Genomic DNA, 50,049 nt, shown 5'->3' with positions numbered 1-50,049 from the left:
TTCTGGGGAGGGGAGTGAGTCTTCTTTGTTTTCGGGGGGGGGGTGGTGGGGAGAGAGTTTTGTTTTTTTTGGGGGGGGGGTTGGGGGGGGGGGGGGGAGGGGGGGACTTTTCCCCCCCCGCGCCATGCGCACGAGCCACGGGTACGGGGGGAACCCCGGCTCAGTGCTACGGCCGATGACCAGTCGGCTCACTCAGTACTGCGTACAAGGCCCCGGAAACGTCACACCTGGCGCCAAGAAATTTTTCGCGAATTTCCGGGGCAGGGAAAGCCGCAGGTCAGCGGGGGTTTGGGGTGGGCGGGGAGGTGGTGACGGCCGCCTTGGGCTGACCCGCGCCCGTCGCCTCGGGGGTGTTCTTCGGGTGCGGGCCCTTGCCGGCGCCGCCGCCCGTGCCGCCCGTGCCGCCGGAACCGGCCGCATGGCCGTTGCCCTTGACCGAGCCGTGGCCGGGGTGACCGCTGCTGTGACCGGGGTGGGTGCCGCCGTGGCCGGGGTGGCCGGTGCCGTGGCCGGGGTGGGTGCCGGTTCCGCCGTGATCAGGGTGGGTGCCGGTTCCGCCGTGGCCGGGGTGGGAGTCGCCGTCGCCCTGGCCGCCGCCGTCCTGCTCGCCCTTGCCCTTGTCCTTGCCCTGGCCGTTGCCGTTGCCCTTGTCCTGGCCCTTGTCGTTGCCCTTGGCGCCCTGGTCCTGCCCCTGGCCGGAGCCGCCCTTGCCGCCGCTCGCCGCGCCGGAGCCGCCCCAGCCGCCCGCGTCACCGGAACCGCCCGAGCCGCCCGCGCCGCTGCCCAGGACGACCTTGCAGTACGACCTCACCCGGTTGGAGCCGCCCGCCAGCTTTTCCAGGGCGTGCTTGCGGCCGGTGTCCAGGTCCTTGCCGTCCCGGAGGTCCCGGCAGGCCGGACCGGCCCCGCTCCACCGGCCGGCGGCGCCGGCGGACGGACGGGTCTCGTCCGGCGCGGCGGCCTCGCCGGACGGTGCGCTGCCGTTCGGGGTGCCCGGGTCCTGGCCGGTCGGGGAGGGCGAGGTGAGCGGCCGTCCGTCGGCGGAGGCGGCGGGGGCGGGCTCCCGGTGGCCGAACGGCACGGGCAGCACACCGCTGCCCGCGGCGACGGCGACCCCGCCGAGCGCGCTCGCGGCCACCGCCGCGGCGAGCGCGAGGCGCACCGGGCGGCCCCAGCGCGGGCGGTGGCCGGAGATTCCGGTACGGCCCGGGAAGCCGATCCGGACCAGGCCCGCGTCGGAGCCGTGGCCGAAGGCGCGGAAGCGTCGGCCGGAGGCGCCCGCGGTGGCGGCGGGCTCGGCCGCGGCGGTGTCGCGGGCCGTGCGGAACGCGGCCAGGGCGGCCTGCTCACCGGGCAGTTCTGCGGTGTCGCCGGCGGTCCGCGCGGACAGCGCGCCGAGCGCCTCGGAGAGGCGTTCGGCCTGGTCACGGGCGCGGGGGTCGACGGCTTCCAGCGGCTCACCGCGCAGCAGACGTTCCGCCGTCTCCCGGTTCAGCCACCTGTACTGCTCGTCGGCCATCACATGTCCTTCTGCGTCCGCGCGCGTGTATGCGTCACAGTTGCGGACGTCACCGTGCCCTGGCGCGGTTCTCGCTGGGGTGGCAGCGCATCGAGCCCGCCCGCGGATTCCGGATCGTCGCCGAGCAGCTCCGCGAGCCGCTTCAGGCCGCGATGGGCGGCGGTGCGGACGGCACCCGCGCGTTTGCCGAGCGTCTCGGCGGCGGTCTTGGCGTCCAGGCCGACCACCACGCGCAGCACGACCGCCTCGGCCTGGTCCTGCGGGAGCCGGGCGATGAGGGAGAGGGTGCGGTCGGTGGTGAGGGCCTCGATGGCCTCGCCCGCGGTGTCGGAGTCGGCGGCGCGTCCGGTCAGCTCCGTCTCGTCGCCGCCGATCGCGGGCCGGCGGCCGCGCATGCGTATGTGGTCCAGGGCGCGGTTGCGGGCGATCCGGGCGGCCCAGCCGCGGAAGCGGTCGGCGTCGCCGCTGAACCGGTCGAGGTCGCGGGCGATCTGCAACCAGGCCTCGGACGCGACGTCCTCGGCGTCCGGGTCGCCGACGAGCGTGCGTACGTATCCCAGCAGCCGCGGATGCACTGCGCGGTACACCGTACGGAACGCGGTCTCGTCTCCGTCCTGTGCCGCACGCACCGCGGCGGTCAGCTCCGCGTCGTCCCCCAGCACCGCACTCCCTTACGCCTGTCTTCGGTCGGCGCGAAAGGCACGTTACGGCGTCAAACCGCTCCCCGTCCATGTCCATAGAAGATGCAACTAACTCGTGATCGAGTGCTGATGTGCGCAGAGTGAGGGCCGTTGGGGACTGAGCGCGCCCGGGGTGTGACAGAAAACGCATCCATGGCGCTGAAGGGAGTACGGGCCGCGCGCGGCCCGTCCGCGCGACGGCCGGGGCCTCTCCTGTGGGGGGTGGCGGCCCCGGCCGTTGCCTGTGGGTGGCTGCGCTCACCCCGTGGAGGCCGTGGCGTCCCGGCACAGCAGGCGGAGCGAGCCATGGCCGCGGTAGCAGCGGCGGGCCTCGTCGACGGGGTCCCAGAGCCGTCCGTCCGGGGTGCGGACCCAGTGCTCGCCGCCGGTCGCCCACCATTCGGCACCGGTCTGGCGGACCAGCACCTCACCGGCGTAGGCGCCGAAGCCGCGCAGCACGGTCTCGACCGCCGCGTACGGTGCGCCCTCGCGCCGTATCTCCTCGATCATCCGGTCCACGCGCCACAGGCTCTGCGCCGTGTAGTCGAGGCGCACCCGGGCGCCCTCGCGCATGGCCGCCACCGCGTCCGCGGCCCATCGCACGGGCTTCGCCGCGGCATGCGGTCTGGTCTCCTGCTGTGCAGTCACGTACTGGGGGGTCACATGGGTCACATACGGAAGAGCGAGCGTGGCGGATCATCCGTCACGGCCGATCGGCGTCTTTCTGCAACCCGCCCAGGACCGCCCCACCTCCGCCGCAGGACGGTCACAGCACCCGCTCACGCCCGAGGTTTGGCGCCGTTCGTCCCGTGCGGCGGGCCGGCCGGTCCGGCTCAGGCCCCCGCGTCGGCCTCGCTGCGCGCGCGGCGCGAGACCACCGCGCGCAGCACCCGGCGGCCCTCGACCGAGATCTCCAGGGCGCGGCGCAGGGCCTGGCGGCCGTGGTCGCCGAGGATCTCCAGCACGGTGGTCTGACGGCGCAGCTCGGCGGCGACCAGCGGCGGCAGGTCCGCGGTGTCCCCCCGGCGCCCGGCGTCGGGGCCGGCCGGGCCGGCGCTGCCGTCGGCGGCGGGGTCGAGCAGCCGGTGGATGCGCAGGGAGGCGACCGAGCAGGCGTCGGCCCAGGGGCGCAGCGTGTCGGCGGTGCGCTCGGCCGGGGCGGTGTCCAGCATGCCGCGGGCCAGCAGCGCGGGCTCGTCCCCGGCGGGTGCCGGGCCGAGCGCGGCGCGGGCCTTGTCCAGGCTCACGGCCCAGTCGGAGCCGTCGGCGAGGTGCCCCCACAGCGGCCGCAGCAGCTCGTCGTCGCCGTCGAGCAGGGGCAGGCATCGCTCAAAACAAGCCAGCCCGCCGGCGGCCAGCGCGCGCTCGTCCGCCTGTGCGATCAGTTCCACCAGGCTCATGAAAAGCCTCCCTCGCCGGGGCTCCGACCGATACGGAGCCCGCACTTCCCCTTACTGCGTGCAAGGGACCGGGAGTGTCACTGTGATCGTTTTCAGCCATAGAGGGGCGCGGGCGCCGGGCCGTACAGCGCCTTCTGGTGCTGCATCCGGGTGAGGTGGACGACCACCACGATGGCCAGCGCGGCGGCCGCGGCGTCGACCGCGTCGGACAGCAGCATCAGCGCGGCGGCGTTGCGCAGGGTGGTCGGGTCGTCGGCGCGGGAGTAGACGGTGTACGCGACCCGGCCGAGGAGCATCGTGCTGATCCACAGGGTCCACCAGGCGGTGACCGGCGCGCGTCCGGTCCGCGAGCCCAGCGGCAGGCTGGCGTCCCAGGCGTCCTCGACGATCCGGCGCGGGAACCACAGGTTCACGATCGGGCAGAACCAGCCGCCGACGGTCCAGCCGCGCCGCATCCGGTGCAGGTCCGGGCGGAACACCTCGGCGTTCACCCGCACCCGCCACAGCCAGCACAGATAGACGACGGCCGCGGCCAGCAGGGCGATCCCCTGGCAGAGGCCGGCCATGTTGTACACGGTGTCGGCGCGGTCGGCCCGGTGGATCACGGCGGAGCCGGTGGCGCCGCCCAGCAGCTCACCGGAGACGCTGAACTCCATCCAGTCGGCGACGACGGCGAACAGGTCGGCGGCGATCACCACACCGAGCAGCGTGGCTGCGGCCCGGCCGAGCCCCACCGGCGAGCGCAGGACGGCACCGGGCGTGAAGGGCGGGGCGGCGGGCATGGGCGAGGTCATGTGGAGATCCCCCGGATGAAGCAGAAGCGCGGGGACGGCCGTCGTACGGCCGGACGCGCGATCTTGGAAAAACGGTCAACGGAACATACGGGCCGACGCCCCGGCACGTCCACTCGGTTCCCGCCGCCCCACCTCGGCCCGGCCGGGTCCCCCGCCGCGCCCCTCGGCCCGGCCGGTTCGCACCGCGCCCCTCAGCCCAGCCGGCCGGCCAGCGCCGTGAAGGCCGCCCAGGACAGCGCGGGGGTGCCCGGGTCCCACAGCTTCTGCACGGTGGCCCGCAGCGGCATCCGGATCCCGGCCGCGACCTGCGCCTCCGTCTGCGCGTTCGGGAAGTCGCACCACACGGCGAAGGAGCCGCCGGCGATCCGGCCGTCGTAGCGCGCCGGCACGGCGGCCGTGCCGCGCAGCACGCGCGGGTTCCACTGCTGGTAGATCCGCTGTCCGGTCGGATAGACGAAGGTCTGCGGCTGCCCGAGGACGTAGTAGAGGAACTCGTCGTTGTAGTTGAGCACCGTGCGGCCCGCGCTCAGATAGTCCAGCGGCGGGCGGGCGCCGATCTCCTTGCCGGTCCAGTAGGCGACCTGGAGATCGCCCGCGGGCTGCACGGAGGTGCCGCGGTAGAAGCCGTCGTTCCAGGCCCGTGCGGTCTTGGCGTGGGCGCGGACGGTGGCGGCGCGGGCGTTCAGCCAGCCGGTGGCGAGGTCGGCGACCGTGCCGCCGGAGCCGTAGGCGGCCCGGGCGGCGGCGGCCAGCTGCGGATACGACGTCTGCGGGTTCCGCACGGTCAGCGCCTGGTACTCGTCGCCGCCGAGGTGCCACTGGCCGCCGGTGAACAGGCCCGCGTACTCGTTCAGCAGATCGTCGACGAGCTTCGCGGAGGCGGGCTTGGAGATGTCGATCGCGCCCTTGGTGGCGATCCCGCTCGCGTTGCGCAGCTGGAGGTCCGGGTGGGCGGCGAGCACGGCGCCCAGATGCCCGGGCGAGTCGATCTCCGGGACGACGGTGATGTGCCGGCTGTCCGCCAGCGCCACGATCCGGCGGACCTGCGCCTTGGTCAGATGGACCGGCGAGACGATCTCGGGGTGGCTGGTGGACTCGATCCGGAAGGCCTGGTCGTCGGAGAAGTGCAGGCCCAGCTCGTTGAACTTCAGGTCCCCCAGCTCGCGTATCCGGTCCTCGATCCAGGCCTCGCTGAACGGCTTGCGGGCGATGTCCAGCATGAACCCGCGCACCGGCTTGGCGGGCGCGTCCCGGACCACCCCCTCCGGGGCCGTACCGCCGCCGTGGACCTCCTGCTTCAGGGTGCGGGTGCCGTAGAAGACGCCGGCCTCGCCGGGCCCGCTGATGTCGACCCGCCCGCCGCGCACGGTCATGGTGTACGACTCCTGGTTCCCGCCCCCGCCCCCCAGCGCCAGCCGCACATCGCCCGCCCGTACGTCGTCCCGCTCCCCCGCGTACGTCAGCCCCAGCTCCCCGGCGATCAGCCGGCCCTCGTCGGCCAGGGCGCCGTCGCCCACCACCACCCGGTCGCCCGTGCGGGGCTGCCAGCCGGGCCCGCGCGCCGGGGTGTGGGAGCGGACCGCGGGTATGGTGCGCGGCGTCTGCGACAGCGGATAGGACCGGCTGGGCCGAGGCGTCACACCGGCCGGGGGCGGGGCCGTACCGGAGGCCGTACCGGGCGACACGCCGAGGCGTCCGCCGTCCGAGCCGGACGCCGTCCGCCCCGCGTCGGCGGAGTGCCCGCCGCCGCCGGCCGACGAGGCCCACACCCCGACACCCGTTCCGAGCGCCACGGTGCCGACGAACGCCGCCGCCACCACCGCGCGCTTCCGTATCACCTGCTGCGCCGTTTCCCGGCGCCTGTGCTGGGTCACCCTGCCAACGTACGACCGAACGGCGCCACACCCGTCACCCAGGCGCTCCGAAACTCTTCCGTCCGGGTGAAATTCAGGCATCGCACGGACACACCGTGACCACTCTCGATAGCCTGACGACACACCTTTCACAAGATCCCCTGCCACATCACCCGTGACGCGAGGACCTACGCTGCCCGGCCACCCGCTCCCTCACCTCCCCACCCCCCTGGCCGCCTTCAACGCGGCCCCGGCGGACGAGGCCCGCGCCCTGCTCCTGTGCTGCCTGCGCAGCCTGCGCTGGTCCGACCGGGTGACCGAGCACCGCCCCTATCCGGACCTGGCCGCGCTGCTGGCCGCGGCGGACGAGGCGGCGTACGACCTCTCCCCGGCCGACCTGACCGAGGCGCTGGCCGGCGAGTCGCTCCCCGAGCTGCCGGCGGACACCTACTCCGCGGCCCATATGGCGCTGAGCGCCGCGAATGCCGCGTACGAGTGCAAATTCGGCCATGCGTTCGTCATCTACCTGGGTGACGTCCACCCGGACGAAACCCTCGATCACATCCTCGAAGGGATCCGGTCACGATTGACAAACGATCCGGAGGACGAACGGGTGACGACGGCGGAGGAACTCAGGCGGCTGGCCAGAAGCCGGCTGACCGCGGCCCTGGGCGCCGCGCGAAGGAGCATGACCAGCCCAAAGGCACCCGCATCCGGCATCTGAGCAGGCCGTCCGCCGTACGGCCGATCATCCATCCGGTGCCAGTTCGATCACACAAGTAGGCCCCCTGTAAGCGACACAGGTTGGCCTGGATACGATGCTGAGGGCCGGTGGACCGTACCCGGCCGGGCCCGACCGACAGAGAAGCCGGCGCGGCCCTAGTCCCCGCTCCCGGAGGGTTCTTCCGTGCCGGCTGGAACGCTGTACCGCGGCCGGGAAGGAATGTGGTCCTGGGTGGCTCATCGAGTCACCGGCGTCCTCATTTTCTTCTTCCTGTTCGTCCACGTGCTGGACACCGCTCTCGTCCGTGTCAGCCCCGAGGACTACGACAAGGTCGTAGCCACCTACAAGACGCCGATCGTCGCGTGCCTGGAGTACGGCCTCGTCGCCGCCATCCTCTTCCACGCCCTCAACGGCCTGCGCGTCATCGCCGTCGACTTCTGGTCGAAGGGCCCCCGCTACCAGAAGCAGATGCTCTGGAGCGTCGTCGGGGTCTGGCTCGTGCTGATGATCGGCGCGATCTACCCGGTCCTCGGCCACGCCGCTCGTGTTCTGTTCGGGAGCTGAGATCCATGGCCACCACTGAATCCACCGCGTCCGGAGTCGGCCCCGTCGAGGGTGCCCCCGTCTACACCGTCGACAACCCGGCCCCGCTCATCGAGGCGCCGCGCAAGCGCACCAAGAAGACCCCGCGTTCCACCCGGGGCAACTTCGAGATGGCGGCCTGGCTCTTCATGCGCCTGTCCGGCATCGTGCTGGTCGTCCTGGTCCTCGGCCACCTGCTGATCCAGCTCGTGCTGGACGGCGGCGTCTCCAAGGTCGGCTTCGCCTTCGTGGCCGGCCGCTGGGCGTCCCCGTTCTGGCAGGTCTGGGACCTGCTGATGCTGTGGCTGGCGATGCTGCACGGCGCCAACGGCCTGCGCACGGTCATCAACGACTACGCGGAGCGGGCGGCCAGCCGTATGTGGCTGAAGGCCCTGCTCTACACCGCCACGGTGTTCACCATCCTGCTCGGCACGCTGGTGATCTTCACCTTCGACCCGAACATCCGCTAGGCACGGGGCTGCGAGAAACATGAAGATCCACAAGTACGACACCGTCATCGTCGGCGCCGGCGGCGCGGGCATGCGCGCCGCCATCGAGGCGACCAAGCGCAGCCGCACCGCGGTCCTGACCAAGCTCTACCCCACCCGCTCCCACACGGGCGCCGCGCAGGGCGGCATGGCCGCCGCGCTCGCCAACGTGGAGGACGACAACTGGGAGTGGCACACCTTCGACACGGTCAAGGGCGGTGACTACCTGGTCGACCAGGACGCCGCCGAGATCCTGGCGAAGGAGGCCATCGACGCCGTTCTCGACCTGGAGAAGATGGGCCTGCCGTTCAACCGGACCCCGGACGGCGCCATCGACCAGCGCCGCTTCGGCGGTCACAGCCGCAGCCACGGCGAGGCGCCGGTGCGCCGCGCCTGCTACGCGGCCGACCGCACCGGCCACATGATCCTCCAGACGCTGTACCAGAACTGCGTCAAGGAGGGCGTGGAGTTCTTCAACGAGTTCTACGTCCTGGACCAGCTGATCACCGAGGTCGACGGCGTCAAGAGGTCGGCCGGTGTGGTGGCGTACGAGCTGGCCACCGGCGAGATCCACATCTTCCAGGCGAAGGCCGTCATCTACGCCTCCGGCGGCTGCGGCAAGTTCTTCCGGGTGACCTCCAACGCGCACACCCTGACCGGTGACGGCCAGGCCGCCGTGTACCGGCGCGGGCTGCCGCTGGAGGACATGGAGTTCTTCCAGTTCCACCCGACCGGCATCTGGCGCATGGGCATCCTGCTGACGGAGGGCGCCCGCGGTGAGGGCGGCATCCTCCGCAACAAGGACGGCGAGCGCTTCATGGAGAAGTACGCGCCGGTCATGAAGGACCTCGCGTCCCGTGACGTCGTCTCCCGCGCCATCTACACGGAGATCCGCGAGGGCCGCGGCTGCGGTCCCGAGGGCGACCACGTCTACCTGGACCTGACCCACCTGCCGCCGGAGCAGCTGGACGCCAAGCTCCCGGACATCACCGAGTTCGCGCGGACCTACCTCGGTATCGAGCCGTACACGGACCCGATCCCGATCCAGCCGACCGCGCACTACGCCATGGGCGGCATCCCGACCAACGTCGAGGGTGAGGTCCTGGCGGACAACACCACGGTGGTCCCGGGCCTGTACGCGGCCGGCGAGGTCGCCTGTGTCTCCGTGCACGGCGCCAACCGCCTCGGCACCAACTCGCTGCTGGACATCAACGTGTTCGGCCGCCGCGCGGGCATCGCCGCCGCCGAGTACTCGGCCAAGAACGACTACGTGGAGCTGCCGGAGAACCCGGAGTCCCTGGTCGTCGAGCAGATCGAGCGGCTGCGCAACTCCACCGGCACCGAGCGGGTGGCCACCCTGCGCCGTGAGCTCCAGGACTGCATGGACGCCAACGTCATGGTGTTCCGCACCGAGCAGACGATCAAGGCGGCCGTCGAGAAGATCGGCGAGCTGCGGGAGCGCTACCGGAACGTGGCGATCCAGGACAAGGGCAAGCGGTTCAACACCGACCTGCTGGAGGCCGTCGAGCTGGGCAACCTGCTGGACCTGGCCGAGGTCATGTGCGTCTCGGCGCTGGCCCGCAAGGAGTCCCGCGGCGGTCACTACCGCGAGGACTACCCGAACCGCGACGACGTCAACTTCATGCGCCACACCATGGCGTACCGCGAGGTCGGCGCCGACGGGGCCGAATCCATCCGTCTCGACTACAAGCCGGTCGTCCAGACCCGCTACCAGCCGATGGAGCGTAAGTACTGATGGCTACCCCTGTTCTGGACAAGGTCGAGGCGGAGTCCGCGGCCTCCCCGTACATCACGGTCACCTTCCGGATCCGCCGGTTCAACCCGGAGGTCGCGGCGGAGGCCGTGTGGGAAGACTTCCAGGTGGAGATCGACCCCAAGGAGCGGGTCCTCGACGGCCTCCACAAGATCAAGTGGGAGCTCGACGGCACCCTCACCTTCCGCCGGTCGTGCGCGCACGGCATCTGCGGCTCGGACGCGATGCGGATCAACGGCAGGAACCGCCTCGCCTGCAAGACGCTGATCAAGGACATCAACCCCGAGAAGCCGATCACGGTCGAGCCCATCAAGGGCCTGACGGTCCTGAAGGACCTGATCGTCGACATGGAGCCGTTCTTCCAGGCGTACCGGGACGTCATGCCGTTCCTGGTCACCAAGGACACGAACGAGCCGACGCGCGAGCGTCTCCAGTCGCCGGAGGACCGGGCGCGCTTCGACGACACCACGAAGTGCATCCTGTGCGCGGCGTGCACCTCGTCCTGCCCGGTGTTCTGGAACGACGGCCAGTACTTCGGTCCGGCCGCCATCGTGAACGCCCACCGCTTCATCTTCGACAGCCGTGACGAGGCGGGCGAGCAGCGGCTGGAGATCCTCAACGACCGCGACGGCGTGTGGCGCTGCCGCACGACCTTCAACTGCACGGACGCCTGCCCGCGCGGTATCGAGGTCACGAAGGCGATCCAGGAAGTGAAGAGGGCGCTGATCACCCGGCGCTACTGAGCCGACGCCTGGCACAATGCGAGGGGCCGTTCTCCCGGTGACCGGGGGGACGGCCCCTCGTCGGCAGTACCCACACACACGGCATCTTCGTCATCGGGGGGCAGCAGCATGTCCGAGCAGAATCCGTACCAGAACGGCGGCGGTGGATGGGGTCCGGGGCAGCCGCCCGCGCAGCCGCCGACACCGCCCGCGCAGCCCGGTTACGGCTACCCCCACCCCGCCCCGGCCTACGACGCGGCCGGGTACCCCGAGGTGCCGGGGCCGGGCTTCCCCCAGCAGCAGGGGGCTCCGGCGCCGATGGGCGGCGCACCGCTGGTGGCCATCGGGGACATCACGGTGACGGGCGATCAGATCGTCACCCCGGCCGGCACCATGCCGCTGCGCGGTGCGGTGTGGAACGCCACCGACATGTCGCACACCGAGGAGAAGATCCCGTCGCACGCCATCGTGCTGGCGATCATCTTCTTCATCTTCTGCCTGCTCGGCCTGCTCTTCCTGCTGATGAAGGAGAAGAAGACCACCGGCTACGTCCAGGTCACCGTGACCAGCGGCGGCCGGCACCACCAGACCATGATCCCGGCCACCGGTCCGGAGACCTTCCAGATGGTCATGGGCCAGGTCAACTACGCCCGTTCGCTCAGCAGCATGTGAAATCACGGGTCGCGGCCGCTCCGGCGCCTATTCTGACGGTATGTCAGACGACCAGTCGTACGAACCGCTCGGATTCGACAACGTCCTGCTGCCCGTCGGGGACCTCGGCGCGGCCGTCGGCTTCTACGAGCGCGCCGGGTTCGCGGTGGCCTTCCGTTTCGACGAGGCGGGCATCGCGCTGCTGAAGGTCGGCGGCGAGACGCCCGGCATCCTGCTGCGGCACGAGGAGGTGCTGGGGCACCGGCCGCCGCCCTGGCCCTCGCCACGGGTGTGGATCGAGGTGGCGGACGCCCGTACGGCGGCCCGCTCCCTGGCGGCGGCGGGCATCGCACCGCTCGACGGGCCCTTCCCGGTGGCCACCGGCTGGACCGTGGAGATCGCCGACCCGTGGGGCAACGTCATCGGGTTCACGGACTACACCAAGCGCCCGGAGCTGGGCCGCAGCGGCCGCCTGGTGGCGAGCTGAGCGGGCCGGTCCGGCGGCCGACCTGGTCCGAGGGCGCCCGCGTCACTCGTTAGGCTCTGCATCGTGCCCGTGAAGTACGACGGCCCCGAGGCGGCCGGCTCCCCCAGCAGCAAGTCCGAGCAGACCCGCGCGCTGATCCTGGAGACCGCGATGCGGATGTTCCAGGAGCGCGGGTACGACAAGACGACCATGCGGGCCATCGCCCAGGAGGCCGGGGTCTCGGTAGGCAACGCCTACTACTACTTCGAGGGCAAGGAACACCTGATCCAGGGGTTCTACGACCGGATCGCCGCCGAGCACCAGCAGGCGGTGAGGGAGGTCCTGGCCCGGGAGACCGACCTGGAGGCGCGGCTCGCGGGCGTGCTGACCACGTGGCTGGACATCGCGCGGCCGTACCACGAGTTCGCGGTGCAGTTCTTCAAGAACGCCGCCGACCCGGACAGCCCGCTCAGCCCCTTCTCACCGGAGAGCGAGCACGCCCGGGAGCAGGCGATCAGCGTGCACCGGGAGGTGCTGGCCGGCTCGAAGACGAAGGTGGCGCCCGAACTCCGGGAGGTGCTGCCGGAGTTGATGTGGCTGTCCCAGATGGGGCTGATCCTGTACTGGATCTTCGATCGGACGCCGGGGCGCGAGCGCAGCTACCGGCTGGCGCGGCGCGGGGCCCGGCTGACCGCGCGCGGCGTCTCCCTGGCCCGGTTCCGGGTGCTGCGCCCCCTGGTCCTGGAGGTCCACGAGCTGTTCACGGACTTCCTGCCGGGCATGACGAGGGCGCTGCCGGATCCGGGCCGGTGAGCGGACCGGTCAGATCCACTGGAGGCGCCACAGGCGGAACACGCCCGTGCCGTCGTCCAGGTACTGGCCGCCGCCCACGTCCTCGGTGCTGACCACGTACTCCTTGCGCTGCCACAGCGGGATCAGCGGCACGTCCCGGGCCACGTCGGCCTGGATGTCCCGGAAGTCCTTCGCGGCCCGGGAGCGGTCGGTGTACTGCTGGCTGTCCTGGATGAGACGGTCGACCGCCTTGTTGCTGTAGCCGGTGCTCATGGTGGAGCCGGTGCCGACGAGCGCGGAGCCGAAGGTGTCCGGGTCGGGGTAGTCGGCCACCCAGCCGACCGCCCAGGCGTCCATCTGCCCGGCCGCCCAGCGCTTCTGGAAGTCGGTCCACTCGTAGCCCTTGACGTCCACCTGGAACAGACCGCCCGCCTCCAGCTGCTTCTTCAGCGTCGCCGCCTCCTGCTCGCCGGCGCCCCGGTTGCGGCCGTAGCCGAAGGTGAAGCGGACGGGCAGGGAGACCCCGGCCTCGGTGAGCAGCGCCCGCGCCTTCTGCACGTTCTGCGTCGGGTACGCGTCGAAGAACGAGGTGGTGTGGCCGGTGATGCCGGTCGGGATCAGCGAGTAGAGCGGATCGACGGTGCCCTGGTACACGGTGGCGGCCAGCTGTTCGCGGTTGACCAGCCAGGCCAGCGCCTGCCGTACCCGGGGGTCGTGCAGCGGGGAGCGGGCGCGGGTGTTGAGGTACAGGTTGCGGGTCTCGGAGCTGTCCGACTCGGTGATGCGGCTGTTCGGGTCGCTGGGGTTCAGCCGGGACAGCACGCCCGGCGGCAGGGTGCGGCTGGCCACGTCGATCTGCCGGGACTTCCAGGCGTTGTTCAGCTGGTCGGAGTCGGTGTAGTAGCGCAGCTCGACCGGGCGTCCGGTCCCGCTGAGGTAGCCCTTGTAGCGGGGGTTGGGGTCGAGGTCGGCCTTCGCGCCCTTGGTGTACGAGGTCAGCGTGTAGGGGCCGGTGCCGTCGACCGAGGTGCCCTTGCGCAGGGCGTTCGCCGGGTACTTGTCCTTGTCCACGATCGCACCGGCGCCGGTGGCCACCTTCAGCGGCCAGGTGGCGTCCGGGGTCGACAGGTGGAAGGTCACCTTCCTGGTGCCCTCGACGGTGACCGAGCCGAGCGTGCCGAAGAGGGAGGCCGGGCCGACATCGGAGTTGATCTTCGTGACCCGGTCGAAGGAGTACTTCACGTCCTCGGCGGTCATCGCCCGGCCGCTCGGGAAGGTGATGCCGTCGCGGAGCGTGCACTGGTACGTCTTCGAGCCGCTGCCCACGAAGGAGCAGCTCTGCGCCGCGTCCGGGACCGGCTCCACGCCACCCGGCTCGAACGTGAGCAGCGTCTGGAAGACGTTGCTGAAGAGGGCCCAGGAACCCGCGTCGTACGCGCCGGCCGGGTCCAGGTCCGTGACGGCGTCCGTCGTACCGACCGTGATCGTCTTGTTCTTGTCCTCCTGCGACGGCAGCAGCTGCCAGCCGCCGATTCCCACGGCCGCGAGCACGAGCAGCGTCACGAGAATCCGCATGCGAACAGATCGCATGGTGGTGCCCTCCCCAGGCCCTTCCAGGCCCTACCCCTGGACCAGCACGAATGAGCCACTTCCCCAGAGTGGCGCGGCTCACCTAATCACACCGGTTTCACCTGGGGGAAGGGCTTTCTGACCAGTAGGCGCAAGAACTTACCGAAGCGTTGTTATCCCCCTGTTTCACAGGCCCTCCACACCGGAGCGATCGTTTCCGGCAGCCGGGTGGTGTGAGAAAGGTCCCGGGTGGGGTGCGACTCCTGCCCGGGTGAGGGGGTCAGGGGGTGTGGCGGAGGGTGCGGAGGCTGCGCAACCCGATGGCGCCGATGGCCGTCCCCAATACGAAGGACACGACGGCCAGCAGCAGGTGGACCCAGAAGTAGGCGGTCGGGTGGCCGTGGTGGAAGGCGAGCCCGCTGGCGTCCATCCATAGATTCTTGACGAAGGTGACCCAGATGACCCAGGACCACACCCCGAAAGCGAGCAGGAACCAGGAGACCGGGCGGCTTAGCTTCATGCGACCAGTATCGCCGTCCGCGCTCCGGCTCCGTGCCGGGGGTGGCGATGGGCCACGACGTGGAACTTCGCCGTCCGCGCCAGGTACGTTTCCCAGCGTGCCCGCACCCAAGAAGACCAGCCGACGCCTGCTGTCGGCCGCCTGTGTCACCCTGCTGTCGCTGTCCGTCGCCACCCCCGCCGCCCTCGCCGCCCCCACCCCCTCCGCGCGTGCGACCGCCACGCCCCCGAACGGCATGTCCACGGTGGGCGGCGCCCGGCTGGGCCAGGCCGGTACACAGGTCAACCTCGCTCCGGGCGTGCCCGTGCTGCCGAAGGACCTCACCGCGCTGTCCTGGATCGTCTCGGACGCCGAGTCCGGCGACGTACTCGCCGCGCACAACGCGCACTGGCAGCTCCCCCCGGCCAGCACGCTGAAGATGCTCTTCGCGGACACCGTGCTGCCCCGCTTCCCGAAGACCATGGAGCACAAGGTCATCCCCGGGGACCTGGCCGGCATGGGTGCCGGGTCGAGCGTGGTCGGGATAAAGGAGGGGCGCTCCTATTCCGTCCACGACCTGTGGCTGGGGGTCTTCCTGCGCTCGGGCAACGACGCCGTGCACGTCCTCGCGCACATGAACGGCGGTGTCCCGCAGACCGTCCAGGACATGCAGCAGCACGCCGACGAACTCCAGGCGGACGACACCCACGTCGTCTCGCCCGACGGGTACGACGAGCCGGGCCAGGTGTCGTCGGCGTACGACCTGACGCTGTTCGCCCGGTCCGGCTTGCAGAAGAAGGACTTCCGGGACTACTGCTCGACCGTGCGCGCCACCTTCGAGTCCGGTGAGATCCGCAACACCAACCGGCTGCTCAGCGGCGACACCGATGTGCCCGTCTACCAGGGCATCGCCGGGGTGAAGAACGGCAACACCACGAACGCGGGCGCCACCTTCACCGGCGTCGCCGAGCGCAACGGCCGGGTGCTGCTCGTCACCGTGATGAACCCGCAGAAGCACGAGCACAACGAGGTCTACAAGGAGGCCGCCCGGCTGCTGGACTGGGGCTTCCAGGCGGCCGGCAAGGTCACGCCGGTGGGCGAGCTGGTGCCGCCGAAGAGCGTCGCCGCCGCCAACGGCCGGCCCAGCGCGGGCGCCTCCGCGCAGAGCGGCTCCGCGCAGGGCGGCTCGGGGATCGGCGGCCCCGCGGCGAAGCCGGTGGCCGGTTCGGCCGCCGGGGGCGGGGCCGGCGGGGTGGGCACCGCGCTGGCCATCACGGGCGGCGCGCTGATGCTGCTCGCAGCCGCCGCGTTCCTGGTCAACCGCCGTTGGCCGCTGCCGGACCTGGTACGCCGGCGGACGCGTCCGTGACACCGTCCGGCGCCGCCGCCTCCGTGTGCCGGGTGGCCGTCCAGGACGCGCAGTACAGGACCAGCTTCGAGGTGAAGTTGATCCACAGCAGCAGCGCCACCGGGACGCCGAACGCGCCGTACATGCTCTTCGCGGCGATCCCCTGGATATAGCCGCTGAGCAGCAGCTTCAGCAGTTCGAAGCCGACCGCGCCGAGCAGTGCCGCGACCAGCAGGCGGCGGCGCGGCGGCTCGACCCCGGGCAGCAGGGTCAGGACGTAGAGCAGCACGAGGAAGTCGGCGAGCGCGGCGACCGCGAACGCGGCGATGCGGAGCAGGACCACGCCCCAGCCGTGCTCGCTCAGCCCGAGCAGCCCGGAGAGCCCGCCGACGGCGGCCGAGGCGAGCGTGGACGCGGCGAGCGTGATCAGCAGGGCGCCGCCGAGCCCGAACAGGATGCCGGCGTCCTTGGCCTTGGCGACCAGCGGGTTCTCCGGCCGGTCGGGCAGCTCCCAGACCGCGCGCAGACAGTCCCGGGTCTGGCCGACCCAGCCGATGCCGGTGAACAGCAGCAGGGCGCCCGCGATGACGCCGACGGTGCCGGCGTTGTCCACCAGCGAGGTCAGGTTCAGCTGGTTGGAGATGACCCCCGGGAACTGCTCGGCGATCTTGTGCTCGACCGTCTTCTGCCGGCCGGGGCTGAGCGTGGCGGCGCTGACCGCGGCCACCAGGGTCAGCAGCGGGAACAGCGCCACGAAGCTGATGAACGTCATCGCCGCGGCCAGCCGCGACCACTTCACCCGGTCCAGCCGCTCGTACGACCGCCACGCGTGGGTGGCCGTGAGCCAGGTGACGGCCGGCCCGATGACGGGCAGCTTCTTGAGCCAGTCCATGATCCTCTCCTGCCCCGAGGACGCGCTGGTATGACATCCCACTAATCACCCATTGTGTGGAGTGGGCGAATGTTCAGTAACTAACCACCCATACACGGGCGATACGGTCACCGACATGCCTGGAGACACCGTTTCCGTCATCCGTCCGCGCACGTACGAGGAGGCCGCGGCCGCCGTACGCGACTGCGGGGCCCGCGGCACCGTCGCACGCGGTTCCGGCCGGGCGCACGGGGACGCGGCACGCAACGCCGGCGGCGCCGTCCTCGACATGGCCGGCCTCGACCGGATCCATGTCGTCGACGCCGCCGAGGGCCTCGTGCTGTGCGACGCCGGGGTCTTCCTGCACCGGCTCGCCGAGGTGCTGCTCCCGCTCGGCTGGTTCGTGCCGGTCGCCCCCGGCCCCCGCCCGGTGACGGTCGGCGGGGCGATCGGCGCCGACCTGCACGGCCCCAACCAGCATGTCTCCGGCTCCTTCTCCCGCCATGTGCTGTCGCTGGAGATGCTCACCGCCGACGGCGAGGTCCGCACGGTACGGCCGGGCACCCCGCTGTTCGAGGCGACGGCCGGCGGGATGGGCCTGACCGGCGTGATCCTCACGGCCACGATCCGGCTGCTCCCGGTGCAGACGTCGTATCTGACCGTCGACACCGAACGCGCCCCCAGCCTCGACGTCCTGATGGACCGTCTGGCCGCCGCCGACCACCGCTACCGCTACTCCGCCGCCCGGGTCGACCTGACCGCCCGGGGCGCGGCGACCGGCCGCGGCGTCCTCGTCCGCGGCGACCACACCCCGCTCGACGCCCTCGGCGCGAGCCCCTGGCGGCGGCTGTCGGCCGCCCTGCCCCGCACCCCGCTGCCCGCGGCCCCCGCCGCCCGGCTCGGCCGGATCGCCGCCGGACTCGTGGACGGCCTGTGGTTCCACACCGTCCCCCGGGCCCGCACCGGCGAACTCCGGCGGCTGTCCGCTTCCTTGCGCCCCCTGCACGCCCTGCCCCAGGGAGGCCGCGGTGTCGTGCCGTACCGGTTCGTCGTCGGGCACGGCCAGGAGGAGACCCTGCACCGCATCGTGCGGCGCGTGGCCGGCCGGCGGGGTGCGGCCGGTCCGGGAGTGCTGAAGCGCTTCGGCGAGGCGGACCCCGGCTGGCTGTCCTTCCCGCTGCCCGGCTGGAGCCTCGCCCTGGAGTTCCCGGCCGCGCTGCCCGGGCTCGCCGGCCTGCTCGACACCCTGGACGAGGAGGTCGCCGCGGTCGGCGGCCGGGTCTGTCTGGCCGCGGACGGCCGGCTGCGCCCCGATCTGCTCGCCGCGATGTACCCGCGGCTGGGCGACTTCCGCTCCCTGCGGGCGGAACTGGACCCCCGCGGGGTCTTCGTCTCGGACCTGGCCCGCCGTCTGGGCCTGTGACGACCACTGCACGCCCGGCCCGTCTTCGAGGAGTTGTCGTGAAGGACGCCTTCGGCCTCCCCCAGTCCCTGCTCGTCCTCGGCGGCACGTCCGAGATCGCGCTCGCCACCGCCCGCCGGCTGATCGCCCGCCGCACCCGTACGGTGTGGCTGGCGGGCCGCCCCTCCCCCGCGCTGGAGCGGGCCGCCGAGACCCTGCGCGCCCTCGGCGCCGACGCCCGCACGGTCGACTTCGACGCCCTGGACCCCGAGTCCCACGAGACCGCGCTCGGCAAGGTCTTCGCCGAGGGCGACATCGATCTGGTGCTGCTCGCCTTCGGCATCCTCGGCGACCAGGCGCACGACGAACGCGACCCGGTACGGGCCGTCCGGGTCGCGCAGACCAACTACACCGGCGCCGTCTCCGCGGCCCTGGTCGCCGCCCGTGCGCTCCAGGCGCAGGGGCACGGCTCGCTGGTGGTGCTGTCCTCCGTCGCCGGGGAACGCGCCCGGCGCGCCGACTTCATCTACGGCTCCAGCAAGGCCGGTCTGGACGCCTTCGCCCAGGGTCTCGGCGACGCGCTGCACGGCACCGGCGTGCACGTCATGGTCGTACGCCCCGGCCCGCTGCGGGCGGCGGGCCCGCTGGGCACGACCCCGGAGGAGGTGGCCGCGGCCGTCGAACTGGGGCTGCGCCGGGGCTCGGAGGTGGTGTGGGTGCCGGGTCGGCTACGCCTGCTGATGTCGGCGCTGCGCCACACCCCGCGCCCGCTGTACCGACGGCTCCCCCTGTAGAGCCCTGCTAGGAGACCGTGCTGCGGTTCGCGCCGCGCAGGGCCTGCGGCGGCACCAGCGCGCCGCCGAAGCTGTACTCCCGCAGCTTGCGCCACACCTCGTCGGCGCCCTGCTGGTACAGCGCGAACCCGGTGCACGGCCACTCCGCCTCGAACCCGGCCAGCTCCTCGAAGGCGCGGTCCATCGCCGCCTCCTCGATGCCGTGGGCGACGGTGACATGCGGGTGGTAGGGGAACTGGAGCTCGCGCGCCACCGGCCCGGAGGAGTCCCGGACCCGCTGCTGGAGCCAGGTGCAGTCCTCGGCGCCCTCCACGACCCGGACGTAGACCACCGGGGACAGCGGGCGGAAGGTGCCGGTGCCGGACAGCCGCATCGGGAAGGGCCGGCCGGCCGCGGCGACCGCGCTGAGGTGCGCCTCGACGGCCGGCAGGTCGGCCTCGTCCACCTCGGTCGGCGGCAGCAGGGTGACATGGGTGGGGATGGAGTGAGCCGCGGCGTCGCCGAAGCCCGCGCGCCGCTCCTGGAGCAGGCTGCCGTGAGGCTCCGGAACCGCGATCGACACGCCGATCGTTACGGTCCCCACGTCGTCTCCTGTCGTCGCGTCTGTCGTCTTGTCACAGCCGTGCCGTCCGGCCGTCGGCTATCGACTGTACGGCCATGGAAGTCCTGTGGGCAGGCGCAGCGGAAGTGATGTGCAGCGCTCCACCCACCAGGACGTGTGTACGGCCGTGCGCCCCAGCGCCGGTCCGTGCGGCGCGGTGCCGGTCCGTGCCCCTCAGTGCCTCGGCGGGAGGAAGCCCACGCGGTCGTACGCCTGTGCCAGCGTCTCGGAGGCGACGGCGCGCGCCTTCTCCGCGCCCTTGGCGAGGATCTTGTCGAGGCTCTCGGCGTCGTCCAGGTACTGCTGGGTGCGCTCCCGGAACGGGGTGACGAACTCGACCATGATCTCGGCGAGGTCGGTCTTGAGCGCGCCGTACATCTTGCCCTCGTACTCCTGCTCCAGCTCGGCGATGGAGGTGCCGGTGAGCGTGGAGTAGATGGTGAGGAGGTTGGAGACGCCCGGCTTGTTCTCCGCGTCGTAGCGGATCACGGTGTCGGTGTCGGTGACGGCGCTCTTGACCTTCTTGGCGGTGGTCTTCGGCTCGTCGAGCAGGTTGATGAGACCCTTCGGCGTGGACGCCGACTTGCTCATCTTGATCGACGGGTCCTGGAGGTCGTAGATCTTCGCCGTCTCCTTGAGGATGTACGGCGCCGGGATGGTGAACGTCTCGCCGTAGCGGCCGTTGAACCGCTCGGCCAGGTCCCGGGTCAGCTCGATGTGCTGGCGCTGGTCCTCGCCGACCGGCACCTGGTGGGCCTGGTAGAGGAGGATGTCCGCGACCTGGAGGATCGGGTACGTGAACAGGCCGACGCTCGCCCGGTCGGCGCCCTGCTTGGCGGACTTGTCCTTGAACTGGGTCATCCGGCTGGCCTCGCCGAAGCCGGTGAGGCAGTTCATGACCCAGGCGAGCTGGGCGTGCTCGGGGACGTGGCTCTGCACGAAGAGGGTGCAGCGGTCCGGGTCCAGGCCTGCGGCCAGCAGCTGGGCCGCGGCGAGGCGGGTGTTGGCGCGCAGGTCCGCGGGGTCCTGCGGGACCGTGATCGCGTGCAGGTCGACGACCATGTAGAAGGCGTCGTGGGATTCCTGGAGGGCCACCCACTGGCGGACGGCACCGAGGTAGTTGCCGAGGTGGAACGAACCGGCGGTGGGCTGGATGCCGGAGAGCACGCGGGGGCGATCAGCAGTGGCCATGGTGCCCATTCTCTCATCGGCTGGGGGTGTGATTGGCCCGGGAGGTGGGGGGTGGTTGTGGGGCGCGGGGGACTGCGGGCCGTCCGTGGCTGGTCGCGCCCCGCGGCGGAGCCGCATATGGATGCGGCCCCGCGCCCCTGGGTTGGCTGCCCCTTGGGGCGTCTGTCAGCCGAGGTCGATTTCCGGGTACAGGGGGAAGCCCGCCACCAGGTCCGTTGCCCGCTGGGCGATTTCCTGGGAGACCTTCTCGTCCAGGACGTGGGCCGCCTTGGAGGGGGCGCCGGACTTGGTGGTGCCCGGCTCGGTGGTGGTCAGGACGCGGTCGATCAGGCCCGCCACCTCGTCCATCTCCGCCGTGCCGAGGCCACGGGTGGTGAGCGCGGGGGTGCCGACGCGGATGCCGGAGGTGTACCAGGCGCCGTTCGGGTCGGCCGGGATGGCGTTGCGGTTGGTGACGATGCCGGAGTCGAGCAGCGCCGCTTCCGCCTGGCGGCCGGTGAGGCCGTAGGAGGTGGCGACGTCGATCAGGTTGAGGTGGTTGTCCGTGCCGCCCGTCACCAGGGTGGCGCCGCGGCTCATCAGGCCCTCGGCGAGCGCGCGGGAGTTGTCCACGATGCGCTGGGCGTAGTCCTGGAAGGCGGGCTGCCGTGCCTCGGCGAGGGCGACGGCCTTGGCGGCCATGACGTGCGGGAGCGGCCCGCCGAGGACCATCGGGCAGCCGCGGTCGACCTGGTCCTTGAGGGAGTCGTCGCACAGGACCATGCCGCCGCGCGGGCCGCGCAGCGACTTGTGGGTGGTGGTGGTGACGATCTGGGCGTGCGGGACCGGGTCGAAGTCGCCGGTGAGGACCTTGCCCGCGACCAGGCCGGCGAAGTGCGCCATGTCGACCATGAGGGTCGCGCCGACCTCGTCGGCGATCTCCCGCATGATCCGGAAGTTCACCAGACGGGGGTACGCGGAGTAGCCGGCGACGATGATCAGGGGCTTGAAGTCCCGGGCCTGGGCGCGCAGGGCGTCGTAGTCGATGAGGCCCGTCGCCGGGTCGGTGCCGTAGGAGCGCTGGTCGAACATCTTTCCGGAGATGTTCGGGCGGAAGCCATGGGTGAGGTGGCCGCCGGCGTCCAGGGACATGCCGAGCATGCGCTGGTTGCCGAAGGCCTGGCGCAGCTCGGCCCAGTCGGCCTCGGTGAGGTCGTTGACCTGGCGGGCGCCGGTCTTCTCCAGGAAGGGCGCCTCGACGCGGTCGGCGAGTACGGCCCAGAAGGCGACGAGGTTGGCGTCGATGCCGGAGTGCGGCTGGACGTAGGCGTGCCGGGCGCCGAACAGGGCCTTGGCGTGCTCGGCGGCCAGCGACTCGACCGTGTCGACGTTGCGACAGCCGGCGTAGAAGCGGCGGCCGACGGTGCCCTCGGCGTACTTGTCGCTGAACCAGTTGCCCATGGCCAGCAGGGTGGCCGGGGAGGCGTAGTTCTCGGAGGCGATCAGCTTGAGCATCTCGCGCTGGTCGGCGACCTCCTGGCCGATGGCGTCGGCGACCCGCGGCTCGACCGCGCGGATGACGTCGAGCGCCGCGCGGAAGGCGGTGGACTCGGTGGAAGGGTGCTGCTTCGGCATGGGGACCTCCGGACGGCGTGCGTACAACTCATGTACAGCGTTACGTTCGGCCCAGGCGCACGGCACTGTTTTCCCGCCGGGCCGCTCCCCGATGGTCCGTCCCATCCCAGCGCGCCAGTCACGGCCCGCTGATCAGCCTACCGGGCGCGTCGCCCGGCGCAGGTCCCGCGTCCACCATGCGAGCGACGTCTCCCGCCGGGGTGCGGCCGGCGGATCAGAGGATCACATGGGGCAGGAAGCGGGCGTACTCGTCGGTGATCAGGCCGGTGGACTCGCGGATGCCGAGCCCGGCCGGTTCGCCGCGGACGGTCCAGGCGCCCAGCACCACGTGGTTGCCGTCGAAGGCGGGCAGGGGTGCGAGCTGCTGGTAGCAGCAGGGTTCGTCGCGTACGACGGGTTCGGCGCCCGGCGGGTGGACGGTGACGCCCTCGCCCTCGCGGCCGAGGAGCGGCTTGGCGACGTAGCCGTGGGTGCCGGCCAGGTCGCGGGGGCCGTCCAGGTAGGCGGGGAGGAGGTTGGGGTGGCCCGGGTACAGCTCCCAGAGGACCGCCAGCAGGGCCTTGTTGCTGAGCAGCATCTTCCAGGCGGGCTCGATCCACAGGGTGCTGCCGGTGCCGCCGCCGTTGTCGAGGGTGTCGAGGACATGGCCGCCGAAGGCGTCGGTGGTGAGCCATTCCCACGGGTAGAGCTTGAAGAGGGCGCGGATGAAGCGGAGCCGGTTGTCGACGAAGCGGCCGGAGAGGGTGTCCCAGCCGATCTCCTCCATGGGCAGCCAGTCGGTGTCGAGTCCGGCCTGTTCCGCGGTCTCCTTCAGATAGGCGACCGTCATCAGGTCCTCGCCGAGTTCGTCGGCGGCGGAGTGCGCGAAGTGCAGGGGGCTGCCGGGCGGGAGCAGCGGGGCCTGGGCGCGCCAGGCGTCGACCAGCCGTTCGTGCAGGGAGTTCCACTGGTCGGCGCCGGGGAAGCGGTCCTCCATCCAGAACCACTGGGGGGAGGCGGCCTCCACCAGGGAGGTGGGCGTGTCGGCGTTGTACTCCAGCAGCTTGGCCGGGCCGGTGCCGTCGTAGCGCAGGTCGAAACGGCCGTAGAGGGAGGGGAGTTCGGCGCGGCGGGTCCAGGACTCGGCGACCGCCGCCGCCACCCGCGGGTCGGTGATGCCGAGGTCGGCGAGGCGGTCGCCGGTCACCAGGTGGTCGGCGGCGGCCAGGCACATGCGGTGCAGTTCGCCGACCGTGTCCTCCAGCGCCTCGACCTCGGGCAGGGAGAAGACGTAGTAGGCGCTCTCGTCCCAGTAGGGGCGCAGGGAGCCGTCGGGGTGGCGGGTGAGCGGGTAGACCAGTCCCTGTTCCTCGACGGTCTGCTGCCAGCCGGGGCGGGGCGTGGTGGTGCGGCGTTCCATGCGGGGTGTCCGATCGGGCGTCCGGCTCAGCCGCCGGAGCTGTGGTAGTGGCTGCCGCCGAAGCCGCCGCGGTGGACCCCGCTGCCGCCCGAGGAACCGCCGGAGCCCTTGTGGGGCGGGGTGAAGGAGCCGCCGCTCACCCAGGAGCCCTTCTTCTTGCCGCCGTAGTACCAGTCGCCGTCCACGGACGTGACGGACGTGCAGTTCTTGTCGGAGACGGCCTTGTACCCCTTGGCGGCCTGGTAGCTGTCGCGGTCGACGCAGCGCTTGTCCGGGTCGGAGGAGCAGGCGGTGAGGGCGGCGGCCAGCAGGCCCATGCCGCCGAGTACCACCGTGCCGGACCGCAGTCGCCGTCGTGTGTCGGCCATGTCCGTCTCCCCCGTGTGTCGTGACCGCTTCCTTCGTTTCGGCGGTCAGCCTAGAGAACGGTAAGAGCGCAGGCCCAAGTGGGTGACCGGTAGGGCCTTCTCCTAGAGTCCCTTTGTGCTCTTTGGAATGGTGTGCGCCCTTGGCGCGGCGGTCTGCTTCGGTACCGCGACGGTGTTGCAGGCGGTGGCCGCGCGGACGGCCGGTACGGGCGAGGGGGGCGAGGCGGCCCTGCTGCTGCGGGCGATGCGGCAGTGGCGGTACATCGTCGGGCTGGCGCTGGACGGGATCGGCTTCCTGTTCCAGATCGCCGCGCTGCGCTCCCTGCCGATCTACGCGGTCGGCGCGGCCCTCGCGTCCAGTCTCGCGGTGACCGCGGTGGTCGCGGCGCGGCTGCTGAAGGTGCGGCTGAGCGGCACGGAGTGGGGCGCGGTGGGTGTGGTGTGCGCCGGGCTCGCGATGCTGGGGCTGGCGTCCGGGCCGGAGGGCGACCGGGCCGGCTCGGACACCCTGCGGTACGCGATGCTCGCGGTGGCGGCCGGGATGCTGCTGCTCGCGTTCGCGGGCGGGCGGCTGTCCGGCGGGGCGCGGGCGCTGGTGCTGGGGCTGGGGGCCGGTTTCGGGTTCGGGGTGGTGGAGGTGTCGGTACGGCTGATCGACTCGCTCCGGCCCGCGGACCTGTTCACCAACCCGGCGGCCTATGCGCTGGTCATCGGCGGCGGCGCCGCCTTCATGCTGCTGACCTCCGCGCTGCAACGCGGTTCGGTGACGACGGCCACGGCCGGTCTGGTGATCGGCGAGACGCTCGGCCCGGCGGCGGTGGGCGTGGTCTGGCTCGGCGACCGCACCCGGGAGGGCCTGGCCTGGCTGGCGGTGCTGGGTTTCGCGGTGGCCGTCGTGGGCGCCCTGGCGCTCGCCCGGTTCGGGGAGGCGCCGGCGGCGGTCGAGGCGGAGGCGGAGGTCGAGGCGTCCTGACGGTTCAGGCGTCGGAGAGCTGGTGGAAGGCCAGTCGCGCGTAGAGCGGGCTGGTCTTCAGCAGTTCCTCGTGCGTGCCCGTGGCGCGGACCCGGCCGTCCTCGACGACCGCGATCCGTGCGGCGCCGCGCACCGTGGAGAGGCGGTGCGCCACCGCCAGCACGGCGACCCGGGTGGACAGCTCGCGTACGACGTCCCGCAGTGCCGCCTCGTTGACCGCGTCCAGCTGTGAGGTGGCCTCGTCCAGGAGGAGCAGCCGGGGTTTTCTGAGCAGGGCCCGGGCGATGGCGACGCGTTGGCGTTCGCCGCCGGACAGGGAGACGCCGCGATGCTCGATCCGGGCGTCGAGATCCCCGCCCAGCCGGGCGACGAGGGGTTCCAGCCGGGTCGCGGCGAGGACGTCCCGCAGCTCGTCGTCGCCGACGCCGTCGAGGGCGTAGGCGAGGTTCTCCCGCAGTGAGCCGGCCATGACGGGGGCGTCCTGTTCGACGTACCCGATGCGGGCGCGCAGGGTGTGCAGCGGCCAGTCCCGTACGTCGGTTCCGTCGATGCGGACGGTGCCCGCGTGCGGGTCGTAGAAGCGCTCGATGAGGCTGAGCACCGTGGTCTTCCCGGCGCCGGACGGCCCGACCAGGGCGGTCAGGCCGACCTCCGGTACCTCCAGGGAGAAGGACCGCAGGGCGGGTTCGGGGCGGCCGGGGTAGGTGAAGGAGACGTCCTCGAAGACGGCGACGGAGGCGGACGGGCGGGGCTCCGGGCGGGAGGCCACGCTGGCGGCGGCGGACCGGTCCGGTGCCGGCTCCACCGGCAGGGCGGTGATCTCGGCCACCCTCAGAAACGACCAGCAGGAGACTAGCTGTGAAATCTCCTGATTTCTACGGGAGTTGGCCGCTTCAGAGGCCCAACGCACGAACCCCGCCTCCGGAATCGGAGGCGGGGTTCGGGGTTCGAGCGCCGGGCAGGCCTTGCACCTGCATTTCCCCGCAGGAAGCGGGGCGTCTTTCCTTGGACCACCAACGCACTGCCGGTCACCGGGTGTTCCGGCGGCCTTGCGTGATCAACTGTACCCCATCACGGGAGCACCCGGCACAGGGCGTCCAGCGCTCCCGCCCAGGCGCTGTCCGGCGGGGTGCCGTAGCCGACGACGAGGGCGTCCAAGGGCTCGGCGACGGCCTGTTCATGGCGGTGGAAGGAGAGGCCGTGCAGGGCCAGGCCCTGCCAGGCGGCGGCCTGGACCACCGACTGCTCGGTGCCGGGCGGCAGCCGCAGCACCGCGTGCAGGCCGGCGGCGATCCCGGTGACGCGGACGTCGGGCGCGCGGTCGGCGAGGGCCGCGGTGAGGGCGTCGCGGCGGCGCCGGTAGCGCAGCCGGGCGGAGCGGACATGGCGGTCGTAGGCGCCGGAGGTGAGGAACTCGGCGAGGGTGAGCTGGTCCAGCGCGCCGACGGTGTCCACATGGCCCTTCGCCGCGATCACCTCCTCGATGAGGGCGGGCGGCAGCACCATCCAGCCCAGCCGCAGGCCGGGGGCGAGCGCCTTGCTGGCGGTGCCGAGGTAGACCACCTGGTCGGGGCCGAGGCCCTGGAGGGCGCCGACCGGCTGGCGGTCGTAGCGGAACTCGCCGTCGTAGTCGTCCTCCAGGACCAGGCCGCCGGTGCGGCGCGCCCAGTCGACGACGGCCGCCCGCCGGTCCGGGTGCAGGGCGGTGCCCATGGGGAACTGGTGGGCGGGGGTGAGGAGCACGGCCCCGGCGTCGCCCAACGCGCGGGTGTCGGTGCCGAGTTCGTCGTAGGGCAGGGCGGGGGTGGCCAGGCCGGCGGTGCGCAGCAGACGCCAGTAGAGGTCCAGTCCGTACGACTCGACCGCCACCGTGCGCACCCCGCGCGCCCGCAGCGCCGGGCCGAGCAGCCGCAGGGCGTGCGAGAAGCCCGCGGTGACCAGGACGGAGTCCGGGTGGGCGCGCACGCCCCGGGCGCGGGCGAGGTATCCGGCGAGGGCGGTGCGCAGTTCGGGGCGGCCACGCGGGTCGCCGTAGCCGAGGGCGTCGTTCGGGGCGGCGGCGAGGGCGCGGCGGGCGGCCCTGAGCCACTCGGCGCGCGGGAAGGAGGCGAGGTCGGGGGTGCCGGGGACGAGGCTGTGGACCGGGCGGCCGGGTTCCCGGCGGTGCCGGGGCGCGCTCGCCGGGCGCGAGGGCGGCGGGGCCACGGCGCGGTCCGCCACCCGGGTGCCGGAGCCCTGCCGGGCGGTGAGCCAGCCCTCGGCGACCAGGTCGGCGTAGGCCTCGGCGACGGTGTTGCGGGCGATGCCGAGGTCGGCGGCGAGGGAGCGGGAGGACGGCAGCCGGGTGCCGGGGGCGAGGCGGCCGGTGCGGACGGCGTCGCGCAGCGCGTCGGTGAGGCTGCGGCGCAGCCCGCCGCCGCCGGACGGTTCCAGGTGCAGGTCCACACCCAAAGTGGCCCATGATTTCGCCATGGAAATGGACCATACTCCTGGGCTGCCCGGCTTCTAGGGTCGAGGCATGAGCACAGCACAGGAAACCGTCGAGTACGCCGCCGAACACGCCCCGCGGATGCGCTGGGCCCAGCACGCGCCCGAGGTCTACAAGGCGATGGTCCGGCTGGACGCCGCGGCCCGGCAGGGGCTGGACCCGAAGCTGGCCGAGCTGGTGAAGATCCGTTCCTCGCAGCTCAACCACTGCGCGTTCTGCCTCGACATGCACACCAAGGACGCGCTCGCGGCCGGTGAGAGCGTGGAGCGGATCGTGCAGCTCAGCGCGTGGCAGGAGTCGCGGCACTTCTACACGGAGAAGGAGCTCGCGGCACTGGAGCTGACCGAGGCGGTCACCGTGCTGACCGACGGCTTTGTGCCGGACGAGGTGTACGACCGGGCCGCGCAGCACTTCGAGGAGGCCGAGCTGGCCCAGCTGATCGCGGCCATCGCGGTGATCAACGCCTGGAACCGGTTCGCCGTGACCACCCGGATGACCCCGGGCCACTACCAGGCGGGGCAGTACAAGTGAGCCGTACCCAGCTGCTGGACCGGCAGGTCGGCGCGGCGATGTCCGCGGTGAGCGCGGCGGCGAAGCGGGGGCTCGGCGACCCGGTCCTCGCCGAGCTGGTGATGATCCGCGCCTCCCAGCTCAACCACTGCGCGTTCTGCCTGGACATGCACCTCGAGGCCGCCCGGAAGAACGGCGAGTCGGAGGACCGCGTCCAGCTGCTGAACGCCTGGGAGGAGGCCGGGGACCTGTTCAGCGAGCGGGAGCGGGCCGCGCTGGCCCTGACCGAGGCGGTCACCGTGCTCACTGGGGGCACCTCCCAGACGAAGTCTGGGGGAGGCTTTGTGCCGGACGAGGTGTACGACCGGGCCGCCCGCCACTTCGAGGAGGCCGAGCTGGCCCACCTCATCGCTCTGATCACCGTCATCAACGGCTGGAACCGGATCATGGTCAGCCGTCGTACCGCACCAGGGGGTTACCAGCCATGAGCAAGGCCGACGAGTTCCGCGCGCTGCACCTGGGACGGGTCCCGGGGGATGCGCTGGTCCTGCCGGGTCCCTGGGACGCGGCGAGCGCGCGGGTCTTCGCCGAGGCCGGGTTCCCGGCGCTGGCCACGCCGAGCGCGGGCGTCGCCGCCAGTCTCGGCCACCAGGACGGGCAGACCCCGGCCGACGAGATGTTCGCGGCCGTCGCCCGGATCGCGCGGGCGGTGGACGTGCCGGTGTCGGCGGACGTCGAGGCCGGGTACGGGCTCGCGCCGAAGGAGCTGGTGGACCGGCTGCTGGAGGCCGGTGTCGTCGGCTGCAACCTGGAGGACTCCGTCGGGGGCGCCCTCAAGGACCCGCGGGAGCAGGCCGAGTTCCTCGCCGAGGTGCGCGCGGCGGCCGGCGACCGGCTGTTCGTCAACGCCCGCGTCGACGTCTTCGTGCACGGCGACGGCGACCCGGAGCGGGCCATCGAGCGTGCCGCGCTGTACGTGGCGGCGGGCGCCGACTGCGTGTACCCGATCCTGGCGCCGGCCGAGGTGCTGCCGCTGCTGCGGTCGGCCGTGCAGGGTCCGCTGAACGCGCTGGCCCGGCTGGACGGCAGCGGCCCCTCGCCCGCCGAACTCGGCGGGCTCGGGGCCACCCGGATCACCTTCGGGCCGGGCCTCCAGCGCAAGGCCGCGGCCGCGGTCCGGGAGATCGCGGCCGGACTGCTGGGCTGAGGGCGCTCAGGACAGCCACCGCTTCCAGGTGGAGGGGTGGCTGTCCACCCACTTCCGCGCCGCCTGCTCCGGGCTGAGCTTCTGGTCCGCGATCATCAGGGAGACCTGGTCCTGGTCCTCCGTCGTCCAGCGGAACTTCTTCAGGAAGGCCGCCGCCCGCCCGCCGGACTTCGCGAAGCCGGCGTTGAGGTACTTCTTGAGCGGGGTGTGCGGGTACGCGCAGGCGACCTTGGCCGCGTCCGCGTCGCAGCCCTCCTTGTACGGCGGCAGCTTCACCTCCGTCATGGGGACCTTCTTGAACAGCCACTGCGGCGCGTACCAGTAGGTCAGGAAGGGCTTCTTCTCCTTGGCGAACTGCTTGATCTGGGTGATCTGCGCCGCCTCGGAACCGGCGAAGACGACCTGGTAGTCCAGCTTCAGGTTCTGCACCAGGGCCTTGTCGTTGGTGACGTAGGACGGGGAGCCGTCCATCAGCTGGCCCTTGCCGCCGCTCTCCGCGGTGCGGAAGAGGGAGGCGTACTTGTTCAGGTTCCGCCAGTCGGTGATGTCGGGGTGCTGCCGGGCGAGATAGGTGGGCACGAACCAGCCGATGTGGCCGGTCACCCCGAGGCCGCCGCCGGACACGATCGTCTTCTTGTCCTGGACGTACCGCTTCTCCTGGTCCGGGTGGCCCCAGTCCTCCAGGAGCGCGTCCACCCGGCCCTGGCTCAGCGCGTCCCACGCGGGCACCTCGTCCACCTGGACGGTGTCCACGCGGTAGCCCAGCTTGTGCTCCAGGATGTACTGGGCGACGGCCACGTTGGACTGCGCGCCCACCCAGGACTGCACGGACAGGGTGACGGTCTTCGCGCCCTGAGCGTCGGCGAACGGGCTGGCCTGCTTGGTCATGTCGGCGGCACCGCAGCCGGTCAGCAGGAACAGCGCGGACACCGCGGCTGTCCCGACGGTCGTACGTACGCGCATGTCACGCTCCCTTCTTCGCGCGGCGCTCGGCCGGCTGGGTCACCCGGTCCAGCATCAGACCCAGGCAGACGATGGCGGCACCGGCCACCAGTCCGGTCGCGAGGTCGCCCTGGGCCAGGCCGAAGGCGACGTTGTAGCCGAGGGCGCCGCCGCCGACCAGGCCGCCGATGATGACCACGGCCAGCACCAGGACCACGCCCTGGTTGACGGCGAGCAGCAACGCCCGCCGGGCCAGCGGGAGTTGCACCTGCCACAGCTGCTGCCGGCCGGTCGCGCCGAGCGAGCGCGCGGACTCCAGCGCGGCCGGGTCGACCTGGCGCAGGCCCTGCGCGGTGATCCGTACGACGGCCGGGAGGGCGTAGACCACGGCGGCGGCCACGGCGGGTGCCCGGCCGACGCCGAACAGCGCCACCACCGGGATCAGGTACACGAACTGCGGCATCGTCTGGAGGACGTCCAGGACCGGGCGCAGGGCGCGTTCGACGCGGTCGCTGCGGGCGGCGGCGATGCCGGTCGCGAAGCCCAGGACCAGGGTGACGGCCACGGCCGCCAGCACCTGGGAGAGGGTGTCGAGCGAGGGCTCCCACACCCCGAGCACGCCGATCGCGGCCATGGCGAGGACGGCGGTCAGCGCGGTGCGCCAGGTGCCGATCAGCCAGGCCAGGGCGGCCACGATCAGCAGCACCGACCACCAGGGCAGCCACTGGAGGCCGTCGCGGACCGGGTCGAGCACCCAGGTGGTGAAGTGCCCCGCCCAGTCGGCCGTGCCGCCGACGACCGGGACGCCGGAGTAGAGGTGGCCGGTCATCCAGTCGACGGCGCGGTTGACCGGCTCGGCGATGTGCAGGGTCAGGCCGGCGGGCCAGTCCAGGGCGCCGAGCAGGCGGGCGGCCAGGGCCAGCGCCACGGTGACGGCCAGGACGTAGAGCCGGCCGATGGTCCTGGGGCGGGTGCCGCCGTCGCCCGCCGCCGCGGTCACCCGGTCGAGGACGATCGCGAGCAGCACGAGGGGGATGCCGGCCGCCAGGGCGGCGCCCACGTCCACCGAGGCGAGGGCCTGGTAGACGCGGTCGCCGAGACCGCCGGCGCCGATGACCGAGGCGATCACGGCCATGGACAGCGCCATCATGATCGTCTGGTTGAGGCCGAGCAGCAGCTCGCTGCGGGCCAGCGGGATCCGGGCGGTCAGCAGCCGCTGCCGGCGGGTGGCGCCGAGCGACTCCACGGCCTCCAGGACCTCGGGGTCGGCGCCGCGCAGGCCGAGCGCGGTGAGGCGGGCCATCGGCGGGGCGGCGTAGACGACGGTGGCGAGGACGGCCGCGGGGACGCCGATGCCGAAGACCAGGACGACGGGGAGCAGGTAGGCGAAGGCCGGGAGCACCTGCATGGTGTCCAGGACCGGGCGCAGGGCGCGGTGCAGGCGCTCGGAGAGGCCGCCCGCCAGGCCGAGGAGCGCGCCGACGAGCGCGGAGGCGAGGACGGCCACGACCATCAGCGCGAGGGTCTGCATGGTCGGCACCCACATGCCGAGGGTCCCGCAGGTCAGCAGCGCGACCGCGGTACCGGCGGCGAGCCGGGGCCCGGCCAGGCGCCAGGCGAGGAGGGCGGTGAAGGCGGTGACGCCGGTCCAGCCCGCGGCGAGGAGGGTGAGGTAGACGGCGCGGACGGAGAGGACGACCGCGTTGCTGACGTACCCGAAGAAGTAGAGGAAGAGGGGGTGGGTGTCGCGGTTGTCGATGACCCAGTTGCTGGCCGCGGCGAGGGGCTTGTCCAGGTGGACGGTGAGGTGCTGCGGCCAGGTGCCGCCGTGCAGGAGGGGGAGGAGTACGGCGGTGAGGAGCGCGAGCAGGAGGAGTTTGCCCGCGGCAGGGCTCTTCAGGACCCGGGGTGCGGCCGGGGCGGTCGGGAGACTGAGCGTTGCCATCAGACGGCCTCCGGGGTGCGCGGATTGGGCATGCGCGGGTCCACCCCGGCCACGACGTCCAGCAGCCGTTCGTGGTCCACGGTTCCCACGCAGTTGCCGTCCGCGAGCACGCAGGCCGGTGTGCCGAGGGTGGCCACCGTCCTGATCGCGTCCGCGACCACCGCGTCCGGAGCCAGCGCGCCCGGGTGCTCGGAGCCGCCGCAGCCGCCCCACTTCATCGCCGTACGGACCGTCAGCACCTGCTCGCGCGGGACGTCGCGGACGAACTCGCGGACGTAGTCGTCGGCCGGGGAGCCGACGATCTCCTCCGGGGTGCCCAGCTGGACCACCCGGCCGTCGCGCATCAGGGCGATCCGGTCGCCCAGCTTCAGCGCCTCACTGAGGTCGTGGGTGATGAAGACCATCGTGCGGCCCTCCTCGCGGTGCAGCCGGACCACCTCCTCCTGCATGTCGCGGCGGATGAGGGGGTCGAGGGCGCTGAACGGCTCGTCGAAGAGCAGCACCTCGGGGTCGACGGCCAGGGCCCGCGCCAGGCCGACGCGCTGGCGCTGGCCGCCGGACAGCTGGCCCGGGCGGCGCTGCTCCATGCCCTCCAGGCCCACCTTGGCGACGAACTCGGCGGCGCGCTCGCGCCGTTCGGCCTTCGCCACGCCCTGGATCTCCAGGCCGTAGGCGACGTTGTCCAGGACCGTGCGGTGCGGCAGCAGGCCGAAGTGCTGGAAGACCATCGCGGCGCGGTGGCGGCGCAGTTCGCGCAGCCGGGCGCGGTCCATCGCGCGGACGTCCTCGCCGTCGATGGCGATCGAGCCGGCGGTGGGTTCGATGAGCCGGGTCAGACAGCGCACCAGGGTGGACTTGCCGGAGCCGGACAGGCCCATCACCACGAAGACCTCGCCCTTGCGGACGTCGAAGGAGACATCGCGGACGGCGGCGGTGCAACCGGTGCGGGCGCGCAGCCCGGCGGGGTCGAGGGCGGCCAGCTCGGGGTCGGCGGGGACGCGCTCGGGCCGGGGGCCGAAGACCTTCCACAGGCCGGAGACCGAGAAGACGGGGGTACTACTACTCATCACGCACCGCCCCCGATCAGCTCGGCGGCTTTCTCCCCGACCATGAGCACCCCGATCATCGGGTTCACGGCGGTCATGGTCGGGAAGACGGAGGCGTCGGCGATCCGGATGCCGGACAGGCCGCGGATCCGCAACTCCGGGTCCACCACGGCGAGTTCGTCGTCCACTGCGCCCATCTTGCAGGTGCCCGCCGGGTGGTAGACGGTGTGCGCCACCTTGCGGGCGTACTCGCTGAGTTCGGCGTCGCCGACGATCTCCGGGCCGGGGCACACCTCGCGCTTGAGCCAGCCGGCCAGCGGTTCGGACCGGGCGATCTCGCGGGCGATGCGGATGCCGTCGACCAGGGTCCGGCCGTCGTAGTCGTCCTCGTCGGTGAAGTAGCGGAAGTCCAGGGCGGGCTTGACCGAGGGGTCGGCGCTGGTCAGGTAGAGGCGGCCGCGGCTCTTCGGCTTGGGGATGTTCGGGGTCATCGAGACGCCGTACGCCGGGCGTTCGTAGCCGAGGCGCTCGGGGTTGTCCGTGAACGGTATCTGGTAGAAGTGGAACATCAGGTCGGGGCCCGGGTTTCCGGGGTCGCGGCGGACGAACAGGCCCGCGTCGGAGTCCATCGCGGAGTTCTCCGGGATCGGCCCGTGGGTCTCCCAGACGATGACCGACTCGGGGTGGTCGAGCAGGTTCTCGCCGACGCCCGGCAGGTCCTGTACGACGGGGATGCCGAGCGCCTCCAGGTCCGCCCGGGGGCCGATGCCCGAGTGGAGCAGCAGCCGCGGCGAGTCGATGGCGCCGGCGCACAGCACGACCTCGCTCCGGGCCCGGATCAGCAGGTCCTCGCCGTCCTTGGTGCGCACCCGGACGCCCTCCGCGCGGCCCTGGTCGAACTCCAGCTTGTACGCCCAGGTCTCCAGCAGGAGCGTGAGGTTCGGGCGTTCGTCCAGCACCGGGTGGAGATAGGCCACCGAGGCGGAGGAGCGCTTGTTGTTCTCCGGGTGGTAGGCGAGGTCGAAGAAGCCGACGCCCTCGGTGAACGGCTTGCGGTTGAAGCCCTCGACGCGGGGTACCCCGAGAGCGGTCTGGGCGGCGTCGACGAAGTCGCGGGCGATGGCGTTCCGGTCCTTCTCGTCGACCGGGACGATGTTGTTCTTCAGACGGGCGAAGTAGGCCTCCATGGGGACGGCGCCCCAGCCCTTGGCGCCGGCGGCCTCCCACTCGTCCCAGTCGGAGGGCAGGGGCTTGAAGGCGATGAGGGTGTTGTGGGAGGAGCAGCCGCCGAGGACGCGGGCGCGGCTGTGCCGGATGTGGGAGTTGCCGCGTGGCTGCTCCACGGTGGGGTAGTCGTAGTCGAGTTCGCCGCCGAGCAGGCCCATCCAGCGGCGCAGGGTGAGGACGTCGTCGCGGCCGACGTCGCTGGGGCCGCCCTCGATGACGGCGACGGTGGTCTCGGGGTTCTCGGTGAGGCGGGAGGCGATGACCGAGCCCGCGGTGCCGCCGCCGATGACGACGTAGTCGTAGATCCGGGTGTGCTGGGACATGGGAGGGGTACTCCAGAGGGGGGTCAGGCGATCAGGCGTGACGGGGTGCGGTTCAGCCGGCGAACCAGCGGACGGGCTTCGGGGCGAGGTTCTGGTAGACGTGCTTGGTCTCGCGGTACTCGGCGAGTCCGGCGGGGCCGAGTTCGCGGCCCACTCCGCTCTTTCCGAAGCCGCCCCACTCCGCCTGCGGCAGATAGGGGTGGAAGTCGTTGATCCAGACGGTGCCGTGGCGCAGCCGGGCCGCGACCCGGCGGGCCCTGGAGGTGTCGGCGCTCCACACGGCGCCGGCCAGGCCGTACTCCGTGTCGTTGGCGAGGCGGACGGCCTCCTCCTCGGTGCGGAAGGTCTCGACGGTGAGCACCGGGCCGAAGACCTCCTCGCGGACGACCCGCATCTCGCGGTGGCAGTGGTCGAGGACGGTCGGCTCGTAGAAGTAGCCGGTGGCGGGACGGGTGGCGTCCGGTTCCGGGCGCTTGCCGCCGGTGCGCAGCACCGCGCCCTCGGCGAGGGCGGAGGCGACGTACGACTCCACCTTGGCGCGCTGCTGCTCCGAGACCAGCGGGCCGCACTCGACGCCGGGCTCGGTGCCCCGGCCGAGCCGGATCCGGCCGGCCCTGCGGGCGAGTTCGGCGACGAAGCGGTCCCGGACGGACTCCTCCACGATGAGGCGCCCGCCGGCCGAGCAGACCTGGCCGCTGTGGATGAAGGCCGCGTTGAGGGCCTGGTCGACGGCGGTGTCGAAGCCCTCGGCGGTGGCGCAGGCGTCGGCGAAGACCACGTTGGGGTTCTTGCCGCCGAGTTCGAGGGCGACCTTCTTCACGGTCGGGGCGGCGGCCTGGGCGACCTTGACGCCGCTGACCAGGCCGCCGGTGAAGGACACCAGGTCGACGCCCGGGTGTTCGGCGAGCCGGGCGCCGACGGTGTGGCCGGGTCCGGTGACGAGGTTGGCGACGCCGGCCGGCAGCCCGGCCTCGACCAGCAGTTCCAGCAGCGCGATGGTGGTCATGGGGGTGATCTCGCTGGGCTTGACCACGAAGGTGTTGCCGGCGGCGAGCGCCGGGGCGATCTTCCAGCTGGCCTGGAGGAGGGGGTAGTTCCAGGGGGTGATCAGCGCGCAGACACCGACCGGCTCGTGCACCACGGTGCTGTGGATGTCCGGCGAGCCGGCGTCGACCACCCGGCCGGGGGCCTCGGCGGCGACCAGGTCGGCGAAGTAGCGGAAGGCGTCGGCGACACAGTCGATGTCGACCCGGCCCTCCTCGGCGATCTTGCCCGCGTCCCGGCTCTCCAGCAGGCCGAGCGTCTCGCGGTCGCGTACGAGGAGATCGGCGACGCGGCGCAGCAGGGCGGCGCGGTCGGCGACCGGGGTGCGGGGCCAGGGCCCGTGGTCGAAGGCCTCGCGTGCGGCTGCCACGGCACGCTCGGCGTCCTTCTCGTCGCCCTCGGCGACCACGGCGAACGGCCGGGCGTCCGCCGGGTCGAGGATCTCCCGGGTCGCCCCGGAGATCGCTTCCAGCCACTCGCCTCCGGCGTGAATGGTCGCCTGGGCCTGTCGTTCCGTTCTGTCCGCCATGCTCCGTGTTGCCTTCCGTTCCTGTTCGGTTCCCCTCGGTCACACGCGTGACCCCTCGGGGACCGTGGCCGCCTGCCCCGGCCCGCAGAACGGCATGCGGAATCGGTGACCGAAAGTGTGCGGCGTCACGGAAAAACAGGAAGAAAAGCCGGGAAAACGGACACGTCCGGGCGGGAAGCAGTCGCCGGTACGTAGGCCACGAGCCCGCACGGCAAGGCCGTACGGGCTCGAAGTGCTGCCGGAGGCGGCGCGGGTCAGATGAGGCCGAGGCCGCGCACCGCGTCGCGCTCCTCCACCAGCTCCTGCACCGACGCGTCGATCCGCGCCCGCGAGAACTCGTTGATGTCCAGGCCCTGGACGATCTCGTACTTGCCGTCCTTGCAGGTGACCGGGAAGGAGGAGATCAGGCCCTCCGGGACGCCGTAGGAGCCGTCCGACGGGATGCCCATGGAGGTCCAGTCGCCCTCGGCGGTGCCGTTGACCCAGGTGTACACGTGGTCGATCGCGGCGTTGGCGGCGGAGGCGGCCGACGAGGCACCGCGGGCCTCGATGATCGCGGCACCGCGCTTGGCGACGGTCGGGATGAAGTCCTCGGCCAGCCACTTCTCGTCGTTCACGGTCTCGGCGGCGTTCTTGCCGGCGACCGTGGCGTGGAAGATGTCCGGGTACTGGGTGGCGGAGTGGTTGCCCCAGATCGTCAGGCGCTTGATGTCGGCGACCGTCGAGCCGGTCTTCTTCGCGAGCTGGGTGACCGCGCGGTTGTGGTCCAGACGGGTCATCGCGGTGAAGCGCTCGGCCGGGACGTCCGGCGCGGCGGCCTGCGCGATGAGCGCGTTGGTGTTGGCCGGGTTACCGACGACGAGGACCTTGATGTCGTCCGCGGCGTGGTCGTTGATGGCCTTGCCCTGCGGCTTGAAGATGCCGCCGTTGGCCTCCAGCAGGTCACCGCGCTCCATGCCCTTGGTGCGCGGCCGGGCGCCCACCAGCAGGGCCACGTTGGCGCCGTCGAAGGCGACGTTCGGGTCGTCCGTGATGTCGATGCCCTGGAGCAGCGGGAAGGCGCAGTCGTCCAGCTCCATGGCGGTGCCCTCGGCGGCCTTGAGCGCCGGGGTGATCTCCAGCAGGCGCAGCTTGACCGGCACGTCCGCGCCGAGCAGCTGGCCGGAGGCGATGCGGAAGAGCAGGGCGTAACCGATCTGGCCGGCCGCGCCGGTGACGGTGACGTTCACGGGAGTGCGGGTCATGGCGTTCTCCGTATGACAGCTGGCGGTGGGGCGTCACTGCCCCGGGCGGATGATCGATCTCTTGGCGTCAAGAGAGATCCAGCGGTCAGGCTATCGCGCATCCGGCATGCGAGACGGCCGGGGCGGTGTGGATCAGCCCACAGGGTCGGGCGGAGGGGGCCGGCGGGCATGCAAAAGGCGGCCGCCCGTCCGGGAGAGGTAGGGACGGAGGCGGCCGCCGTTGGGGGTACCGGCTCACCGGACTCCCGTGGGGGGATACCGTTCGCGTGCCCCGGATCCGGCCGTCCATGCATACGGATCCCGGGAATTCACCCGGATGCGCCCCCGGGCCGCTCCCCTCCCCCGCGGCGCGTCCTATTTCGTACAGCCCGTACGGCCGGAGGCGAGAGCGGCGCACGCGGTCGCCTCACCGGCGGACCGTACGGCGACCATCGGCGTGTAGGCGATCGCGTCGCCGACGGCGGTGATCCGCCCGGTCTCGTGGAGCCTGCCCGCAGAGATCCGGACCTGGTCGCCCTGGGTGGCGCCGGTGATCCGGCCCCAGGCCGCACCGCAGGCCTTGCTGTAGCGGACCTCCAGGACCGTGGAGCCGACGGCGGCGCTCCGGGCGGTGATCACCAGGTCGCCGGTGCAGCCCATGGTCTCCGGGTCCTTGCCGGTGCAGGCGGCGCCGGCGCACTTGACACCGGGCGCTGCGCTGACCTGCGTACGGGCGGTGGGGGCGGGCGACTTGGCGGTGTGCGCGTTCTTCGGCCCGCCGCCGTGGTCGGTGAAGAAGAAGACGGCGGCGATGACGGCGAGCGTGCCGACCAGGCCCGCGAGGAACATCGTCAGCCGCTGCCGGCGCTCGGTCCCTTCGGCGGCGGGCCGGGCGGCACCGGGAACGTCGGCAACCCCACCGGGAACACCGGCACCCGGAACACCGGCACCGGGAACGCCCGCGCCCGCAGCCGGGCGGGCAGTGGCTTTGGACGGGCCCCGGTATCCGGCCACGCCCCAGGAGTTGCCGCCCGAGCCGGCCCTGTCCGCCGGACCTGCCCCGCGGCCCCCGCCCTCCCGCGCCCCGGCCTCGGCGTCGGCGGCGGCGGCTCTGGCGTCTGCGTCTGCGGCCGTCGGCTGCGTCGGAATGGCCGGCGAGACGCCCGCCGGGCCGGCGACCCCCGGGAACGCGGTGGCGCCGCCGCGCGGACGGGCGGGCGGCCCGCCGGTCGCCTCCGCCGCGCCGAAGTCCCCGAGCGCCGCGCGGGCCTGGGAGATCCGGATCGCCTCCATGGTCCGGTCGTGCCGCATCTCCGACCGGCTCCAGGCGCGCTCGGCCAGCTCCCACATGGTGGTCAGATGGACCGGGCTGGTGCCGGTGACCTCCGCGAGCGCGACGATCGCCCCCTTGGGCGCGAGCAGCCGGCCGCCGAGATAGCGCTCCCAGGACGTCTTGCTGTAGCCCGTGCAGTCGGCCAGTGCCGCGATGCTCATGCCGCTGCGGTCGACGAGCCGCCGCAACTGGCTGGTGAACTCCTTGATCTGCGGATCCAGATCGTCCGGCAGGTCTTTCCAACGAGGCATCGCCACCCCCCACTTCCCCCGCTCAGTGCTACCCACAGAGATGTGTTGCCTAAGGATCCCAGTTCCCGGAGCGGGGGCGCACGGGAGCACGGGTCGCCTCGCTTCTGCACCCGGTGCTACGAGGTTTTCCCACCGGAAATGGCACGGGCTGACGGAAGTGACGGAGCACGGACACCGTGGCGGAACGGTCACTTCCGTGCCACAGCGCACGGACAGGCGTTGAACAGGCACTTCATGGCAGGAAAGGCTGACGGAGGACGGCGGTCCGTCCCTCTCGGGGGAGGGGACGGACCGCCGTATCCGCGCCATGCGCTGATCGTGAGGTGCGCTACCTGCTGATCGTGAAGTGCAGGGTGTCCTTCAGGAACGGGATCTGGAGCCACGGGCTGGGCTGGGCCATCATCGCGAGCAGGACGATCGCGAGGCCGAGGATCCCGTAGGTGGCGATGTCCGTGAAGCGGGAGCGGACGGCGAGCATGCCGACGCTGGGCAGCGTCCACCGCATCACCGCACCGGCCAGCAGGGCGGCGCCGATCAGCAGGGTGCCGACGCGGAACACGTCGAGCGCGGTCACCAGCAGCCCGATCGCCACCAGCCCGGTCACGGTGAGCATCGGCCACTGCCGCGCCGGGGCCGGCGCGGCACCGCCCGCGGCGCGTCCGCCGCCCTCGGGCCGCGCGGTGTCCCTGGTGATCCGCGGGAAGCGCCGGGTGGCGCGGGCGTCGCGCGCGGCCCGGCCGGCCGGCGCACCGGCCGCACCGTCGGCCGGCCGCCCCGCCGCCTGCTCAGCCGCCTGCTCAGCCGACACGGCGCTCCGCCGCCTCGACCACGTTGACCAGCAGCTGCGCCCGGGTCATCGGGCCCACCCCGCCGGGGTTCGGGGAGATCCAGCCGGCCACCTCGACGACGCCCGGGTGGACGTCACCCATGATCTTGCCCTCGGCGTTGCGGGACACCCCGACGTCCAGGACGGCCGCGCCCGGCTTGACGTCCTCGGCGCGGATCAGGTGCGGGGAGCCGGCGGCCGCGATGACGATGTCGGCCCGCTTCAGATGGGCGGACAGGTCACGGGTGCCGGTGTGGCACTGGGTCACGGTGGCGTTCTCGCTGCGCCGGGTGAGCAGCAGCGGCATCGGCCGGCCGATGGTCACGCCACGCCCCACGACCACGACCTCCGCGCCCTTGATCTCGACGCCGTGGGCGCGCAGCAGGGAGATGATGCCGTTGGGGGTGCAGGGCAGCGGCGCGGGCTCGTTGAGGACGAGCCGGCCGAGGTTCATGGGGTGCAGACCGTCGGCGTCCTTGGCCGGGTCCATCAGCTCCAGGATGCGGTTCTCGTCGATGCCCTTGGGCAGCGGCAGCTGGACGATGTAGCCGGTGCAGGCCGGGTCCTCGTTCAGCTCGCGGACGACCGCCTCGATCTCCTCCTGGGTGGCGGTGGCCGGCAGCTCGCGCTGGATGGAGGCGATGCCCACCTGCGCGCAGTCGCGGTGCTTGCCGGCGACGTACTTCTGGCTGCCGGGGTCGTCCCCGACCAGGATCGTGCCGAGGCCGGGCGTGACGCCCTTCTCCTTCAGCGCCGCCACGCGGGCGGTCAGATCGGACTTGATCGCGGCTGCGGTGGCCTTGCCATCGAGAATCTGGGCGGTCATGACCCCATCCTCGCGGATGACGGCCCCCCGGTTCCAATCCGGGTCCCCGAGGGCCGTACCCCTGCCCGGCCGGGTGACCGGACGATGTTGCACTTGCACAACTCCCCGGGCACCCGGCTGGACAAGCGACTATCCGGTCAAGAACGATGAGCAGAACAGTGCAGCGGGCAGCTCAACGGGGGGACGGACCGCATCTGTAGAACTCTCCTCCGTGCAGTGCCGCGCCTCGTCCCCGCACTTTGACCAACGGAGGAACACCGCCATGAGCTTCGGCGACCCGAACAACCCCTACGGGGCCCCGCAGGGCCAGCAGCCCGGCTACGGCTACCCGCAGCAGCCGCAGCAGCCCGGTTACGGCTACCCCGCCGCCCCCGCCTACCAGCAGCCCGGCTACCCGGGCGGGCCCATGGAGATGCCGGGGAGCGTGAAGGCGGCCCGGGTGTTCCTGTTCATCCTGGGCGGTTTCCAGGCGGTCGGCGGTGTGGTGATGTTCGCGGCCAGCGCCTGGTTCGCCAGCCGGTTCAAGGACCTCATGTCGTCCGAGAACAACGTCTCGTCGGCGGACGCGGACAAGGCTGCCAGCATCGGCGCCGGCGTGATCATCGTCTTCGGGGTGATCGTGCTCGCGTTCGCGCTCTGGGCGATCCTCACCGGCATGAAGTTCAGCAAGGGGCGCGGCGGCGTGCGCGTCTCCGCGATCATCTACGCCTCGCTCGTCACGCTGTTCAGCCTCCTCAGCCTGCTGGGCGCCAATGTCTTCGCGCTGCTCAGCCTGGTGCTCGGCATCCTGATCATCGTGTTCTGCGCCAACAGCAACGGCAGCTCCTGGTTCAACCGCCCGAACTACTGATCCGGCGCGCGGAACCGAACCCGCGCGCCCCGCGGAACGGTTCACGCCAATCCACCTCAAGGGCCGTGTCTCACCCGCTCAGGGGAGACACGGCCCTGGTGTGTTCGCCCTAGTCTGGCCCGGTAGCCGTCAGGCACCCGTCAGGCACGGGAGACGCACCTTGTACAGCATCATCGTCGTACCTCCGCCGACCCCGGAGGACCCACACCGGCGCGAGCGCCTCCGGCTGGCCCCCGGCGAGCGCCTCACCTTCGGCCGGGCGGCCGGCAACGACCTGACGATCCCGCACGACGGGGTCTCCCGCCGGGCCGGCGAGCTGGGCGCCCAGGGGGCGTTCTGGATACTGAGCAACCTCTCCGCACGGCAGACGTACGTCGTGGAGAACCCGGAGGGCGCCGGCGAGCACATCAAGGTCGGTCCCGGCCGGCTCGACGCCCCGGTCCCGTTCGAGTTCTCCCGGATCGTGCTGCCCGCCGCCGGTGACCTGCTGGCGCTGGAGGTGTGGGCGCCGCGCCACGACTATCTGCGCGACGGGGCCGGGGCGGACGGCGACACCACCGCGCCCGCCTTCTCCGTCGACCGCACCACACGCTACTTCGCCGTCCTGGCCGCGCTGTGCGAACCGCGGCTGCGCGGCGACCCGCACGCCCCGCTGCCCACCGTCGACCAGGTCGTGGACCGGCTGCGCCCCGCCTGGCCGGCCGCCTCGCGCACCTCGGTGCAGTGGAACATCGACTACCTGGCCGTGAAGCTGCGCCTCAAACCCGGCCCGGAGGAGGCGGAGCAGGGGCCGCGGCTGAACGGCAAGAAGGAGTCCCTGGTCTCCCTCGCGCTCCGCTTCGACCTCGTCCGGGAGGACGACCTGGCCGTCCTGGCCGGGACCGGTACGGCCGGCCGGGCACCCCGGTGACCGAGCCGTACGCCGTACCCGTGCCCCGGGGCTACCGGGTCGGCGTCTGGGAGGTACGCGAGCCCATCGCGACGGGCGCCTTCGGCAGTGTGTACGTCGGCCGGCGCACCGGCGGCTCCCCGGAGCTGCCCCGCACCGCCGCCCTGAAGTTCCTGCCGACCGGCACCGGAACCCCGCGCCAGCTGACCCACCTGCGCGAACTCGTCGAGCGCGAGATCGCGCTGCTGGGCCGGCTCCGGCAGCCCCGGCTGATCCGGATGTACGAGACGCTGGTCGTCGACGACCCGGACCACCCGGCGCTCGACGGCGCGACGGTCCTCGTCCTGGAACGCGCCGCGGGCTCCCTGGCCACCCTGCTCGCGGCCGAGCCCCGCCCGGCGGCCGGTCCCGCGCTGCTCGCCCAGATCTGCGCGGGCCTGACCCAGCTGCACGGCGCGGGCTGGGTGCACGGTGATCTGAAACCGGCCAACGTCCTGCTCATGCCGGACGGTTCGGCCCGGCTCGCCGACTTCAACATGGCCGCGGAACTCGAGGGCACCCACGCCTACACCCCCGCCTTCTCCACCCCCGACTACACCCCGCCCGAGCTGCTCTGGTCCGAGATCGGCGAACGCGGCCGCCGGATCCGTCCCTCCGCCGACGTCTGGGCGTACGGCGTCCTCGCCCACCTGGTGCTGACCGGCTCCTTCCCGCTCCCCGGGGGCACCCCGTCGGCCCGCCGGGACGCGGCCGTCGCCTACGCCCGCGGCACCGACGAACTCCGTCTGTCCCCCGAACTCCCCACCGTCTGGCGGGACATCGTCCGCGACTGCCTGGCCCGCACCCACGCCACCCGCGTCACCACACAGGCCCTGTCCCGCCGGGTGGCAGCCGCCTCCGGTACGACCCCCACCCCCCGCCTGCGCCGCCGTCCCCGCATCGCCCTGGCCGCGGTGTCGGCCACCCTCACCGCCACGCTGGCCTGGACCTGGGCCACCCGGCCGGACGCCGCCCCCGGCCACCACGGCCCCACCCCGACCGCCCTCGCCTCCTACGGCTCGGCGGAACTCCGCACCGACAGGGGCGTTCCCGTCGCCTACCGCAAACTCATCGTGGACGCCGCGCACTTCTGCTCCCGGCGCGCGGTCACCCCCGCGCTGATCGCCGCGATGCTGAAGGCGGAGAGCGGCTTCGACCCGAACCTCTCCGACCCGGAGAACCAGGAGTTCGGCATCGCCCGCTGGACGCCGGGCGTACTGCGCTGGTGGATGAACGACAACGGCATCCCCGCGCCCTCCACCCCCGCCCCGCCCCTGTCCCCCTCCCTCTCCATCCCCGCGATGGGCCGCTACCTCTGCTTCATCGACCCCCGTCTCAAGCCGGGCCTGCCCGGCGACAAGCCCCTGCTGATCGCCGCGGCCTACCGGACGTCGTACGCGAAAGTGAACGCCGCTCACGGAATCCCCCCTCGCTGGCGCGCCTACTGCACCCGGGTCGCCCACTACCTCAAGGAGTACACACCGCCGGCCCCCAGCTCACCCTCGGACATCCGAGGTACCCCTCCCCCGGAACGGCTGCGACGCTGAAGTCACTTCGCCCCGCGGTGACCACGCCGGGGCGGAGCGACCGACACCGCACAACCGTTCACAAGGGGGAACACGTGAACCTCGCCAAGTCCGCCGCCCTGTTCGTCGCGGCCACCGCCCTGCTCGCCGGCTCCACGGTGGCGGCCACCGCCGCCGCACCGGACAGCCTCCAGCAGGTGGCCGACCACGTCCTCGCGGGCCACCCGAAGCCCCTCTCCGTCTCCGCCGACACCGTCCGCTACGACGGCCTGACCCTCACCAAGGCCCCGAAGAACAGGTCCGCCGCGAAGGACCTCGACTGCGCCTACGGCCACCTGTGCATGCTCGTCAACGGCACCAAGTTCGACTTCTACAAGTGCCAGACCTGGAACCTCGACAACTGGACCGGCGACGGCCCCTACACCAACAACCAGACCCCGGGCACGGTCGCCAAGTTCTTCAACCAGGACGGCAGCGTCCGCTGGACCTCCACGGCCTACGACGCCGGCACGGCCACCTGGGACCCGATCTGGTCCCTCCGCCCCTGCTGACCTGACAAGGCGACGGCCTCCGACCTCCCGGGGGAGGGCCGGAGGCCGTCGGTGAAGCACGTCTGCGGCATCGCCCCAGGTCAACTCGACCGCTGCACCACTTTTCCAGCAGCTACCGCAGGCTCCCCCAGGTCACGATCCACGTAGTCACCGACGGCCACTTCGGCCGCCGACGACAGAGCCTCTCTCAGCGCTTCAATCGCTTCATCCCCTCGAAGCCCCTGGAGTTCCTCACATAGATCCAGTGCGGAATCGTTCTCGAACGGTCCAGTTCCCGAAGCACTCATGGCCCCTTAACCCCATCTACCCAGGAAGTCGCGCGCAGCCTGCATGTTCTCGCGCTGGTACGGGAAGGCCCCGGCGCGGACGAGAGGTCCGGCCGGGGCCTGTTGGGGGGTGGGGGGCGCCTGGATGGGTGGCACCCTCCGGTTGCGTCAGTGGAAGAAGTGGCGCGTTCCCGTGAAGTACATCGTCACGCCCGCCTTCTGCGCGGCCTCCACGACGAGTTCGTCGCGGATCGAGCCGCCCGGCTGGACGATCGCCCGGACGCCGGCGTCGATGAGGATCTGGGGGCCGTCGGGGAAGGGGAAGAAGGCGTCGGACGCCGCGTAGGAGCCGCGGGCGCGGTCCTCGCCGGCCCGCTCGACGGCCAGCTTGCAGGAGTCGACGCGGTTGACCTGGCCCATGCCGACGCCGACCGAGGCGCCGTCCTTGGCCAGCAGGATCGCGTTGGACTTCACCGCGCGGCAGGCCTTCCAGGCGAAGGCCAGCTCGGCCAGCTCCGCCGGGGAGAGCGCCTCGCCGGACGCCAGGGTCCAGGTGGCCGGGTCGTCGCCCTCGGCCTGGAGGCGGTCGGCGACCTGGAGCAGGGCACCGCCGTCGACCTGCTTGATCTCGACGGCGTTCGCCGGGCCGTCCGGGGCCTTCAGCACCCGGATGTTCTTCTTCTTGGTGAGGGCCTCCAGGGCCCCCTCCTCGTAGTCCGGGGCGACGATGACCTCGGTGAAGATGTCGGCGACCTGCTCGGCCATCTCCTTCGAGACCGGGCGGTTGACGGCGATGACGCCGCCGTACGCGGAGACCGGGTCACAGGCGTGCGCCTTGCGGTGCGCCTCGGCGACGTCCGCGCCGATCGCGATGCCGCACGGGTTGGCGTGCTTGATGATCGCGACACAGGGCTCGTCGTGGTCGTACGCGGCACGGCGGGCGGCGTCCGTGTCCGTGTAGTTGTTGTACGACATCTCCTTGCCGTGCAGCTGCTCGGCGTCGGCGAGGCCGCCCGTGCCGTCGACGTAGAGGGCGGCGGGCTGGTGCGGGTTCTCGCCGTAGCGCAGGGTGTTCTTGCGCTCGAAGGTGGCGCCGAGGAAGTCGGGGAAGCCCGAGTCGTCAGCGGGGGCGTAGCCGGTCGCGAACCAGGTGGCGACGGCGACGTCGTACGCGGCCGTGTGCTGGAACGCCTCGGCGGCCAGGCGCTTGCGGGCGGCGAGGTCGAAGCCGCCGTCCTGGACGGCGGCGAGCACGTCGGCGTAGCGGGCGGGGTCGGTGACGACGGCCACGGACGGGTGGTTCTTGGCGGCGGCGCGGACCATCGAGGGGCCGCCGATGTCGATCTGCTCCACGCACTCGTCGTCCGAGGCGCCGGAGGCGACCGTCTCGCGGAACGGGTAGAGGTTGACGACGACGAGGTCGAAGGGCTCGACACCCAGCTCGGCGAGCTGCTCGCGGTGGCTGTCGAGACGCAGGTCGGCGAGGATGCCCGCGTGCACCCGCGGGTGCAGGGTCTTGACCCGGCCGTCCAGGCACTCGGGGAAGCCGGTCAGCTCCTCGACCTTGGTGACGGGGACGCCGGCGGCGGCGATCCGGCCGGCCGTGGACCCGGTGGAGACCAGCTCCACACCGGCCGCGTGCAGGCCGCGCGCGAGGTCTTCCAGCCCGGTCTTGTCGTAGACGCTGACGAGCGCCCGGCGAATGGGCCGCTTCGTGCTCTCGGCGGTGGCGGTCACTGGATAACTACCTTTCGTCCCTCAATGCGATGGCCGTGCCGGGCGATCCGCCCCACGACCTCGACGAGCAGCCTTCGCTCGACTTCCTTGATGCGCGCGTGCAGCGCGCTCTCGTCGTCCTCGTCCCGGATCTCCACCACGCCCTGCGCGATGATCGGCCCGGTGTCGACGCCGTCGTCGACGAAGTGGACGGTGCAGCCGGTGACCTTGGCGCCGTACGCGAGTGCGTCACGCACGCCGTGGGCCCCCGGAAAGCTGGGGAGAAGGGCCGGGTGGGTGTTGACGAAGCGTCCGCCGAAGCGGGTCAGGAACTCCTTCCCGACGATCTTCATGAACCCGGCGGAGACCACGAGGTCGGGCTCGTGGGCGGCGACGGCCTCGGCGAGCGCCGTGTCCCACTCCTCCCGGGTCGCGTAGTCCTTGACCCTGCATACGAAGGTCGGCAGCCCGGCCCGTTCGGCACGGGCGAGCCCCTCGATGCCGTCGCGGTCGGCCCCGACGGCGACGATCCGCGCGCCGTACGACTCGGCTCCGGTGCGCTCGATCTCGTCCAGAAGCGCCTGGAGGTTGGTGCCGGATCCGGAGACCAGCACGACGAGGCGCTTGACCGCTGGGCCAGCGGGGGTGGCGGCCACGGTGGGGCCCTTTCTCGGGGAAACTGTGGAACTTGTACATTCGTACGAATGCTTCGTGTCCCTCGATACGGGGAACTCTACGAAGCAGCCGACCGTCAGCAACGATACCGGCACACTGGACAACCCCCACGGGACGGGGGCGGGGCCGGAAGGTAGCGTCTGCGAGGAGCGGGTTCGGGAGCGTCGGGAACGCGGTTGTCGTGCGGTGCGTTCACGAAGTGACCGCCCGTTCCGTACCAGTCGGATTCACCTAGGGGAAGACGCTCATCTTGATGCCGGACCGCAGCCCGCGACTCCTCACGCTCCCCCCGCAGTCGGCGCAGGCCGGGGCGCACGTCACCGTGGTGCTGCGAGAGCGGCCGACCGCGCCGCCGGAGGCGTCCGGAAACGGACGGAACGGCGGCCGCCCGAGCGGTGAGCGCGGGGACGACAATCCGTTCGCGCCCCCGCCGGAGGGTTCCCCGGACCGCCCCTGGCAGCCGCGCCACCCGGAGGGGACGGGCGACGCCCCGGGTTCCGATGCGGGCCAGGGTCAGGGTCAAGGGCACGGTCCGGGTCAGGGGCACGGTCCGGGTTCTCCGTGGGGGAACCAGTGGAGCGACCGGCAGCCCGGGCGCTCCCCCGGCGGCTTCGGTGAGCGGCCCGGCGGCGGCCCGCAGGGCGGTCCGCAGGGTGGTCCGGGCGGCCCCGGTGGGCCTGGCGGATCCGGCATGCGGTGGGATCCGAGGGACCCGGCGCAGCGCCGCGCGCGCTACGCCCTGCTGTCCGGCATGTGGTCGGTCTTCTTCGTCCTCTTCGGCTGGCCGTACGTCGCCCTGCTGCTCGGCGCGCTGGCCCTGTACTGGGGTACCAGCGCGCTGCGCGCCACGTCGCGCCCGAACGGCCCCGGCACCCCGGCCGTCGGTCCCGGCCGCCCCCAGCTGACGGCGGCCATCGGCGGCCTGATCACCGCCTCCCTGGCACTGCTGCTGGTGGCGTCGACCTTCACCGTCCAGCTGGTCTACCGGGACTACTACACCTGCCTCGACGACGCCCTGACCCATGAGGCCAAGCAGTCCTGCGAACAGCTGCTGCCGCAGCAGCTGCGCGGGGTGCTGGGGGCCGAGAACGGTTAGAGGCCGTCCTTCGGCGGTTCCGGTTCCCGTGCCGGGTCCGGTTTCGGTTCCGGCGTCGCCTCCCGGGCCGGTGTCCGGTCCGGGTCCTGGGGCGTGGGCTCCTCGAGCTGTGTCCGGGGTCCGGCCGGAGGCCACGGCGCCGGTGGCCAGGGGGTCGGCGGCGCGGGGGGTGCCGGGGGCTGTCGTACCGGGTCGTCGGGGAGGGGGAGGTCGCCGGGGGCTGCCGATTCCCTGAGGGCTGCCGCTTCTCTCAGGGCCGCCGCCTCCTTGAGGGCCGCCCAGCGGGAGGCGCGCGCGCGATCGTCGTGCCAGTCCGAGGGGTAGGGGTCGGCGGTGGCGTCCACGGGAAGGACCTCGTACGCGTCGTCGGCGTCGATGTCCCCGGCCTCGGCCGCAGCCACGTCCCTGGGCGGCACCGGCTGCACCGGCGGCACGGAGGACGTGGACTTCTCGCCGGGCGCCGCCTTCTTGTCCGCTTTCCCGTCCGGCTTCTGGTCCGGCTGCTTCACCGGCTCCGCTCCCTGCGCGGGGATGGCCGCCCCCCGCCCACGCCGGCCGCGCAGCCGCCACGCCCGTACGACCAGCGCCACCGGCAGGCCGGTCACGGCCGTCCACGCCCCGGCCGCTCCGCCGGTCTGCCACCACACCGGGCCGAAGCGGGCCAGCGCGGCCACGCCCAGCGGGCCGCCCGCCAGCTCGGCGAGCAGCGCGAGGATCCCGGCGCAGAGCACGGCCGTCAGCAGCACGACGGCGGCGGTACGCCCCGCCGACCAGCGCATCTGTGGGGGCTCCCCCGGCTGCCCCCGCCCCGGCCGCCGTACGGACGCCCGCGCCACGAACCATCCCGCCGTCACCCCGGCGGTCAGCGGCACCAGTCCCGCCGCCCAGTTCAGCGGTGTCCCGGCGCCCGGGTCGGGCACGGCCGCGAGCAGCGGGAACGGCGGCAGCAGCGGGGCGGGGTCGGAGACGAGCGCGTGGACCGGGTGCCCGGCGCCGAGCGTGAAGCCCGGGCCGAGAGCGTAGGAGTCGGCCCACACCGCCGCGTTGGGGATCAGTGCGATGCCGAGCAGCAGCACGGCGAACCGGCCCGTCCAGCCCTCCGTCAGCTGGAGGAAGGAGGCCCGTGCCGTGTCGCCGTGCCACGCCAGTGACGTGCCGAGCAGCAGCGCTCCGCCGCCGAAGAGCACGGCGGTCGCCGCACCGGCCGCGCGGACGGCCGTGCCGAGCCGGGCCCGGGCGTCCGCGCCGAACACCAGCCGCCGCACCGGACCCGGCAGCACCACCAGCACGCTGAGCAGGGGTTCGCGCGGGCGGCCGTGCGCCGTCCACACCCCGGCGGCGGCCGCGCCCGCCGCGACGAGCGGCAGACAGACCGTCACCCAGCGCACTTCGGGGCGCAGTTCGCCGCCGGAGCAGTAGAGGGTGGCCGCGCCGCCGACGGCGAGGTAGCCGAGGACCACGCCCATCCACACGGTCCGGGCCGGCACCGGGGGCGGTCCGTCGGGCTCGGTGGGGGCGTCCGTGGCGTCCCGGGCCGCCCGGTACACCAGCCACACCGGCAGTGCGAGCAGCAGCAACGGCGTCACCCCGACCGGCAGGGGGGCGCCGGAGAGGGTCTCGGTGCGGACCAGTTCCACGCCGTGCGCC

The 50,049-nt window shown here is 72.4% G+C and carries 49 protein-coding genes and 1 riboswitch (1 of these 50 running past the window's edge); of the genes, 20 read left to right on the top strand and 29 right to left on the bottom strand.

The window, feature by feature from the left end:
- Positions 1–277: 277 nt before the first annotated feature.
- The 6 genes from ACZ5CZ_RS23670 to ACZ5CZ_RS23645 form a co-directional block, all read right to left on the bottom strand.
- Positions 278–1,519: a hypothetical protein gene (locus ACZ5CZ_RS23670; RefSeq protein ID WP_468945705.1), complete on the bottom strand. Its 1,242-nt coding sequence runs from the start codon at positions 1,517–1,519 to the stop codon at positions 278–280.
- Positions 1,519–2,181: an RNA polymerase sigma factor gene (locus ACZ5CZ_RS23665; RefSeq protein ID WP_385843511.1), complete on the bottom strand. Its 663-nt coding sequence runs from the start codon at positions 2,179–2,181 to the stop codon at positions 1,519–1,521. The genes ACZ5CZ_RS23670 and ACZ5CZ_RS23665 overlap by 1 nt, the downstream gene beginning before the upstream one ends.
- Before the next feature lie 276 nt (positions 2,182–2,457).
- Entirely contained in the window at positions 2,458–2,847 is a 390-nt protein-coding gene (locus tag ACZ5CZ_RS23660; protein ID WP_385843510.1) for a hypothetical protein, read from the bottom strand.
- Between the two features lie 185 nt (positions 2,848–3,032).
- Positions 3,033–3,599 (bottom strand): hypothetical protein, encoded by a 567-nt coding sequence (locus ACZ5CZ_RS23655; protein ID WP_468945702.1) that lies wholly within the window; start codon positions 3,597–3,599, stop codon positions 3,033–3,035.
- Positions 3,600–3,691: 92 nt separating this feature from the next.
- Positions 3,692–4,393 carry a DUF4328 domain-containing protein gene (locus ACZ5CZ_RS23650; RefSeq protein WP_468945699.1) on the bottom strand — a complete coding sequence of 234 codons (702 nt, stop codon included), beginning with the start codon at positions 4,391–4,393 and terminating at the stop codon, positions 3,692–3,694.
- A 191-nt stretch (positions 4,394–4,584) separates the two neighbouring features.
- A complete protein-coding gene (locus ACZ5CZ_RS23645; RefSeq protein ID WP_468945697.1) occupies positions 4,585–6,267 on the bottom strand; it encodes a beta-N-acetylhexosaminidase in 1,683 nt (560 codons plus the stop codon).
- Between the two features lie 154 nt (positions 6,268–6,421).
- Between ACZ5CZ_RS23645 and ACZ5CZ_RS23640 the strand changes: the two genes are divergently transcribed.
- The 8 genes from ACZ5CZ_RS23640 (at position 6,422) to ACZ5CZ_RS23605 (ending at position 12,466) form a co-directional block, all read left to right on the top strand.
- A complete protein-coding gene (locus ACZ5CZ_RS23640; RefSeq protein ID WP_468945694.1) occupies positions 6,422–6,970 on the top strand; it encodes a 2-oxo-4-hydroxy-4-carboxy-5-ureidoimidazoline decarboxylase in 549 nt (182 codons plus the stop codon).
- A gap of 183 nt (positions 6,971–7,153) precedes the next feature.
- Positions 7,154–7,534, top strand: a complete 381-nt coding sequence (gene sdhC, locus ACZ5CZ_RS23635) for a succinate dehydrogenase, cytochrome b556 subunit (RefSeq protein WP_385843504.1) — start codon at positions 7,154–7,156, stop codon at positions 7,532–7,534.
- A 5-nt stretch (positions 7,535–7,539) separates the two neighbouring features.
- Positions 7,540–8,022, top strand: coding sequence for a succinate dehydrogenase hydrophobic membrane anchor subunit (locus tag ACZ5CZ_RS23630; protein ID WP_385843502.1), 483 nt, complete (start codon positions 7,540–7,542; stop codon positions 8,020–8,022).
- A gap of 19 nt (positions 8,023–8,041) precedes the next feature.
- Positions 8,042–9,796, top strand: coding sequence for a succinate dehydrogenase flavoprotein subunit (gene sdhA / locus ACZ5CZ_RS23625; RefSeq protein ID WP_468945690.1), 1,755 nt, complete (start codon positions 8,042–8,044; stop codon positions 9,794–9,796).
- Entirely contained in the window at positions 9,796–10,557 is a 762-nt protein-coding gene (locus ACZ5CZ_RS23620) for a succinate dehydrogenase iron-sulfur subunit (RefSeq protein ID WP_385843499.1), read from the top strand. The genes sdhA and ACZ5CZ_RS23620 overlap by 1 nt, the downstream gene beginning before the upstream one ends.
- 108 nt (positions 10,558–10,665) lie before the next feature.
- Positions 10,666–11,208 (top strand): hypothetical protein, encoded by a 543-nt coding sequence (locus ACZ5CZ_RS23615; RefSeq protein ID WP_385843498.1) that lies wholly within the window; start codon positions 10,666–10,668, stop codon positions 11,206–11,208.
- A gap of 40 nt (positions 11,209–11,248) precedes the next feature.
- Positions 11,249–11,674 carry a VOC family protein gene (locus ACZ5CZ_RS23610; protein WP_385843496.1) on the top strand — a complete coding sequence of 142 codons (426 nt, stop codon included), beginning with the start codon at positions 11,249–11,251 and terminating at the stop codon, positions 11,672–11,674.
- A 63-nt stretch (positions 11,675–11,737) separates the two neighbouring features.
- Positions 11,738–12,466, top strand: a complete 729-nt coding sequence (locus tag ACZ5CZ_RS23605; RefSeq protein ID WP_385843494.1) for a TetR/AcrR family transcriptional regulator — start codon at positions 11,738–11,740, stop codon at positions 12,464–12,466.
- A 9-nt stretch (positions 12,467–12,475) separates the two neighbouring features.
- Here ACZ5CZ_RS23605 and ACZ5CZ_RS23600 read toward each other — a convergent pair whose 3' ends face one another.
- Complete coding sequence (locus tag ACZ5CZ_RS23600; RefSeq protein ID WP_468945686.1) at positions 12,476–14,020, bottom strand: ABC transporter substrate-binding protein; 1,545 nt, start codon at positions 14,018–14,020, stop codon at positions 12,476–12,478.
- A 274-nt stretch (positions 14,021–14,294) separates the two neighbouring features.
- The gene (locus ACZ5CZ_RS23595; RefSeq protein ID WP_385843491.1) at positions 14,295–14,534 is read right to left on the bottom strand and encodes an SCO4848 family membrane protein; all 240 of its coding nucleotides are present in this window, start codon (positions 14,532–14,534) and stop codon (positions 14,295–14,297) included.
- A gap of 97 nt (positions 14,535–14,631) precedes the next feature.
- Between ACZ5CZ_RS23595 and ACZ5CZ_RS23590 the strand changes: the two genes are divergently transcribed.
- Positions 14,632–15,882, top strand: a complete 1,251-nt coding sequence (locus ACZ5CZ_RS23590) for a D-alanyl-D-alanine carboxypeptidase family protein (RefSeq protein WP_468945684.1) — start codon at positions 14,632–14,634, stop codon at positions 15,880–15,882.
- On the opposite strand, the gene ACZ5CZ_RS23585 is transcribed toward ACZ5CZ_RS23590, so the two are convergent.
- On the bottom strand, positions 15,830–16,753 hold the full coding sequence (locus ACZ5CZ_RS23585) for a YihY/virulence factor BrkB family protein (protein WP_468945682.1): 924 nt from the start codon (positions 16,751–16,753) through the stop codon (positions 15,830–15,832). The two genes, ACZ5CZ_RS23590 and ACZ5CZ_RS23585, sit on opposite strands and share 53 nt — an antisense overlap.
- Positions 16,754–16,868: 115 nt before the next feature.
- Here ACZ5CZ_RS23585 and ACZ5CZ_RS23580 point away from each other — a divergent pair, with 115 nt between their 5' ends.
- Entirely contained in the window at positions 16,869–18,155 is a 1,287-nt protein-coding gene (locus ACZ5CZ_RS23580) for an FAD-binding oxidoreductase (RefSeq protein ID WP_468945680.1), read from the top strand.
- A gap of 38 nt (positions 18,156–18,193) precedes the next feature.
- Positions 18,194–18,928 carry an SDR family NAD(P)-dependent oxidoreductase gene (locus ACZ5CZ_RS23575; RefSeq protein WP_468945677.1) on the top strand — a complete coding sequence of 245 codons (735 nt, stop codon included), beginning with the start codon at positions 18,194–18,196 and terminating at the stop codon, positions 18,926–18,928.
- A 7-nt stretch (positions 18,929–18,935) separates the two neighbouring features.
- Here the strand turns inward: ACZ5CZ_RS23575 and ACZ5CZ_RS23570 are convergent, their stop codons facing one another.
- From ACZ5CZ_RS23570 to ACZ5CZ_RS23550, 5 genes are all read right to left on the bottom strand, one after another.
- Entirely contained in the window at positions 18,936–19,511 is a 576-nt protein-coding gene (locus ACZ5CZ_RS23570) for a 2'-5' RNA ligase family protein (protein WP_385843485.1), read from the bottom strand.
- A gap of 192 nt (positions 19,512–19,703) precedes the next feature.
- Entirely contained in the window at positions 19,704–20,720 is a 1,017-nt protein-coding gene (gene trpS / locus ACZ5CZ_RS23565) for a tryptophan--tRNA ligase (protein ID WP_385843484.1), read from the bottom strand.
- Positions 20,721–20,885: 165 nt separating this feature from the next.
- Positions 20,886–22,334, bottom strand: a complete 1,449-nt coding sequence (locus ACZ5CZ_RS23560; protein ID WP_385843482.1) for a glycine hydroxymethyltransferase — start codon at positions 22,332–22,334, stop codon at positions 20,886–20,888.
- Positions 22,335–22,376: 42 nt separating this feature from the next.
- Positions 22,377–22,466: riboswitch (ZMP/ZTP riboswitch) on the bottom strand.
- Positions 22,467–22,548: 82 nt separating this feature from the next.
- Complete coding sequence (locus ACZ5CZ_RS23555) at positions 22,549–23,733, bottom strand: glutathionylspermidine synthase family protein (RefSeq protein ID WP_468945674.1); 1,185 nt, start codon at positions 23,731–23,733, stop codon at positions 22,549–22,551.
- A 26-nt stretch (positions 23,734–23,759) separates the two neighbouring features.
- On the bottom strand, positions 23,760–24,101 hold the full coding sequence (locus ACZ5CZ_RS23550; RefSeq protein WP_385843480.1) for a hypothetical protein: 342 nt from the start codon (positions 24,099–24,101) through the stop codon (positions 23,760–23,762).
- A gap of 127 nt (positions 24,102–24,228) precedes the next feature.
- On the opposite strand from ACZ5CZ_RS23550, the gene ACZ5CZ_RS23545 reads away from it, so the two are divergent.
- The gene (locus tag ACZ5CZ_RS23545; RefSeq protein ID WP_468945713.1) at positions 24,229–25,074 is read left to right on the top strand and encodes a DMT family transporter; all 846 of its coding nucleotides are present in this window, start codon (positions 24,229–24,231) and stop codon (positions 25,072–25,074) included.
- 4 nt (positions 25,075–25,078) lie between these two features.
- Here the strand turns inward: ACZ5CZ_RS23545 and ACZ5CZ_RS23540 are convergent, their stop codons facing one another.
- Entirely contained in the window at positions 25,079–25,903 is an 825-nt protein-coding gene (locus ACZ5CZ_RS23540) for an ATP-binding cassette domain-containing protein (RefSeq protein ID WP_468945671.1), read from the bottom strand.
- Between the two features lie 242 nt (positions 25,904–26,145).
- Positions 26,146–27,546, bottom strand: coding sequence for a MocR-like pyridoxine biosynthesis transcription factor PdxR (pdxR, locus tag ACZ5CZ_RS23535; protein ID WP_468945668.1), 1,401 nt, complete (start codon positions 27,544–27,546; stop codon positions 26,146–26,148).
- Between the two features lie 46 nt (positions 27,547–27,592).
- Here pdxR and ACZ5CZ_RS23530 point away from each other — a divergent pair, with 46 nt between their 5' ends.
- Genes ACZ5CZ_RS23530 through ACZ5CZ_RS23520 form a run of 3 tightly spaced genes read left to right on the top strand, consistent with a single transcriptional unit; the run spans position 27,593 to position 29,279 of the window.
- Positions 27,593–28,093, top strand: a complete 501-nt coding sequence (locus ACZ5CZ_RS23530) for a carboxymuconolactone decarboxylase family protein (RefSeq protein WP_385843477.1) — start codon at positions 27,593–27,595, stop codon at positions 28,091–28,093.
- 38 nt (positions 28,094–28,131) lie between these two features.
- Positions 28,132–28,560 (top strand): carboxymuconolactone decarboxylase family protein, encoded by a 429-nt coding sequence (locus ACZ5CZ_RS23525; protein ID WP_385843569.1) that lies wholly within the window; start codon positions 28,132–28,134, stop codon positions 28,558–28,560.
- Positions 28,557–29,279, top strand: coding sequence for an isocitrate lyase/PEP mutase family protein (locus ACZ5CZ_RS23520; protein ID WP_385843475.1), 723 nt, complete (start codon positions 28,557–28,559; stop codon positions 29,277–29,279). Before ACZ5CZ_RS23525 ends, ACZ5CZ_RS23520 begins: the two co-directional genes overlap by 4 nt.
- Positions 29,280–29,285: 6 nt before the next feature.
- On the opposite strand, the gene ACZ5CZ_RS23515 is transcribed toward ACZ5CZ_RS23520, so the two are convergent.
- The 9 genes from ACZ5CZ_RS23515 to ACZ5CZ_RS23475 form a co-directional block, all read right to left on the bottom strand.
- Entirely contained in the window at positions 29,286–30,242 is a 957-nt protein-coding gene (locus ACZ5CZ_RS23515; RefSeq protein WP_468945665.1) for an ABC transporter substrate-binding protein, read from the bottom strand.
- 1 nt (position 30,243) lies between these two features.
- On the bottom strand, positions 30,244–32,166 hold the full coding sequence (locus ACZ5CZ_RS23510) for an ABC transporter permease (RefSeq protein WP_468945663.1): 1,923 nt from the start codon (positions 32,164–32,166) through the stop codon (positions 30,244–30,246).
- Positions 32,166–33,233: a quaternary amine ABC transporter ATP-binding protein gene (locus ACZ5CZ_RS23505; protein ID WP_468945661.1), complete on the bottom strand. Its 1,068-nt coding sequence runs from the start codon at positions 33,231–33,233 to the stop codon at positions 32,166–32,168. The genes ACZ5CZ_RS23510 and ACZ5CZ_RS23505 overlap by 1 nt, the downstream gene beginning before the upstream one ends.
- Positions 33,233–34,762 carry a GMC family oxidoreductase gene (locus ACZ5CZ_RS23500; RefSeq protein WP_468945658.1) on the bottom strand — a complete coding sequence of 510 codons (1,530 nt, stop codon included), beginning with the start codon at positions 34,760–34,762 and terminating at the stop codon, positions 33,233–33,235. Before ACZ5CZ_RS23500 ends, ACZ5CZ_RS23505 begins: the two co-directional genes overlap by 1 nt.
- A 52-nt stretch (positions 34,763–34,814) precedes the next feature.
- Positions 34,815–36,335: an aldehyde dehydrogenase family protein gene (locus tag ACZ5CZ_RS23495; protein ID WP_468945655.1), complete on the bottom strand. Its 1,521-nt coding sequence runs from the start codon at positions 36,333–36,335 to the stop codon at positions 34,815–34,817.
- A 254-nt stretch (positions 36,336–36,589) separates the two neighbouring features.
- A complete protein-coding gene (locus ACZ5CZ_RS23490; protein ID WP_467545990.1) occupies positions 36,590–37,579 on the bottom strand; it encodes a malate dehydrogenase in 990 nt (329 codons plus the stop codon).
- 354 nt (positions 37,580–37,933) lie between these two features.
- Positions 37,934–39,142 carry a helix-turn-helix domain-containing protein gene (locus ACZ5CZ_RS23485; protein WP_468945652.1) on the bottom strand — a complete coding sequence of 403 codons (1,209 nt, stop codon included), beginning with the start codon at positions 39,140–39,142 and terminating at the stop codon, positions 37,934–37,936.
- A gap of 328 nt (positions 39,143–39,470) precedes the next feature.
- Positions 39,471–39,950 (bottom strand): DUF3017 domain-containing protein, encoded by a 480-nt coding sequence (locus tag ACZ5CZ_RS23480; RefSeq protein ID WP_467545994.1) that lies wholly within the window; start codon positions 39,948–39,950, stop codon positions 39,471–39,473.
- Positions 39,940–40,794 carry a bifunctional methylenetetrahydrofolate dehydrogenase/methenyltetrahydrofolate cyclohydrolase gene (locus ACZ5CZ_RS23475; protein WP_468945650.1) on the bottom strand — a complete coding sequence of 285 codons (855 nt, stop codon included), beginning with the start codon at positions 40,792–40,794 and terminating at the stop codon, positions 39,940–39,942. Before ACZ5CZ_RS23475 ends, ACZ5CZ_RS23480 begins: the two co-directional genes overlap by 11 nt.
- 262 nt (positions 40,795–41,056) lie before the next feature.
- Between ACZ5CZ_RS23475 and ACZ5CZ_RS23470 the strand changes: the two genes are divergently transcribed.
- The 4 genes from ACZ5CZ_RS23470 (at position 41,057) to ACZ5CZ_RS23455 (ending at position 44,649) form a co-directional block, all read left to right on the top strand.
- Positions 41,057–41,644 carry a hypothetical protein gene (locus ACZ5CZ_RS23470; protein WP_385843463.1) on the top strand — a complete coding sequence of 196 codons (588 nt, stop codon included), beginning with the start codon at positions 41,057–41,059 and terminating at the stop codon, positions 41,642–41,644.
- Positions 41,645–41,804: 160 nt separating this feature from the next.
- Entirely contained in the window at positions 41,805–42,554 is a 750-nt protein-coding gene (locus ACZ5CZ_RS23465) for an FHA domain-containing protein (RefSeq protein WP_385843462.1), read from the top strand.
- Entirely contained in the window at positions 42,551–44,119 is a 1,569-nt protein-coding gene (locus ACZ5CZ_RS23460) for a protein kinase domain-containing protein (protein ID WP_468945646.1), read from the top strand. The genes ACZ5CZ_RS23465 and ACZ5CZ_RS23460 overlap by 4 nt, the downstream gene beginning before the upstream one ends.
- A gap of 74 nt (positions 44,120–44,193) precedes the next feature.
- Positions 44,194–44,649, top strand: coding sequence for a hypothetical protein (locus ACZ5CZ_RS23455; RefSeq protein ID WP_385843459.1), 456 nt, complete (start codon positions 44,194–44,196; stop codon positions 44,647–44,649).
- 80 nt (positions 44,650–44,729) lie between these two features.
- Here the strand turns inward: ACZ5CZ_RS23455 and ACZ5CZ_RS23450 are convergent, their stop codons facing one another.
- The 3 genes from ACZ5CZ_RS23450 to purN form a co-directional block, all read right to left on the bottom strand.
- On the bottom strand, positions 44,730–44,936 hold the full coding sequence (locus ACZ5CZ_RS23450; RefSeq protein ID WP_468945642.1) for a DUF4259 domain-containing protein: 207 nt from the start codon (positions 44,934–44,936) through the stop codon (positions 44,730–44,732).
- Positions 44,937–45,083: 147 nt separating this feature from the next.
- A complete protein-coding gene (gene purH / locus ACZ5CZ_RS23445) occupies positions 45,084–46,652 on the bottom strand; it encodes a bifunctional phosphoribosylaminoimidazolecarboxamide formyltransferase/IMP cyclohydrolase (RefSeq protein ID WP_385843455.1) in 1,569 nt (522 codons plus the stop codon).
- Positions 46,649–47,287, bottom strand: a complete 639-nt coding sequence (gene purN, locus ACZ5CZ_RS23440) for a phosphoribosylglycinamide formyltransferase (protein ID WP_468945639.1) — start codon at positions 47,285–47,287, stop codon at positions 46,649–46,651. The genes purH and purN overlap by 4 nt, the downstream gene beginning before the upstream one ends.
- Before the next feature lie 710 nt (positions 47,288–47,997).
- Here purN and ACZ5CZ_RS23435 point away from each other — a divergent pair.
- Positions 47,998–48,402, top strand: coding sequence for a hypothetical protein (locus tag ACZ5CZ_RS23435; protein ID WP_385843452.1), 405 nt, complete (start codon positions 47,998–48,000; stop codon positions 48,400–48,402).
- Here the strand turns inward: ACZ5CZ_RS23435 and ACZ5CZ_RS23430 are convergent.
- Positions 48,399–50,049 carry the 3' portion of a cell division protein PerM gene (locus ACZ5CZ_RS23430; RefSeq protein ID WP_468945636.1) on the bottom strand. The gene runs 212 nt beyond the window's last position, so the window shows 1,651 of its 1,863 coding nt (coding positions 213–1,863); its start codon lies beyond the right edge, outside the window; its stop codon occupies positions 48,399–48,401. The two genes, ACZ5CZ_RS23435 and ACZ5CZ_RS23430, sit on opposite strands and share 4 nt — an antisense overlap.

This window comes from Streptomyces sp. NPDC031418 (assembly GCF_055581605.1).
The sequence above is the reverse complement of the archived record's forward strand: the minus strand, read 5'-3'. Positions and strand labels throughout refer to the sequence as shown.

What these genes read in the sequence shown, in the direction of transcription:
- ACZ5CZ_RS23585 (WP_468945682.1), bottom strand. Translation starts at nt 16,753, where the DNA reads ATGGACTGGCTCAAGAAGCTGCCCGTCATCGGGCCGGCCGTCACCTGG.
- ACZ5CZ_RS23655 (WP_468945702.1), bottom strand. Translation starts at nt 3,599, where the DNA reads ATGAGCCTGGTGGAACTGATCGCACAGGCGGACGAGCGCGCGCTGGCC.
- ACZ5CZ_RS23530 (WP_385843477.1), top strand. Translation starts at nt 27,593, where the DNA reads ATGAGCACAGCACAGGAAACCGTCGAGTACGCCGCCGAACACGCCCCG.
- ACZ5CZ_RS23525 (WP_385843569.1), top strand. Translation starts at nt 28,132, where the DNA reads ATGTCCGCGGTGAGCGCGGCGGCGAAGCGGGGGCTCGGCGACCCGGTC.
- ACZ5CZ_RS23630 (WP_385843502.1), top strand. Translation starts at nt 7,540, where the DNA reads ATGGCCACCACTGAATCCACCGCGTCCGGAGTCGGCCCCGTCGAGGGT.
- ACZ5CZ_RS23610 (WP_385843496.1), top strand. Translation starts at nt 11,249, where the DNA reads ATGTCAGACGACCAGTCGTACGAACCGCTCGGATTCGACAACGTCCTG.
- ACZ5CZ_RS23555 (WP_468945674.1), bottom strand. Translation starts at nt 23,733, where the DNA reads ATGGAACGCCGCACCACCACGCCCCGCCCCGGCTGGCAGCAGACCGTC.
- ACZ5CZ_RS23470 (WP_385843463.1), top strand. Translation starts at nt 41,057, where the DNA reads ATGAGCTTCGGCGACCCGAACAACCCCTACGGGGCCCCGCAGGGCCAG.
- ACZ5CZ_RS23560 (WP_385843482.1), bottom strand. Translation starts at nt 22,334, where the DNA reads ATGCCGAAGCAGCACCCTTCCACCGAGTCCACCGCCTTCCGCGCGGCG.
- ACZ5CZ_RS23520 (WP_385843475.1), top strand. Translation starts at nt 28,557, where the DNA reads ATGAGCAAGGCCGACGAGTTCCGCGCGCTGCACCTGGGACGGGTCCCG.
- ACZ5CZ_RS23595 (WP_385843491.1), bottom strand. Translation starts at nt 14,534, where the DNA reads ATGAAGCTAAGCCGCCCGGTCTCCTGGTTCCTGCTCGCTTTCGGGGTG.
- ACZ5CZ_RS23615 (WP_385843498.1), top strand. Translation starts at nt 10,666, where the DNA reads ATGTCCGAGCAGAATCCGTACCAGAACGGCGGCGGTGGATGGGGTCCG.
- ACZ5CZ_RS23510 (WP_468945663.1), bottom strand. Translation starts at nt 32,166, where the DNA reads ATGGCAACGCTCAGTCTCCCGACCGCCCCGGCCGCACCCCGGGTCCTG.
- ACZ5CZ_RS23450 (WP_468945642.1), bottom strand. Translation starts at nt 44,936, where the DNA reads ATGAGTGCTTCGGGAACTGGACCGTTCGAGAACGATTCCGCACTGGAT.
- ACZ5CZ_RS23505 (WP_468945661.1), bottom strand. Translation starts at nt 33,233, where the DNA reads ATGAGTAGTAGTACCCCCGTCTTCTCGGTCTCCGGCCTGTGGAAGGTC.
- ACZ5CZ_RS23545 (WP_468945713.1), top strand. Translation starts at nt 24,229, where the DNA reads ATGGTGTGCGCCCTTGGCGCGGCGGTCTGCTTCGGTACCGCGACGGTG.
- ACZ5CZ_RS23670 (WP_468945705.1), bottom strand. Translation starts at nt 1,519, where the DNA reads ATGGCCGACGAGCAGTACAGGTGGCTGAACCGGGAGACGGCGGAACGT.
- ACZ5CZ_RS23475 (WP_468945650.1), bottom strand. Translation starts at nt 40,794, where the DNA reads ATGACCGCCCAGATTCTCGATGGCAAGGCCACCGCAGCCGCGATCAAG.
- sdhA (WP_468945690.1), top strand. Translation starts at nt 8,042, where the DNA reads ATGAAGATCCACAAGTACGACACCGTCATCGTCGGCGCCGGCGGCGCG.
- ACZ5CZ_RS23485 (WP_468945652.1), bottom strand. Translation starts at nt 39,142, where the DNA reads ATGCCTCGTTGGAAAGACCTGCCGGACGATCTGGATCCGCAGATCAAG.
- ACZ5CZ_RS23620 (WP_385843499.1), top strand. Translation starts at nt 9,796, where the DNA reads ATGGCTACCCCTGTTCTGGACAAGGTCGAGGCGGAGTCCGCGGCCTCC.
- ACZ5CZ_RS23490 (WP_467545990.1), bottom strand. Translation starts at nt 37,579, where the DNA reads ATGACCCGCACTCCCGTGAACGTCACCGTCACCGGCGCGGCCGGCCAG.
- ACZ5CZ_RS23495 (WP_468945655.1), bottom strand. Translation starts at nt 36,335, where the DNA reads ATGGCGGACAGAACGGAACGACAGGCCCAGGCGACCATTCACGCCGGA.
- pdxR (WP_468945668.1), bottom strand. Translation starts at nt 27,546, where the DNA reads ATGGCGAAATCATGGGCCACTTTGGGTGTGGACCTGCACCTGGAACCG.
- ACZ5CZ_RS23435 (WP_385843452.1), top strand. Translation starts at nt 47,998, where the DNA reads ATGCGGTGGGATCCGAGGGACCCGGCGCAGCGCCGCGCGCGCTACGCC.
- trpS (WP_385843484.1), bottom strand. Translation starts at nt 20,720, where the DNA reads ATGGCCACTGCTGATCGCCCCCGCGTGCTCTCCGGCATCCAGCCCACC.
- ACZ5CZ_RS23515 (WP_468945665.1), bottom strand. Translation starts at nt 30,242, where the DNA reads ATGCGCGTACGTACGACCGTCGGGACAGCCGCGGTGTCCGCGCTGTTC.
- ACZ5CZ_RS23550 (WP_385843480.1), bottom strand. Translation starts at nt 24,101, where the DNA reads ATGGCCGACACACGACGGCGACTGCGGTCCGGCACGGTGGTACTCGGC.
- ACZ5CZ_RS23600 (WP_468945686.1), bottom strand. Translation starts at nt 14,020, where the DNA reads ATGCGGATTCTCGTGACGCTGCTCGTGCTCGCGGCCGTGGGAATCGGC.
- ACZ5CZ_RS23580 (WP_468945680.1), top strand. Translation starts at nt 16,869, where the DNA reads ATGCCTGGAGACACCGTTTCCGTCATCCGTCCGCGCACGTACGAGGAG.
- ACZ5CZ_RS23500 (WP_468945658.1), bottom strand. Translation starts at nt 34,762, where the DNA reads ATGTCCCAGCACACCCGGATCTACGACTACGTCGTCATCGGCGGCGGC.
- ACZ5CZ_RS23650 (WP_468945699.1), bottom strand. Translation starts at nt 4,393, where the DNA reads ATGACCTCGCCCATGCCCGCCGCCCCGCCCTTCACGCCCGGTGCCGTC.